General features: G+C 66.8%; 57 protein-coding genes and 2 pseudogenes (1 of these 59 only partly in view). 19 read left to right on the forward strand and 40 right to left on the reverse strand.

Annotation, left to right across the window (positions count from 1 at the left end; all coding sequences use genetic code 11):
* Positions 1 to 96: 96 nt before the first annotated feature.
* Positions 97 to 219: a hypothetical protein gene (locus FOA17_RS20245; RefSeq protein ID WP_275259716.1), complete on the forward strand. Its 123-nt coding sequence runs from the start codon at positions 97 to 99 to the stop codon at positions 217 to 219.
* Between the two features lie 281 nt (positions 220 to 500).
* On the opposite strand, the gene FOA17_RS19820 is transcribed toward FOA17_RS20245, so the two are convergent.
* Positions 501 to 1,277 (reverse strand): MFS transporter, encoded by a 777-nt coding sequence (locus tag FOA17_RS19820; RefSeq protein ID WP_149139470.1) that lies wholly within the window; start codon positions 1,275 to 1,277, stop codon positions 501 to 503.
* Here FOA17_RS19820 and FOA17_RS00015 point away from each other — a divergent pair.
* Positions 1,191 to 1,403 (forward strand): LysR substrate-binding domain-containing protein, encoded by a 213-nt coding sequence (locus FOA17_RS00015; protein ID WP_238991670.1) that lies wholly within the window; start codon positions 1,191 to 1,193, stop codon positions 1,401 to 1,403. The two genes, FOA17_RS19820 and FOA17_RS00015, sit on opposite strands and share 87 nt — an antisense overlap.
* A gap of 118 nt (positions 1,404 to 1,521) precedes the next feature.
* Here FOA17_RS00015 and doeB read toward each other — a convergent pair whose 3' ends face one another.
* The 10 genes from doeB to ehuR all read right to left on the reverse strand — a co-directional run bounded on the left by doeB (position 1,522) and on the right by ehuR (position 10,973).
* Positions 1,522 to 2,529 carry a N(2)-acetyl-L-2,4-diaminobutanoate deacetylase DoeB gene (gene doeB, locus FOA17_RS00020; protein ID WP_149139471.1) on the reverse strand — a complete coding sequence of 336 codons (1,008 nt, stop codon included), beginning with the start codon at positions 2,527 to 2,529 and terminating at the stop codon, positions 1,522 to 1,524.
* A 4-nt stretch (positions 2,530 to 2,533) separates the two neighbouring features.
* Positions 2,534 to 3,715 (reverse strand): ectoine hydrolase DoeA, encoded by a 1,182-nt coding sequence (gene doeA / locus FOA17_RS00025; protein WP_149139472.1) that lies wholly within the window; start codon positions 3,713 to 3,715, stop codon positions 2,534 to 2,536.
* A 42-nt stretch (positions 3,716 to 3,757) separates the two neighbouring features.
* A complete protein-coding gene (locus tag FOA17_RS00030) occupies positions 3,758 to 4,741 on the reverse strand; it encodes a cyclodeaminase (protein WP_149139473.1) in 984 nt (327 codons plus the stop codon).
* Positions 4,738 to 5,703: a hydroxyectoine utilization dehydratase EutB gene (eutB, locus tag FOA17_RS00035; RefSeq protein ID WP_149139474.1), complete on the reverse strand. Its 966-nt coding sequence runs from the start codon at positions 5,701 to 5,703 to the stop codon at positions 4,738 to 4,740. The genes FOA17_RS00030 and eutB overlap by 4 nt, the downstream gene beginning before the upstream one ends.
* Positions 5,700 to 6,464 carry an ectoine utilization protein EutA gene (eutA, locus tag FOA17_RS00040; RefSeq protein ID WP_149139475.1) on the reverse strand — a complete coding sequence of 255 codons (765 nt, stop codon included), beginning with the start codon at positions 6,462 to 6,464 and terminating at the stop codon, positions 5,700 to 5,702. Before eutA ends, eutB begins: the two co-directional genes overlap by 4 nt.
* Complete coding sequence (ehuD, locus tag FOA17_RS00045; protein WP_149139476.1) at positions 6,461 to 7,120, reverse strand: ectoine/hydroxyectoine ABC transporter permease subunit EhuD; 660 nt, start codon at positions 7,118 to 7,120, stop codon at positions 6,461 to 6,463. The genes eutA and ehuD overlap by 4 nt, the downstream gene beginning before the upstream one ends.
* Position 7,121: 1 nt before the next feature.
* A complete protein-coding gene (gene ehuC / locus FOA17_RS00050) occupies positions 7,122 to 7,778 on the reverse strand; it encodes an ectoine/hydroxyectoine ABC transporter permease subunit EhuC (protein WP_149139477.1) in 657 nt (218 codons plus the stop codon).
* A 66-nt stretch (positions 7,779 to 7,844) separates the two neighbouring features.
* A complete protein-coding gene (gene ehuB, locus FOA17_RS00055) occupies positions 7,845 to 8,663 on the reverse strand; it encodes an ectoine/hydroxyectoine ABC transporter substrate-binding protein EhuB (RefSeq protein ID WP_149139478.1) in 819 nt (272 codons plus the stop codon).
* A 28-nt stretch (positions 8,664 to 8,691) separates the two neighbouring features.
* A complete protein-coding gene (gene ehuA, locus FOA17_RS00060; protein WP_149139479.1) occupies positions 8,692 to 9,477 on the reverse strand; it encodes an ectoine/hydroxyectoine ABC transporter ATP-binding protein EhuA in 786 nt (261 codons plus the stop codon).
* Positions 9,478 to 9,587: 110 nt separating this feature from the next.
* Positions 9,588 to 10,973 carry a MocR-like ectoine utilization transcription factor EhuR gene (gene ehuR, locus FOA17_RS00065; RefSeq protein ID WP_149139480.1) on the reverse strand — a complete coding sequence of 462 codons (1,386 nt, stop codon included), beginning with the start codon at positions 10,971 to 10,973 and terminating at the stop codon, positions 9,588 to 9,590.
* A gap of 60 nt (positions 10,974 to 11,033) precedes the next feature.
* Between ehuR and FOA17_RS00070 the strand changes: the two genes are divergently transcribed.
* The 3 genes from FOA17_RS00070 (at position 11,034) to FOA17_RS00080 (ending at position 14,517) form a co-directional block, all read left to right on the forward strand.
* Entirely contained in the window at positions 11,034 to 11,510 is a 477-nt protein-coding gene (locus tag FOA17_RS00070; RefSeq protein ID WP_149139481.1) for an Lrp/AsnC family transcriptional regulator, read from the forward strand.
* Positions 11,511 to 11,630: 120 nt separating this feature from the next.
* Positions 11,631 to 13,124 carry an NAD-dependent succinate-semialdehyde dehydrogenase gene (locus FOA17_RS00075; RefSeq protein ID WP_149139482.1) on the forward strand — a complete coding sequence of 498 codons (1,494 nt, stop codon included), beginning with the start codon at positions 11,631 to 11,633 and terminating at the stop codon, positions 13,122 to 13,124.
* Positions 13,125 to 13,143: 19 nt separating this feature from the next.
* Complete coding sequence (locus tag FOA17_RS00080) at positions 13,144 to 14,517, forward strand: aspartate aminotransferase family protein (RefSeq protein WP_149139483.1); 1,374 nt, start codon at positions 13,144 to 13,146, stop codon at positions 14,515 to 14,517.
* Between the two features lie 57 nt (positions 14,518 to 14,574).
* Here the strand turns inward: FOA17_RS00080 and speB are convergent, their stop codons facing one another.
* Positions 14,575 to 15,564, reverse strand: coding sequence for an agmatinase (gene speB, locus FOA17_RS00085; protein ID WP_149139484.1), 990 nt, complete (start codon positions 15,562 to 15,564; stop codon positions 14,575 to 14,577).
* A 112-nt stretch (positions 15,565 to 15,676) separates the two neighbouring features.
* On the opposite strand from speB, the gene FOA17_RS00090 reads away from it, so the two are divergent.
* The 3 genes and pseudogenes from FOA17_RS00090 to FOA17_RS00100 all read left to right on the forward strand — a co-directional run bounded on the left by FOA17_RS00090 (position 15,677) and on the right by FOA17_RS00100 (position 19,875).
* Positions 15,677 to 16,549, forward strand: coding sequence for a LysR substrate-binding domain-containing protein (locus FOA17_RS00090; RefSeq protein WP_149139485.1), 873 nt, complete (start codon positions 15,677 to 15,679; stop codon positions 16,547 to 16,549).
* Positions 16,550 to 16,733: 184 nt separating this feature from the next.
* Positions 16,734 to 18,089, forward strand: a pseudogene (locus FOA17_RS00095) (aldehyde dehydrogenase family protein).
* A gap of 70 nt (positions 18,090 to 18,159) precedes the next feature.
* Positions 18,160 to 19,875: an AMP-binding protein gene (locus FOA17_RS00100; protein ID WP_149139486.1), complete on the forward strand. Its 1,716-nt coding sequence runs from the start codon at positions 18,160 to 18,162 to the stop codon at positions 19,873 to 19,875.
* Here FOA17_RS00100 and FOA17_RS00105 read toward each other — a convergent pair.
* The 15 genes from FOA17_RS00105 to FOA17_RS00175 all read right to left on the reverse strand — a co-directional run bounded on the left by FOA17_RS00105 (position 19,863) and on the right by FOA17_RS00175 (position 30,572).
* Positions 19,863 to 20,231 (reverse strand): cytochrome c3 family protein, encoded by a 369-nt coding sequence (locus tag FOA17_RS00105; RefSeq protein ID WP_149139487.1) that lies wholly within the window; start codon positions 20,229 to 20,231, stop codon positions 19,863 to 19,865. The genes FOA17_RS00100 and FOA17_RS00105 overlap by 13 nt on opposite strands.
* Complete coding sequence (locus FOA17_RS00110) at positions 20,228 to 20,824, reverse strand: hypothetical protein (protein ID WP_149139488.1); 597 nt, start codon at positions 20,822 to 20,824, stop codon at positions 20,228 to 20,230. The genes FOA17_RS00105 and FOA17_RS00110 overlap by 4 nt, the downstream gene beginning before the upstream one ends.
* 4 nt (positions 20,825 to 20,828) lie before the next feature.
* Positions 20,829 to 21,269 (reverse strand): c-type cytochrome, encoded by a 441-nt coding sequence (locus tag FOA17_RS00115; protein WP_149139489.1) that lies wholly within the window; start codon positions 21,267 to 21,269, stop codon positions 20,829 to 20,831.
* 6 nt (positions 21,270 to 21,275) lie between these two features.
* A complete protein-coding gene (locus tag FOA17_RS19825) occupies positions 21,276 to 21,653 on the reverse strand; it encodes a hypothetical protein (RefSeq protein ID WP_149139490.1) in 378 nt (125 codons plus the stop codon).
* 24 nt (positions 21,654 to 21,677) lie between these two features.
* Positions 21,678 to 22,205 carry a methylamine dehydrogenase light chain gene (locus FOA17_RS00125; RefSeq protein ID WP_149139491.1) on the reverse strand — a complete coding sequence of 176 codons (528 nt, stop codon included), beginning with the start codon at positions 22,203 to 22,205 and terminating at the stop codon, positions 21,678 to 21,680.
* 30 nt (positions 22,206 to 22,235) lie between these two features.
* On the reverse strand, positions 22,236 to 22,826 hold the full coding sequence (gene mauD / locus FOA17_RS00130; protein WP_149139492.1) for a methylamine dehydrogenase accessory protein MauD: 591 nt from the start codon (positions 22,824 to 22,826) through the stop codon (positions 22,236 to 22,238).
* Between the two features lies 1 nt (position 22,827).
* Complete coding sequence (locus tag FOA17_RS00135) at positions 22,828 to 23,358, reverse strand: MauE/DoxX family redox-associated membrane protein (protein ID WP_149139493.1); 531 nt, start codon at positions 23,356 to 23,358, stop codon at positions 22,828 to 22,830.
* 1 nt (position 23,359) lies between these two features.
* Positions 23,360 to 24,496 (reverse strand): amine dehydrogenase large subunit, encoded by a 1,137-nt coding sequence (locus FOA17_RS00140; RefSeq protein WP_149139494.1) that lies wholly within the window; start codon positions 24,494 to 24,496, stop codon positions 23,360 to 23,362.
* 286 nt (positions 24,497 to 24,782) lie between these two features.
* The gene (locus FOA17_RS00145) at positions 24,783 to 25,667 is read right to left on the reverse strand and encodes a helix-turn-helix domain-containing protein (protein WP_420841666.1); all 885 of its coding nucleotides are present in this window, start codon (positions 25,665 to 25,667) and stop codon (positions 24,783 to 24,785) included.
* 326 nt (positions 25,668 to 25,993) lie between these two features.
* Positions 25,994 to 27,235, reverse strand: coding sequence for a type II toxin-antitoxin system HipA family toxin (locus FOA17_RS00150; protein ID WP_149139496.1), 1,242 nt, complete (start codon positions 27,233 to 27,235; stop codon positions 25,994 to 25,996).
* Entirely contained in the window at positions 27,235 to 27,615 is a 381-nt protein-coding gene (locus FOA17_RS00155; protein WP_149139497.1) for a helix-turn-helix domain-containing protein, read from the reverse strand. The genes FOA17_RS00150 and FOA17_RS00155 overlap by 1 nt, the downstream gene beginning before the upstream one ends.
* Positions 27,616 to 27,690: 75 nt before the next feature.
* A complete protein-coding gene (locus FOA17_RS00160) occupies positions 27,691 to 28,665 on the reverse strand; it encodes a glutathione S-transferase family protein (protein WP_149139498.1) in 975 nt (324 codons plus the stop codon).
* An 11-nt stretch (positions 28,666 to 28,676) separates the two neighbouring features.
* A complete protein-coding gene (gene ygiD, locus FOA17_RS00165) occupies positions 28,677 to 29,507 on the reverse strand; it encodes a 4,5-DOPA-extradiol-dioxygenase (protein ID WP_149139499.1) in 831 nt (276 codons plus the stop codon).
* A 60-nt stretch (positions 29,508 to 29,567) separates the two neighbouring features.
* Positions 29,568 to 29,984: a DoxX family protein gene (locus FOA17_RS00170; RefSeq protein ID WP_149139500.1), complete on the reverse strand. Its 417-nt coding sequence runs from the start codon at positions 29,982 to 29,984 to the stop codon at positions 29,568 to 29,570.
* Between the two features lie 12 nt (positions 29,985 to 29,996).
* Complete coding sequence (locus FOA17_RS00175) at positions 29,997 to 30,572, reverse strand: NADPH-dependent F420 reductase (RefSeq protein ID WP_149139501.1); 576 nt, start codon at positions 30,570 to 30,572, stop codon at positions 29,997 to 29,999.
* A gap of 126 nt (positions 30,573 to 30,698) precedes the next feature.
* On the opposite strand from FOA17_RS00175, the gene FOA17_RS00180 reads away from it, so the two are divergent.
* Positions 30,699 to 31,595, forward strand: a complete 897-nt coding sequence (locus FOA17_RS00180; protein ID WP_149139502.1) for a LysR family transcriptional regulator — start codon at positions 30,699 to 30,701, stop codon at positions 31,593 to 31,595.
* Positions 31,596 to 31,688: 93 nt separating this feature from the next.
* Here the strand turns inward: FOA17_RS00180 and FOA17_RS00185 are convergent, their stop codons facing one another.
* Positions 31,689 to 32,540 carry a sensor histidine kinase gene (locus FOA17_RS00185; RefSeq protein WP_420841667.1) on the reverse strand — a complete coding sequence of 284 codons (852 nt, stop codon included), beginning with the start codon at positions 32,538 to 32,540 and terminating at the stop codon, positions 31,689 to 31,691.
* A 47-nt stretch (positions 32,541 to 32,587) separates the two neighbouring features.
* Here FOA17_RS00185 and FOA17_RS00190 point away from each other — a divergent pair.
* Positions 32,588 to 32,927 (forward strand): annotated as a pseudogene (locus FOA17_RS00190) (ATP-binding protein); the annotation flags it as partial.
* Between the two features lie 508 nt (positions 32,928 to 33,435).
* On the opposite strand, the gene FOA17_RS00195 reads toward FOA17_RS00190, so the two are convergent.
* From FOA17_RS00195 to FOA17_RS00215, 5 genes are read right to left on the reverse strand one after another with little or no spacing between them, the layout of a single operon-like run.
* Positions 33,436 to 34,155, reverse strand: coding sequence for a sulfate/molybdate ABC transporter ATP-binding protein (locus FOA17_RS00195; RefSeq protein WP_149139504.1), 720 nt, complete (start codon positions 34,153 to 34,155; stop codon positions 33,436 to 33,438).
* 10 nt (positions 34,156 to 34,165) lie between these two features.
* A complete protein-coding gene (gene cysW / locus FOA17_RS00200; protein WP_149139505.1) occupies positions 34,166 to 35,029 on the reverse strand; it encodes a sulfate ABC transporter permease subunit CysW in 864 nt (287 codons plus the stop codon).
* On the reverse strand, positions 35,022 to 35,858 hold the full coding sequence (gene cysT / locus FOA17_RS00205; RefSeq protein WP_149139506.1) for a sulfate ABC transporter permease subunit CysT: 837 nt from the start codon (positions 35,856 to 35,858) through the stop codon (positions 35,022 to 35,024). The genes cysW and cysT overlap by 8 nt, the downstream gene beginning before the upstream one ends.
* A 9-nt stretch (positions 35,859 to 35,867) precedes the next feature.
* Positions 35,868 to 36,995 carry a sulfate ABC transporter substrate-binding protein gene (locus FOA17_RS00210; RefSeq protein WP_162528128.1) on the reverse strand — a complete coding sequence of 376 codons (1,128 nt, stop codon included), beginning with the start codon at positions 36,993 to 36,995 and terminating at the stop codon, positions 35,868 to 35,870.
* A 46-nt stretch (positions 36,996 to 37,041) separates the two neighbouring features.
* Positions 37,042 to 37,284: a hypothetical protein gene (locus tag FOA17_RS00215; protein WP_149139507.1), complete on the reverse strand. Its 243-nt coding sequence runs from the start codon at positions 37,282 to 37,284 to the stop codon at positions 37,042 to 37,044.
* A 279-nt stretch (positions 37,285 to 37,563) separates the two neighbouring features.
* Here FOA17_RS00215 and FOA17_RS00220 point away from each other — a divergent pair, with 279 nt between their 5' ends.
* Positions 37,564 to 38,040, forward strand: coding sequence for an Lrp/AsnC family transcriptional regulator (locus FOA17_RS00220; protein ID WP_149139508.1), 477 nt, complete (start codon positions 37,564 to 37,566; stop codon positions 38,038 to 38,040).
* A 20-nt stretch (positions 38,041 to 38,060) separates the two neighbouring features.
* On the opposite strand, the gene FOA17_RS00225 is transcribed toward FOA17_RS00220, so the two are convergent.
* Entirely contained in the window at positions 38,061 to 38,987 is a 927-nt protein-coding gene (locus FOA17_RS00225) for a DMT family transporter (protein ID WP_238991671.1), read from the reverse strand.
* Between the two features lie 128 nt (positions 38,988 to 39,115).
* Between FOA17_RS00225 and FOA17_RS00230 the strand changes: the two genes are divergently transcribed.
* The gene (locus tag FOA17_RS00230) at positions 39,116 to 40,006 is read left to right on the forward strand and encodes a LysR family transcriptional regulator (RefSeq protein ID WP_149139509.1); all 891 of its coding nucleotides are present in this window, start codon (positions 39,116 to 39,118) and stop codon (positions 40,004 to 40,006) included.
* 94 nt (positions 40,007 to 40,100) lie between these two features.
* Positions 40,101 to 40,511: an OsmC family protein gene (locus FOA17_RS00235; RefSeq protein ID WP_149139510.1), complete on the forward strand. Its 411-nt coding sequence runs from the start codon at positions 40,101 to 40,103 to the stop codon at positions 40,509 to 40,511.
* Positions 40,512 to 40,516: 5 nt separating this feature from the next.
* On the opposite strand, the gene arsB is transcribed toward FOA17_RS00235, so the two are convergent.
* The gene (arsB, locus tag FOA17_RS00240; protein ID WP_149139511.1) at positions 40,517 to 41,530 is read right to left on the reverse strand and encodes an ACR3 family arsenite efflux transporter; all 1,014 of its coding nucleotides are present in this window, start codon (positions 41,528 to 41,530) and stop codon (positions 40,517 to 40,519) included.
* Between the two features lie 383 nt (positions 41,531 to 41,913).
* Between arsB and FOA17_RS00245 the strand changes: the two genes are divergently transcribed.
* The 3 genes from FOA17_RS00245 to FOA17_RS00255 are packed head-to-tail and all read left to right on the forward strand — an operon-like array spanning position 41,914 to position 44,990.
* Positions 41,914 to 42,378, forward strand: a complete 465-nt coding sequence (locus FOA17_RS00245) for a MarR family winged helix-turn-helix transcriptional regulator (protein WP_149139512.1) — start codon at positions 41,914 to 41,916, stop codon at positions 42,376 to 42,378.
* The gene (locus FOA17_RS00250; protein WP_149139513.1) at positions 42,375 to 43,478 is read left to right on the forward strand and encodes an HlyD family secretion protein; all 1,104 of its coding nucleotides are present in this window, start codon (positions 42,375 to 42,377) and stop codon (positions 43,476 to 43,478) included. The genes FOA17_RS00245 and FOA17_RS00250 overlap by 4 nt, the downstream gene beginning before the upstream one ends.
* 15 nt (positions 43,479 to 43,493) lie before the next feature.
* Entirely contained in the window at positions 43,494 to 44,990 is a 1,497-nt protein-coding gene (locus tag FOA17_RS00255; protein WP_149139514.1) for a DHA2 family efflux MFS transporter permease subunit, read from the forward strand.
* A gap of 7 nt (positions 44,991 to 44,997) precedes the next feature.
* Here the strand turns inward: FOA17_RS00255 and FOA17_RS00260 are convergent, their stop codons facing one another.
* Genes FOA17_RS00260 through FOA17_RS00270 form a run of 3 tightly spaced genes read right to left on the reverse strand, consistent with a single transcriptional unit; the run spans position 44,998 to position 49,298 of the window.
* Positions 44,998 to 46,050, reverse strand: coding sequence for an ABC transporter ATP-binding protein (locus FOA17_RS00260; protein ID WP_149139515.1), 1,053 nt, complete (start codon positions 46,048 to 46,050; stop codon positions 44,998 to 45,000).
* A gap of 16 nt (positions 46,051 to 46,066) precedes the next feature.
* Positions 46,067 to 48,211 (reverse strand): ABC transporter permease, encoded by a 2,145-nt coding sequence (locus tag FOA17_RS00265; protein WP_149139516.1) that lies wholly within the window; start codon positions 48,209 to 48,211, stop codon positions 46,067 to 46,069.
* 55 nt (positions 48,212 to 48,266) lie between these two features.
* Positions 48,267 to 49,298, reverse strand: coding sequence for an ABC transporter substrate-binding protein (locus tag FOA17_RS00270; protein WP_149139517.1), 1,032 nt, complete (start codon positions 49,296 to 49,298; stop codon positions 48,267 to 48,269).
* Positions 49,299 to 49,553: 255 nt separating this feature from the next.
* Between FOA17_RS00270 and FOA17_RS00275 the strand changes: the two genes are divergently transcribed.
* The 3 genes from FOA17_RS00275 to FOA17_RS00285 are packed head-to-tail and all read left to right on the forward strand — an operon-like array spanning position 49,554 to position 53,370.
* Positions 49,554 to 50,282: a response regulator gene (locus FOA17_RS00275; protein ID WP_149139518.1), complete on the forward strand. Its 729-nt coding sequence runs from the start codon at positions 49,554 to 49,556 to the stop codon at positions 50,280 to 50,282.
* Positions 50,279 to 52,735: an ATP-binding protein gene (locus tag FOA17_RS00280; RefSeq protein WP_149139519.1), complete on the forward strand. Its 2,457-nt coding sequence runs from the start codon at positions 50,279 to 50,281 to the stop codon at positions 52,733 to 52,735. Before FOA17_RS00275 ends, FOA17_RS00280 begins: the two co-directional genes overlap by 4 nt.
* Positions 52,732 to 53,370: an HAD family hydrolase gene (locus FOA17_RS00285; RefSeq protein ID WP_149139520.1), complete on the forward strand. Its 639-nt coding sequence runs from the start codon at positions 52,732 to 52,734 to the stop codon at positions 53,368 to 53,370. Before FOA17_RS00280 ends, FOA17_RS00285 begins: the two co-directional genes overlap by 4 nt.
* Here FOA17_RS00285 and FOA17_RS00290 read toward each other — a convergent pair.
* On the reverse strand, positions 53,367 to 53,861 hold the full coding sequence (locus tag FOA17_RS00290; RefSeq protein ID WP_149139521.1) for a helix-turn-helix transcriptional regulator: 495 nt from the start codon (positions 53,859 to 53,861) through the stop codon (positions 53,367 to 53,369). The genes FOA17_RS00285 and FOA17_RS00290 overlap by 4 nt on opposite strands.
* Positions 53,862 to 54,009: 148 nt before the next feature.
* On the reverse strand, positions 54,010 to 54,699 hold the 3' portion of the coding sequence (locus tag FOA17_RS00295) for a Hint domain-containing protein (RefSeq protein WP_238991672.1). 186 nt of this gene lie beyond the right edge of the window; 690 of the gene's 876 nt are visible here — the last part of the coding sequence; its start codon lies off the right edge, out of view; its stop codon occupies positions 54,010 to 54,012.

A 54,699-nucleotide genomic window follows, 5' to 3' on the forward strand; every position in this document is an offset into this window, starting at 1 on the left:
CAATGGCTCTGGACTTACAACAACGACCGCCCGAACATGGGCATCGGCGGCATCACACCCGCACAGAAATTGAAAATGGCCGCGTGAATTCTACGGATGCACCCCGTTAAAAATGGGGGGATTACCCAGGCGCCGGTGCAGGGGGTTTACACGCTGGACAGCCCGCTGATCACCGCCGAGAACGCGGCGGAATACTACTTCCCCGACAGCCCCTATTGATCCAGCCGATTGATAACGCGAGGCGCGGAAGAAACTTCGCGCGCCTCGCAATTCGAGGGGCATTCGGGGCAGGTCAGAGGCAAATACCAGATGGCGCCGACGGTTCCCGGGGGTGAGGGGCCGCATCTTCGGGTCGGTGTTCCGTCAGAATGGCCCTTCCACGACCCAGTCCCAAACCGGCCCGCGACTGCGCTGTGACGATGACCGCCCGCGCGATCCTGCCTCGCCTCTGGTTGAAGGGGAGTGGCGCGGCAGTCGATCGACATCCGGGCGGGCGGATTTCAATTCTTGACGACCAGCCGCGCCCGTGATCCGGCCCAGATCCGCAGCCCTGCCGCCGTCAGGACAAGAGCGCCGACCATGATGCCGCTCCAGCCGCCAGCGGACCACAGCGGCCCGGCCAGAAACGATCCCAGTGCCCCGCCCATGAAGTTGAACACGACGAAAGCGGTGTTGAGCCTGCTGCGCTCGGTGTCCGACAAGGACACCAGCCGCGTCTGCCCGAGGATCAGGTTCACCATGACCGCGATATCCAGCACGATCACCGCAACAACCAGGCCGATGATCGAGGACTGCGCGAACCAGGCACCGATCAGCGACAGGGCAAGCAGACCAAGCGCCGCGCCGGTGGCCGGAACAGACCATCCCTTGTCATGCATGATGCCCGCGCGGCGGCTGGCGATTGCACCGGCAAGACCCGCCAGCCCCATCAGGCCGATCTGGGATGTCGTATAGTGGAACGGATCTGCGCTGAGCAGAAAGGTCAGCGCCGTCCAGAACATCGAAAAGACCGCAAAGCTCGCCCCGGTGATCAGCAGCGTGACGAGGGCGGCTGGATGTCGTGCAACCGAGGTGAAGACCGACCCGAGCAGGCGGGCATAGGGGACCGGCTGTCGCGACGGGAGTTTCGGTATCGTGAGGCCAAGCACGATTGACAGGCCAAAGGCGATGGTGGCGCCCAGAAGATAGACTTGCAGCTTAGGGACTATTGTCTGAGCGGTCTTGGCCTCGCCTGCCTTCAGGAAAGCTATTTTCAGGACGGGTTCGCGTCCGGCCAAATCGAGCCGGTGCTGACAGACTGGTGTGCGTCTTTTACCGGGCATTACCTCTATTATCCCAGCAGGCGACAGCCGACCGCCGCGTTCAGGTTGATCCTTGATGCCCTGCGCGCGGCTGTCGATTGAGGCTGGCGCGCAGGGGTGATTGCGGCGCTTCGGGGCCGCGCGACCCGTCATCGGGCGATTTGGCACCTTCAAACGGGGTCAGACGACGACCCGGGGTCAGACCCGGGCCGCCCCCCCCTCAGCCGTCGATTTCCTCGGCGATCACGGCGACGCAATCGCCCGGTTTCACCAGACCGGGGAAATGCCGCGCGGTGAACAGGCCGGCGCGGCGGCTGCGCAATTCGGTCGGCGGCAGGCCGGTGCGGCCGGTCGGGTAGATCATCGCGACGACCTGGCCCTTTTCCACCCGGTCGCCCAGATCGGCCAGAAAGCGGATCAGCCCCGCCTCCTCGGCGAAGGTGAAGCAATCGCCGTCGGGCATGTCGAGCCATTGCGTCGGCGCGGCGGTCGCCTCGCCTTGCAGGATGCCGGCGGCGATCAGCAGATTGCGGCAACCGCGTATCGCGATCTCTGCCGTGCGCGCGCTGGCCGTGCCGCCCCCGCCCAGTTCGGTCGTCACAAAGACGCGGCCCATCTCCTCGGCGGCGGTGTCATACATGCCGACGGCGTCGATCTCCAGCATCTGCACGCTGTAGGGGGCGCCAAAGGCCCGCACCAGGCGAAAGGCCTCGGCCTGCTGGGCCTTGTCGGGCAGGATATGCGCGGCGCAGAACGGCAGGAAATCCAGCGTCTTGCCGCCCGAATGGAAATCCAGCACCACATCGGCCATGGGCAGCAGCACGCGCTGGAAATAATCGGCGATCTTTTCGGTCACCGTGCCGTCGGGCCGCCCCGGAAAGCTGCGGTTGAGATTGCCGCGGTCGATGGGTGAGGTGCGGGTGCCCGCCGCGAAGGCGGGCTGGTTCATCGCCGGCAGGATGATGACCCGGCCCCGGATCTCGTCGGGGCGCAGGCTGCGGGCCAGATCGAAAAGCGCGATCGGCCCCTCATATTCATCGCCGTGATTGGCGCCGGTCAGCAGGGCCGTGGGGCCCTTGCCGTTCTTCACCACCGTCACCGGGATCATGACCGACCCCCAGGCCGCGTCATCGCGGCTGTAGGGCAGGCGCAGAAAGCCGTGCTGCACGCCATCGGCATCGAAATCCACCGTGGCCGAGACGGGCGAGGGTCGCAGGGGGCTGGTCATCCGTTCAGTCCTTCACGAACAGCTTGCGCGGGACGTTGGACAGGCATTCGACCCCGGTCTCGGTGATCAGAATGGATTCCGTCAGCTCGAACCCCATATCCTCCAGCCAGAGGCCGGTCATGAAATGAAAGGTCATGCCGGGTTGCAGCACCGTGCGGTCGCCCGGGCGCAGCGACATGGTGCGCTCGCCCCAATCCGGCGGATAGCTGACCCCGATCGGATAGCCGGTGCGATTGTCCTTGATGATGCCATGCCTGGCCAGCACGTCAAAGAAACCGCGCGCGATATCCTCGCAGGTATTGCCCGGGCGGGCGGCGGCCAGCCCGGCCTCCATCCCCTCCAGCGTGGCCTGTTCGGCATCGAGAAAGGCCTGCGTCGGCTTGCCCAGAAACACCGTGCGCGACAGCGGCAGGTGATAGCGGTGATAACAGCCGGCGATTTCAAAGAAGGTGCCCATGCCGGGCTGCATCGGTTTGTCATCCCAGGTCAGGTGCGGCGCGCTGGCATCGCGCCCCGAGGGCAGCAGCGGCACGATTGCCGGGTAATCGCCGCCGAAATCGGCCTCGCCGCGAATGCCGGCATCATAGATCTCGGCCACCAGATCGCATTTGCGCATGCCGACCTCGATCTTGTCAAAGATGCGGGCATGCATCTTTTCGACGATGCGCCCGGCCTTGCGCATATAGTCGATCTCTTGCGCCGACTTGACCGCGCGCTGCCAGTTCACCAGCGCGGTGCTATCGACAAAGCGGGCATTGGGCAGATGGCGCGTCAGCGCGGCAAAGGCCGCGGCCGAGAAATAGTAATTGTCCATCTCGACGCCGATGCGCAGGCTGCCCCAGCCCCGGTCGGTCAGGATGCCCGAAAGGTAATCCATCGGGTGCCGCTCGGTCGATTGCACATAATGGTCGGGGTAGCCGATGATGTTCTCGTCGCGCAGATAGGCGGTCAGTTTCGCGCCATTGGCATCCTGGCCGCGGCCATACCAGATCGGTTCGCCCGCGGGCGGCACGATCACGCATTGATGCACATAGAACGACCAGCCGTCATAGCCGGTCAGCCAGTTCATGTTGGACGGGTCGGTGACGATCAGCAGATCGACGCCCTTCGCCTCCATCGCGCGCCGGGTCTTTTCCAGACGGGCCGCGAATTCGGCGCGGGTAAAGCGCAGTTCAACATCGGGCATGGGTCGGTCCTCCTTCGGGCGCTGCGGCCCGGATGTTTGTTCCTAGACGGTAAAGCGCCGGCCGGCGCCGGCGGCGCGGGCGCGGCTGACGGCCAGCGCGGCAATCGCGGTATCCTGAATGCCGGTGCCGGTCAGATCGGCCAGCGTGATCTGGCTGGCCGCAACCCGGCCCGGGGCCAGCCCGGCGACGATCTGACCCAGCTCGGCAAAGGGCTGGTCCGGCGCGACGGTGCCGGCGGCAATGGCATGGTGCAATTCGCCCAGCACCCGGGTCTGTGACAGCCGGTCGGCGACATAGGTCGCACGCGCGAGCAGGGCAGGGGCGATTTCGTTCTTGTGTTCGGCATCGGAACCCATGGCGGTGATGTGCTGGCCCGGGGCCGCCGCGTGCAGGATGGGCGCGGTGGCCGGGGTCGTGGTCACGATGATATCGGCGTCTCCGGTCGCCTCGTCCACTGTTGCGCAGGGCCGGGCAGTCAGCCCGCGCGCCGCCAGCCGGTCGCAAAGCGCCGCCGCCCGGGCCGGATCGCGCGCCCAGATGCGCAAGGTCCGCAGGGGGCGCACCAGCGACAGCGCCACCGCCTGCATCTCGGCCTGCATGCCCGCGCCCAGGATGGCGGCGGTGGCGACGTCGGTGCGGCTCAGATATCGCGCGGCGACGGCCCCGGCGGCGGCGGTGCGCACATCGGTCAGATAGCCGTTATCCAGCAGCAACGCCTGCACCAGCCCCGTGCGCGCCGACAGCACGACCATCATCCCGTTGGTCGAGGGCAGGCCAAGGGCGGCATTGCCAAAGAAGCCGGGGCTGATCTTGATCGCGAACTGGTCGATCCCGGGCACATAGGCCGTCTTCACATCGACCTCGCCGCGATGTTCGGGAATGTCCAGCCGCAGGATCGGCGGCATGGCCACCGGCTCGGTCGCAAGGGCGCGGAAACCCGCCTCGATACAGTCCACCGCCGCCAGATCTAGCGGCACCAGCGCGCGCAGGTCGGCTTCGGTCAGGATGGTTACCGGGTCTCTCATGCGGGCTGTCCTTGCAGGATGCGGGCAAAGGTTTCGGGCGCGACATTGGCGCCCGACAGGATGCAGACCGTGGCCGGACCGGGGCGCAGCCGGCCCGCCAGGATCGCCGCGATACCCACGGCGGCCGCGCCCTCGACCGCGTCGCCGGTCACGGCATGGATATGGCGCATCGCGGCGGCGATTTCGGGCTCTGCGACCAGGATCACCTCGTCCAGCAGGGCGCGACACATCGCAAAGGTCACCCGGTTGTCCAGCCCGATGCCGCCGCCCAGCGAATCCGCCAGCGTGGGCATCTCCTCCACCGTGACGGGGTGGCCGGCGGCCAGGCTTGCGGCCATCGCGGCGCCGCGCTCCATCGTCACCCCGATCAGCCGGGTTGCGGGGCTGCGCGCGCGGATCGCGGCGGCCACCCCGGCGGCAAGCCCCCCGCCCGAAAGCGGGATCAGCACCGCGGACGGGGCCGGGCATTGCGCGAGGATCTCCAGCCCCAGCGTGCCCTGTCCGGCGACGACGGCGGGGTGGTCAAAGGGCGGCACCTCGGTCAGCCCTTCCTCGCGGACGGCGCGGGCGACCTCGATCATCGCCTCGTCCTGGCTCTGGCCGGTGATGCGCAGCTCGGCCCCCAGATCGCGCACCGCCTGCACCTTGTTTGCCGGCACCAGATGCGACAGGCAGACGACCGCGCGCGCGCCCGCCGCCCGGGCCGCATACGCCAGCGCCCGCCCGTGATTGCCGGTCGAGGCCGTGACCACCCCGCGCCGGAGCTGATCGGGGGGCAGCGACAGGATGGCATTCGTCGCCCCGCGCAGCTTGAAGGCGCCGGTTTCCTGCCGGTATTCCTGCTTGAGCAGCACCCCCGGCAGGCGCGGATCGGCCCGCATCGGCGTCAGCCGGACCCGGCCGCGCAGACGCGCCTCGGCCGCGCGGATGTCGTCGGGGGTGACGGGCAGCGGCGCGCTCATGCCGGCAGGCCCAGCGTCATCAGATGCCCGGGCGCCAGCGCGCCCTCCAACCCGCAGATTCGCGCCACGTTCCAGGCGGCGGCATAGTTCGACGACAGCGCCGGCAGCCCGGCCGCCCCCTCGATCCGGTCGATCACCCCCGCCGCGCGCAGCGCCGTGCAAGAGATGAACAGCGCGTCCGAGGCAGGGTCGGCGGCCTCGGAGGCCAGCGTCACCAGATCGTCGGGGGCGATGCGCGCCATGTCGCGGTCATCGGTCATTTCAAGGCAGGTGAAACGGTCGATCGCAAGGCCCGCCGCCTCGAACATCGCGGCCATGGGGCGCGAGGTTTCGACCGTATAGGGCGTCAGCACCGAGATGCGCCGCGCGCCCAGCCGTGCCAGCCCGGTCAGCGCGGCCGAGACCGGCGTGACCACCGGGCAGCCCGGCTTGCCGCGCGCGACCTGCGCCCGCACCGCCGCATCGCCGATACAGACCGAGGCCGAGGTGCAGCCATAGATGATCGCGTCCAGCGGCTCGTCCGGCAGGATCAGCGCCGCGCCCTCGGCCAGATCGGTTTCCATCGCCCGCAGCGTGGCGGGCGTGACCGGATTGGCAAAGGGGATGCGGTTCACATAGATGCCGACCCCCGCCGGCGCCAGGATGCGGGCGTAATCCACCTCGGAACTGTGGTCGGTCGCCAGCGCGACCAGCCCCACCCGATGCGCCACGGCGCGCGGATCAAGGCGCGGGCGCCGGGCAGAGATGCGGATATCGGTCATTTTGCCAACCTTCCGAAACGATGTTCCAGCCAGCGCAGGATCACCACCGAGACAAGGCTCATCGCCAGAAAGAACATGCCCACCATGGTCATCGGCTCGATATAGCGATAGCTCGAATTGGCGACGGATTTCGCCTGGTTCATCAGTTCCAGCACCGTGATGGCCGACAGCAGCGGCGTTTCCTTGAACATGGCGATCAGGTAATTCGCCAAGGCCGGGATCATCGGCGGCACGGCCTGCGGCACGATGACGTGGATCCAGGTCTGGCGCGGGGTCAGGTTGGTGGCGCGCGCGGCCTCCCACTGGTCGCGCGGCACGTTCTCGATGCCGGCGCGATAGACCTCGGCGGTATAGGTCGCGTAATGCAGCCCCATGCCGATCACCCCGGCCGCCAGCGGCGGCAGCACGATGCCGATATCGGGCAGGACGTAAAAGATGAAGTAAAGCTGCACCAGCAGCGGCGTGCCGCGGATGAATTCGATCACCAGCCCGACCGGCGCCGCGATCAGCCGGTTTTCCGACCGCCGCAGGATGGCAAAGGCCAGCCCCAGCCCCGCGGCGACCACCGCCGACAGCAGCGTGACCAGCAGCGTCAGCCGCAACCCTTGCAGCAGGGTGGGCATGATCTCGGCGACAAAGTTCCAGTCCCATTCCATCTCAGCGCACCCCGTCCAGCCCGCGCGTCATGCGACGTTCCAGCGACCGCATCCCGGCGGATATGAGCAGCGCCATCGCGAAATACAGGATCAGGATCATGGCAAAGGGGATCAGCGTGTTTCCGGTCTGGGCCCGCACGATCTGGGCCTGAAACGTCATGTCGGTCAATGAAATCAGCGACACGACCGCTGTCGCCTTCAGCAACTCGATCGCGTTGTTGCCAAAGGTCGGCAACATCAGCGGCAGCGCCTGCGGCACGATCACATGGCGCATCCGCTGCGCCCCGGTGAGGTTGAGCGCCACCGTCGCCTCATACTGGTCGCGGGGCACCGACAGGATGGCGCCGCGCACCACCTCGGCGGCATAGGCCCCGACATTGAGCCCGAGCGCGAGGATCCCCGCCGCCAGAGGCGACAGGGTGATCCCCATGAAGGGCAAGACGAAATAGGCCCAGAACAGCTGCACATAGATCGAGGTGCCGCGAAAGAATTCGATATAGAGCGTAGACAGCCAGCGCACCGCCCGCCAGGGCGCGAGCCGGCCCATCCCGGCCAGAAACGCCGCGACAAGCGCAAGGGCAGAGCCATAGATCGTCAGTTGCGCCGTCACCAGCGCCCCCTGAAGGATCAGATTCAGATAACCGGACCAGTCGGCCATGACGGTAGGCTTTCCTTGGAAAAGACGGCCGGGCGGCGCAGCATCGGCACCGCCGCCCGGCAGGGATCATTCACCGCAGAGCTTGGCGCGGCTGGTGGACATGGCGGCGGCGGCGGAAAAGCCGTAAGGCTCCACGATGGCGGCAAATTCGCCTGAGGCCTTCATCTTGGCCAGTTCCACGTCAAAGGCATCGCGCAGCGCCGTGTCTTCCTTGCGGAAGGCCGCGCCATCGCAATAGACCGGCGCGCCGACGACCGGGGCCACCATTTCCAGGTTGGGATCGGCGGCCTTGGCCATCAGATCCGAAATCGACAGGACCGGCAGCGAATAGACGTCGATCCGGCCATCCTGCAACATCTTCAGCCCCGATTGCCCATCGGGCACCACGATCACCCGGTCGCGCGGCACCCCGGCCTCAAGCGCCAGCTTTTCCTCGGTGCCGCCGCCGGGCGCGCCGATCCGGGCATCGGGATTGGCCGCGATATCGGCATAGGAGGCAAAGCCCTTGGGGTTGCCCTTGGGCAGCAGGAAAGCCTCGGCGTCGCACAGGACGGGTTCGGAATAGGCAACGGCGGCGCAGCGTTCGGGTTTCATGAACAGGCCGGCGGTGATGGCGTCATGGCGGCGGGCCTGAAGCCCCGGGATCATCGCGCCATATTCGCTGATCGAGGCGACGACCTCGGGCACGCCCAGGCGCTTGAACACTTCGCGCGCGACATCGGGGGCCGCGCCCGAAACGGTGCCATCGGCCGCCACGGCGGTAAAGGGCGGTTCGTTCGCAATGGCGATGCGGGCAAAGCCCTGCGCCTTGAGGTCATCCAGCGTCTCGGCCATGGCGCCCAGCGGGGCGGCCATCAGGGCCAGGGTCAGCAGCGTCTTCTTCATGGGGTGGTCCTCTCTGTCGGGGGCGGGATCAGACACGGTGCCCTGCGGCAATGATCTTGCGCAGGAAGGTTTGTGTGCGTTCGTGTTCTGGGTTGCGGAAAATCTGGTCGGGCGGGCCCTGTTCGACGATGCGCCCCTTGTCGAAGAACAGCACGCGGTCCGCGAATTCATGGGCAAAGCCCATCTCATGCGTGACCAGAAGCATGGTCATGTCGGTCTCGGCGGCCAGTCGCTTCATCACCAGCAACACCTCCTCCACCAGTTCGGGGTCAAGCGCGCTTGTCACCTCGTCGAACAGCATGATCCGGGGTTGCAGCGCCAGCGCGCGGGCAATGGCGACGCGCTGCTTTTGCCCGCCGGACAGTTGGCTGGGCATGGCGCGGGCCTTGTCGGCCAGGCCCACCATTTCCAGCAGTTCCATCGCGCGGGCCTCGGCCCGGGCGCGCGGCTCGGCCTTGGTCAGCATCGGCGCGAGGGTGATGTTGTCCAGCACCGACTTGTGCGGGAACAGGTTGAAATGCTGGAACACCATGCCGATGTGACGGCGCATGTGATGCAGATGCGCGGCATCGGCCGGCACTTCGCGCCCGTTCCTCTGCATGTGATAAAGCTGTTCGCCGCAGACCTCGATATGCCCGCCCGAGATGGTCTCAAGCGTCATGAGAATGCGCAGGATCGTGGTCTTGCCCGATCCCGAAGGGCCGATCAGCGCCAGTTTCTCGCCCGGCATGACATCGAAGGACAGCCCGTCCAGCACCCTGAGCGTGCCAAAGGATTTGTCCAGTTCCTTGATGCGGATGATCGGTGCGGTCACGCCTGTCTCCCCGGCTGCTGCTGGGGGGACAATTGTCACGACTGCAAATCATGTCAATTATTAAATAATATCATGACAATTAAAGCCGCGATGCAGGACGATTTCGCGCGTCAGATGGAGGGCAGCAAGGGCTCCGGCCGTTCGGACAGCAGGTTGGCCAGGGTGGCAAGGCCGTGGCGCAACTCCTCGACGCGGGTCGAACCAAGCGCGAGGCGAATCGCCTCTTGCCGCCAGCGGTCCGAGGCGCGAAAGGCGCTGCCCGCCGCCACCGCGACACCCCGCTGCCGGGCCTGGGTCACGAACTGGTCTTCGGTCCAGCCCTCGGGCAGGGGCAGCCACAGATGCAGGCTGTTGCGATGGCAGGCCGGCATCGCCGACCCCAGCACCCCGGCGGCGATGTCGTGCCGCTCGGCCATGGCGCGGGCCTGCCAGGCCGCCAGATCGGCCACCGTTCCATCCAGAATCCATTGCGCCAGCAGGTCGGCCATCGCCGGCGTCGCCATCCAGTTCGCCACCAGATGCCGGTTGGACAATGCGGTGGCATGGCGTGCCGGGGCATGCAGATAGGCCATGCGCATCCCCGGCACGGTGATCTTGGTAAAGCCGCAGATATGCAGCACCCGCTCGGGCGCCAGCGCGGCAAAGGCGGGCGCCCGGTCGGGGATCATCACGTTCAGGATGTCATTCTCGATGATCGCCAGATCGTGCCGGCGGCAGACCTCGACCAGCTCGGCCCGGCGGTCGGCGGGCATGATCATCGCCAGCGGATTGATGACATTGGGCTGAAGATACACCGCGCGGATCGCCCCCTTGCGCGCGGCATCATGCAGGGCGGCGGGCAACATGCCCTGCGCATCCATGCCGATCCCCTCCAGATGCAGGCCCAGATAGGTGCAAAGCGGCATGAGAATATGATGGGTCAGCATCTCGGCCGCGATGCCCGCGCCGGGCGGGGCCACGCTCATCACCGCGGCGGTGATCGCGGGGGTGGCGCCATTGGTCAGGGTGATCCCGGCCTCCTCGGCCGGCACGCCCTGCCGGATCAGCCAGTCGGTCGCCACGGCGCGGTGATGCCGCATCACCATATTGGGCCGGAAGGACAGCGCCGAAGGCGCGGCAAGGTTTTCCGCCAGCCAGGCGAAGCCCGCGCGCATCCGGTCCAGATGCACGGCCTCGACCACGGGTTTGAGGATCGACAGGTCGATCATCTCGCCCGGCCGTTCCGGCAGATAGGGCTGCCGCGCCTCGGCGCCGGGGCCAAGCACGAAAGACCCGCGCCCCACCTCGCCGGCGATCAGGCCGCGGCGGATCAGTTCGTCATAGGCGCGGCTGACGGTCTGCACCGAAAGGCCCAGCTGATCGGCCAGCTTGCGATGCGGCATCAGCCGATGGCCCACCGGCAGATCGCCCGCCTCGATCGCGCGGGCGAATTGTTCGGCCAGCGACAGATAGGCGGGGCGGGTCAGGGCGGCGGGGTCGGGCATCCAGTTTGTCATGATTGAAAATCTGGTCAAAATCATATCAATCTGCAATCGAAGATTTGCGGAGCGACCCTGATGAAACTCGACGCCATCGACCTGCGCATCCTGGAGGCGGTGCAGCGGGATGGACGGATCACCAAGCTGAAGCTGGCCGAAAGGGTGGGGCTGTCGCCCACGCCCTGCTGGCTCCGGCTGCGCAAGCTGGAACAGGCGGGCATCATCGCGAGCTGGCACGCGCGTCTGGCGCCGCGCCGCGTGGCGCCCTTTGCCACCGTGCTGGTGGAGGTCATCCTGGCCAATCACCGCCAGGCCGATTTCGACCGTTTCGAACGCGCCGTCGCCGCCATGGACGAGGTGGTGGCCTGCTGGTCGGTCGGGGGTGGGGTGGATTATTTCCTCAAGATCATGACCCGCGATATCGACGCCTATCAGCGGCTGGTCGATGGCATGCTGGGGGCCGAGATCGGGATCGACCGTTATTTCACCTATATCGTCACCAAATCCGTGAAAGAGGATGAGTGCCTGCCCATGGCCCTGTTCGCCGGCGGGTAGAGAGTTTCTCTATTTTCCGGCCCCGCGGCGGGCGATCCGGTCCATGATCGCGGTCGGCTTTGGTCCCCTTTTCTGCCGATGCTGCGCCAGACTGGCGCCAGACATTCAGGAGACCATCCGATGAACGCCTGTTCCCCGCATCCCGTCCATCCGGCGCTGTCCGGTCTGAGCGACCGCGCGCTGTTGCGCATGCTTGGCCATATCGACGGGCGCTGGACCGCGGCGCCGGATGCCGCCGATTTCGCGGTGACCGATCCGGCTTCGGGCGGGCTGGTTGCCCGGGTCGCGGCACTTGGCCCCGCCGAGACCGACGCGGCCATCGCCGCCGCCACCGCCGCCTTTCCCGCCTGGCGCGACCGCCTGCCGCAAGAACGCGCCCGCATCCTGCGCCAATGGGCCGCGCTCATGCTGGCGGCGACCGAGGATCTGGCGCTGATCATGACGCTGGAACAGGGCAAGCCGCTGGCCGAAAGCCGGGGCGAGATCGCCTATGCGGCCGAGTTTCTGGAGTGGTATGCCGCCGAGGCCATGCGCATGAATGCCGAGGGCGTGACCCCCCATCTGCGCGATGTGGAGATGATCGTCCGGCGCGAGGCGCTTGGCCCGGTGGGCATCGTCACGCCCTGGAACTTTCCCGCCGCGATGATCACCCGCAAGGTGGCGGCGGCGCTGGCGGCGGGCTGCACCTGCGTCGTGCATCCGGCGGCGCAGACCCCGCTTTCGGGCCTTGCGCTGGCGGAACTGGCCGAACGCGCCGGGCTGCCGGCTGGGGTGATGAATATCGTGCCGGGCGAGGCCGCGCCCATCGTCGGTCGCATGTGCGCCGATGACCGGCTGCGCGCCATGTCCTTTACCGGGTCTACCGGCATCGGTCGGCTGATCGCCACGCAATGCGCCCCCACGATGAAACGTCTGGTGATGGAACTGGGCGGCCATGCCCCGCTGATCGTCTTTGCCGATGCCGATCTGGACCGGGCGGTGCAGATCGCGATGGATGCGAAATTCGCGACCTCCGGGCAGGATTGCCTGGCGGCGAACCGCATCTATGTCGAACGCGCCATCCTGCCCGCCTTCACCGCGCGCCTGGCGGAACGGATCGCCGCGCTGCGGGTGGGGCCGGGGCTTGATCCCGCGACCCAGATCGGCCCGCTGATGCATGCCGGCGCGCTGGCCAAGGTGGCCGAACAGGTGCGCGATGCGGTGGCGCGCGGCGCGCAGGTGCTGACGGGCGGCAGGGTGCATCCCGATCTGCCGCTGGCCTATCTGCCGACGCTGTTGACCGGCGCGCCCGACGCCGCGCTGATCCACCACGAGGAAACCTTCGGGCCGGTCGCCTCGGTTCTGGCCTTTGACAGCGAGGCCGAGGTGATCGGTCGCGCCAATGCCACCGAATACGGGCTGGCGGCCTATGTCGTCACCCGCGACGGCGCGCGGGCGCTGCGGCTGGCGCGGGCGCTGGAATTCGGCATGGTCGCGGTGAACCGGGTCAAGATCACCGGCGGCCCCATCCCCTTTGGCGGCTGGAAACAGTCGGGCCTGGGGCGCGAAGGGTCGCGTCACGGGATGGAGGCCTTCACCGAACTGAAATACCTTTGCATCGACACGGCCGCCTGAGCGCGGGAAAGGAACCATCATGCTGGATCGCGACAACGACCTGAACGCCTGGGATCGGGATCACTTCTTTCACCCCTCGACCCATATGGGCGGCCATGCCCGGGGCGAGACACCGCGCCGGGTGATCGCCGGGGGCGAGGGCTGCTTCATCACCGATACCGCCGGCAAGCGCAGCCTTGACGCCTTTGCCGGGCTTTACTGCGTGAATGTGGGCTATGGCCGGACCGAGATCGCCGAGGCCATCGCCGAACAGGCGCGCGAACTGGCCTATTACCACGCCTATGTCGGCCACGGCACCGAGGCCAGCATCACGCTCGCCCGCATGATCATCGAACGCGCGCCCGCGCATATGAGCCGGGTCTATTTCGGCCTGTCCGGGTCGGATGCGAACGAGACCAACATCAAGCTGATCTGGTATTACAACAACATCCTCGGCCGGCCCGAGAAAAAGAAGATCATCTCGCGCTGGCGTGGCTATCACGGCTCGGGCGTGATGACCGGGTCGCTGACGGGGCTGTCGCTGTTCCATGCGCATTTCGATCTGCCGCGCGCACCGATCCTGCATACCGAGGCGCCCTATTACTATCGCCGCGAAGATCGCTCGATGACCGAGGAGCAGTTCAGCGCCCATTGCGCGGCCCGGCTGGAGGAGCTGATCCTGGCCGAAGGACCTGATACCGTCGCCGCCTTCATCGGCGAGCCGATCCTTGGCACCGGCGGCATCGTGCCGCCGCCCAGGGGCTATTGGGCGGCCATTCAGGCGGTGCTGAAGAAATACGACATCTTGCTGGTGGCCGATGAGGTGGTGACCGGCTTTGGTCGGCTGGGCACCATGTTCGGCTCGGTCCATTACGGGATGGAGCCGGACCTGATCACCATCGCCAAGGGCCTGACCTCGGCCTATGCGCCGCTGTCGGGGTCGATCGTGTCGGATCGCATGTGGCAGGTGCTGGTGCAGGGATCGGATCAGTTCGGCCCGATCGGCCATGGCTGGACCTATTCCGCCCATCCGATCTGCGCGGCGGCAGGGGTCGCGAACCTGCGGCTGATCGACGAAATGGGGCTGGTGGCGAATGCGGGCACGGTGGGCGCGCATTTCCGCAAGGGCCTGGCCGATGCCCTGGGCGGCCACGCCCATGTCGGCGAGGTGCGCGGCGACGGGCTGATGGCGGCGGTGGAGTTTGTCGAGGATCGCGACGACCGCCGCTTCTTTGACCCGGCGCGCAAGGTTGGCCCCGCCATCGCGGCGGCGCTGCTGGAACGCGGCGTGATCGGCCGCGCCATGCCGCAGGGCGATATCCTGGGCTTTGCCCCGCCGCTCTGCATGACGGTGGCCGAGGCCGATACCGTGGTCGCGGCCGCGGCCGATGCGGTGAAATCCGTGCTGGGCTGAACTGCGCCCCCCCCGCCTTGCCCCCTGCCTTGCCCGCGTGGCGGGGCAGGGGGCCTGTTACCCCGCGGCGCCCGCCCGTTCCCGCCGCGCGTCAAACACGAAGCCCAGAAAGTTCAGCAGGATCTGCGCGGCCAGGATCGCGGTCGCGCCGGTCGGGTCGTAATCCGGCGCCACCTCGACCAGGTCGATGCCGACGACCTCGTGCCGGCGGGCCAGGGCCTGCAACATCTCCAGCACCTCGTAATAGAGAAAGCCGCCATGGCTGGGCGTGCCGGTGCCCGGCGCGATGGAGGGGCAGAAGCCGTCGATATCCAGCGTGACATAGACCCGCGCCCCGGCGGGAATGCGCGCGATCACCGCCTCGGCGCCCAGGGCACGCATCTGCCGCACCGACAGAATGTCGGATCCCATGCGGCGGGCATCGTCATAGCCCTCTTTCGCGGTGGAGGAGACATTGCGGATCCCGACCTGGGTCAGCCCGGTGACATAGGGCTTTTCCGCCGCGCGCCGCATCGGGTTGCCATGGCCATAGCGCACGCCATGGCGTTCATCGACGAAATCCAGATGGGCGTCGATTTGCAGGATGTGAATATTGCCCTGACCTTCAAAGGCGTCGATGCAGGGAATATTGACCGAATGATCGCCGCCGATCACCACCGGCAAGGCCCCGGCTCGCAGGATCGCGGCGACGCCTTCGCGGATATTGGCGTGGCTTTTGGCGGTGTCGGTATGCACGATATCGGCATCGCCCAGATCGACCATCCGCACATCGGCGCCCAGATAGGTGCGGTCGTCCTCGTGGTCATAGGCGCCGGCATGGCCAAAGCTGAACAGGGTCGAGGCCTCGCGGACCGCCCGCGGCCCGAACCGCGCCCCGGCGCGGAACTGGGTGCCAAAGTCGAAAGGGGCGCCCAGCACGGCGATATCGGCCTCGATCCGCGACCAGTCGGCGACATAGGGGCGCTTGCCAAAGGTGGGAATGCCGACAAAGGGCAGGTTCAGGCGGCCGCTGGCATAGCCATGCGCGGGGGGCGGGGCGTCGGTCATCGGGGCTTCCTTGCGCCAAAGGGGGTGGCGGCCAGGATAGCGCGGCCCGGGCATTGTTGAACTTCATGCTGTCAATGCTATCATGAATAACCCTCATGCAAGCGGGGCCATCTTGCGCAATATCCCGACCGATCTCTTGCGCAGCTTTGTCAGCGCGATCGACACCGGCAGCTTTACCCGCGCGGCGGGGGCGGTCGGGCGCACGCAATCGGCGGTCAGCCTGCAAATCCGCCGGCTGGAACAGATGCTGGGCGCGCGCCTGTTCCTGCGCGATGCGCATCGCCTGACCCTGACCGCCGAGGGCGCGACCGTCGCGCAATATGCCCGGCGCATGCTGGCCCTGAATGACGAGGTGCTGGCCCTGCTGCACAGCCCCGGCCTGTCGGGCCGGGTGCGGCTGGGCGTGCCCTATGAATATGCCGCCGCGCTGCTGCCGGTGGTCCTGGGCCGTTTCGCGCAATCGCATCCCAATGTGACACTGGAGGTGACCAGCGACCTGACGCGCAACCTGCTGCGGCGGTATCGCGAGGGCGCCTTTGATCTGGTTCTGGCGCTGCATGACCCCGACAGCCCCGGCGGGCGGGTGATTGTGACAGAGCCGCTCTTGTGGTTCGCGGGGGCGGACCATGACCGTTGGCAGCAGCGGCCCCTGCCTCTGGTGCTGGCGCCGCCGCCTTGTGTCTATCGCGGCCGCATTCTGGCGGCGCTGACCGCGCAAGGCGTGCCGCTGCGCGTGGCCTATCTCAGTTCCAGCCACGAGGCGGTGCTGGCGGCGGTGCGGGCCGGGCTGGGGATCAGCGCCATGGCGCAAAGCACCATCCCCGCCGATGCGCGCCTTCTGCCCCCGGGCGCGGGGCTGCCCCCGCTGGGCAGGCTGGACCTGCGGCTGCATGGCGCGACCGGCCGCGCCCCGCAAGAGGCGGTCAGCCACCTTGCCGATTACATCGCGCAAAGCTTTCTTGCGCCGCCCAATCGGGCCTCGTGACGCAGGCCGCTGATTTGAAACCATAATTTTGGCACAGCAGCCGCAATCTATGGCGCCACAGCCGGAGACGGCCCGTCCCGGCCGGACCTACCCTGTGCCCTGCACCGGCGGGAGGCCGGCACTGCGGGAGGAAATCATGGATTACAGGATGCTCATCAACGGGGCGCTGGTCGCAGGGGACCGGATGCTCGACGTCATCAACCCGGCGACGGAAGAGGTTTTCGCGCGCGTGCCCCATGCGACCGAGGCGCAGCTGGATGAGGCAGTTGCCGCCGCCACCGCCGCGCAAAAGGCCTGGGCGAAAACCGGCATGGCCTAGCGCCGCGCCAAGATCGAGGAACTGGCCGCCGCCATCGGCGCCAATGCCGCCGATCTGGCCCGCACCATCACGCTGGAACAGGGCAAGCCGCTGCCCGAAGCCACCGGCGAGGTGGAATGGAGCCAGGGCTATCTTCTGCACACCGCCTCGCTGGAACTGCCCGACCGGGTGATCCAGGATGACGCGCAATTCCGCATCGAAACCCGGCACAAGCCGCTGGGCGTGGTCGGCGCCATCGTCGCCTGGAACTTTCCGCTGCTGCTGGCCTGCTGGAAGATCGGGCCGGCGCTGATGGCGGGGAACGCGATCATCCTGAAACCCGCGCCGACGACGCCGGTCACCGCGCTGAAACTGGGCGAGATCTGCGCCCGGGTGTTTCCGGCGGGTCTGGTCAATATCCTGACCGACAACAACGACCTTGGCCCGAAGATGACCACCCATCCGGGCATCGCCAAGATCGGCTTTACCGGATCGTCGCAGACCGGCAAGCGCATCATGGCCAGCGCCGCCGACACGATGAAGCGCGTGACGCTGGAAATGGGCGGCAATGACCCGACCATCGTGCTGCCCGATGTGGATGTGCGCGCGACCGCCGAAAAGGTCTATGGCGGCGCCTTCTTCAACGCGGGTCAGGTCTGTCTGGCGATCAAGCGCGCCTATGTGCATGACGCGATCTATGACGAATTCTGCGACGCGCTGGCCGATATCGCCAAGGCCGCCGTGGTGGATGACGGCATGAAGCAGGGCACCACCGTCGGCCCGATCCAGAACAAGGCGCAGTTTGAAAAGGTGAAGGGCTATCTTGAGGATGCCCGCACCAGCGGCCGCATCATCGCGGGCGGCGAATTGCGCGGCGGCAAGGGCTATTTCATCGCGCCGACCATCGTGCGCGACGTGACCGACGGCCAGCGCATCGTGGATGAGGAACAGTTCGGCCCGATCCTGCCGGTGATCCGCTTCGACGATGTGAATGACGTGATCGCGCGGGCCAGTGCCTCGGAATACGGGTTGGGCGGGTCGGTCCATTCCGCCGATCTGGACAAGGCGACCGAGATCGCGGGCCAGATCGATTCCGGCACGATCTGGGTGAACCAGCAGCTCAATATCGGGCCGCATATCCCGATGGCGGGCTTCAAGGGGTCGGGTCTCGGGGTGGAACAGTCGGTCGAGGGGCTGGCCGAATACACCCAGATGCAGGTCATCAACGTCGCCCGCGGCTGAGCCGCGCCGCAGCGCATGCCGGCCCCTGTCGCCCTGCGGCGGGGGCCGGCCCTGCCATGGAGTTCTGAACATGTCCCATGCCATGACTGCCAGCGCGGCGCCCCGGGACGGGCTGTCGCATGTCGCGGGCCCGGCCGAGCCGCCGCTGAAAGACATCACCATTCCGCAATTGCTGCGCGACACCGTCGCCGCCCGCCCCGAGGCCGAGGCCCTGGTTTTCTGCGAAAGCGGCGACCGGCTGAGCTGGCGCGCCTTTGCGCAGGCGGTGGAACGCTGCGCCGCCGGGTTGCTCTCGCTGGGCGTGACCAAGGGCGACCGCGTCGGCATCTGGTCGCCCAACCGGCTGGAATGGGTGCTGACCCAATTCGCCACCGCCCGCATCGGCGCCATTCTGGTGAACATCAACCCGGCCTATCGGCTGTCGGAACTGGAATATGCGTTGAACAAGGTGGGCTGCCGGGTGCTGATTACCGCCGCCGCGTTCAAAAGCTCCGATTATGTCGGGATGATCCGCGAACTGGCGCCGGACCTCGTGGCCGACAGGCCGCAAACCCTGGCCCGGTTGCCCGACCTGCGGCATGTCGTGGTGATGGGCGAGCCGGCCCCCGGCATGATCGGCTTTGCCGCGCTGGCCGACCGCGCGACGCCTGACCTGCTGGCGCGGCTGGACGCGATCAGCGCCGACCTGTCGCCTGCCGATCCGATCAACATCCAGTTCACCTCGGGCACCACCGGCATGCCCAAGGGCGCCACGCTGTCGCATCGCAACATCGTCAACAACGCGCGTTTCGTGACCGACCGCATCGCGCTGACCCCGGCCGACCGGCTGGTCATTCCGGTGCCGCTTTACCATTGCTTCGGCATGGTGATGGGCGTTTTGGGCGCGGTCGGCAAGGGCGCGAAGATGATCTTCCCGGGCGAGGGCTTCACCCCGGCGCAGACGCTGGATGCCATCGCGGCCGAGGGCGCGACCGCCTGTTACGGCGTGCCCACGATGTTCGTTGCCATGTTGCAGGAACTGGATCGCCAGCACCGCGACCTTTCCACCCTGCGCACCGGCATCATGGCCGGCGCGCTGTGCCCGATCGAGGTGATGAAGCGCGTGAACCGCGACATGCACATGCGTGAGGTGACGATCTGCTATGGCATGACCGAAACCTCGCCCGTCTCGTTCCAGAGCTTTACCGACGATCCCACCGAAAAGCGCTGCGAAACCGTGGGTCGCATCCACCCCCATCTGGAGGTGAAGCTGGTCGATGCCGCGGGCAATACCGTGCCCGTGGGCGAAAAGGGCGAACTTTGGACCCGCGGCTATTCGGTGATGTCGGGCTATTGGGGCGATGAGGCCGCGACGCGCGGCGCCATCACCGAGGGCTGGATGCATACGGGCGATCTGGGCGTGCTGGACGATGAGGGTTTTTGCACCATCGTCGGCCGGGTCAAGGACATGATCATCCGCGGCGGCGAAAACATCTACCCGCGCGAGATCGAGGAATTCCTGATCCGCCACCCCGAGGTCAGCGATGTGCAGGTCTTTGGCATTCCCGACGACATCTTTGGCGAGGAGGTCTGCGCCTGGGTCGTGCTGAAACCCGGCAGCAGCCTGACGGCCGAGGGATTGCGCGACCATTGCAAGGGGCAGATCGCGCATTTCAAGATCCCGCGTCATCTGCGGGTGGTGACGGATCTGCCGATGACTGCCACCGGCAAGCCGCAGAAGTTTGTCATGCGCGACCGCATGCAGGAAATGCTGCGCAGCGAAGCTCAGGCGGTTCAGAACGCCTGATCGTCCAGATGGCAGGCAATGCAGCGGCGGGTTGGCCCGGAAGGCCGGCCCGCCGCGCTTTCGTCAAGGTGGCAGCTCTGGCACAGGTCATGGAATTGCGTCTCCAGCAGCGGGGCGACCCGGTGATCGGTGACATGGCAGGTCATGCAGGGCGGGCCGATGGTGCGGTCGGCAAATTCGTGGTGGCAGGCGGCGCAGGGTTTGCCGAAATGCGACGAATGGCTGAAGGTCATCGGCAGCACCCGAAGGCCGCCGCCGAAACGCGCGGCACGGTCGGGCAGGGGCTGGCCCAGCGGCAGGCCGGCCACCACCAGCACGACCCCGGCCAGAAACAGCGCGGCCAACGCCCACTTCACAGCGCCACCTCGCGGATCAGGACGAACAGCGCGACGGTTGCCCCGCCCGCCATCAGATAGGCCGGAACCGCCGCGACCTGCGGCCGCAGCCGCCCGAAGGCACAGATCAGCGCCAGTGCGACAAGCCCCGCCCCCTGCCACCCATGCGGCAGGTAGAACCCCGACAGCAGCACATGCAGCAGCGCCGCCGCCAGACAGGCCAGCGCCAGATGACGGTGCAGCTTGCGGAAATGGCGATAGGACGGGTGCAGGCGCAGCCGGTCGGGCATGCGGGCCAGAATGCTCAGCCCCGCCAGCAGCAGGACTGCCGCCAGACCCAGCCACATGTGCAAGGGGCCGCCGGGCAAAAGGTAGAACCGCGCCGCCGCATCGCCCGCCAGAAACCAGAAGGCGTGCAGCAGGGTCACCCCCAGCACCCAGTAACCCAGCCGCTCATGCGGGCGGGGCGGGCCGCGCGGGGCGGGGATCATCTGGAAGATCAGCCCCGCCAGCGCGACAAAGCCGATTGCATTGCCGAAATCCCAGAACGCCCCGCCCGCGCGCCAGGGGTCGGCCAGGGCCGCGACCGCAAGGATCAGCCCCGCCAGCAGCATCGGGTCAGGGCCAGGGATATTCCGCGATCTCGATGCCCGCGCGGCGCAATTCCTCCACCACCACGCGGCGATAGCGGACCACATCGCCGATCGGTGCCGCGCGGCGGCGCGTGACCTCGGCCTCGGTGAAATGGCCGCTGCCATCCGACCATTGATCGAGGATATAGTTCATCACCTCGGCGATCTGCGCGTCGGTCATGTTATTGGCCACCACGCCCGGCACATGCATCACATAATCGCGCCCGGATTCGATACTGACGATAGGGCCGACCGAATTGGGGAAGCCGGGGATCCCGCCTTCCACCGTGCCCAGACCCTGCATCCCGTGACAGCCCGAACAATGCAGCACATAATTCGCGCGCGGCGAGGTGGCGGTGTTCATCGCATGGCCCGGCACCGCCGAAACCGCCAGGGCCACAAGCGCGGGCAGCAGGGTCTGTTTCATCGTTGCTCACTCCTCGGTCGGGCGCATGGCCTTCAGGTCGTTCTGGGTGGTGGTGCTGGCCCGCATCGCGGCGATCTGGTCGGGGGTGACCGATTGCGCGCTCTGCCCCAGATCGGCCAGAACCCAGCTGGTGATCGCGGCCAGTTCCTCGTCCGTGGTGCCGGCGACCGGCACCATGACCAGACCCATGTAGCGCGTGCCCTGCACGGTCAGCGGCTTGGCCATGCCCTTGGTCACGATGCCGCTGATATAGGTCGGCGCCTGATCGCCAAGCGCCTGCCAGAAGCCCGGCCGGTTCAGCGGCGGCGCAATGCGCCTCGAACAATGCGGCGCCGTCAGTGCCGGCCCCCTCTGCGAGGGCCGGGCCGGACAACAGGCCCGCAAGGGCGATGAAGACAGTCTTGCGCATCAATCGGCCATGCCCACGACGATCGACACGGTGCAGTGATAGCCCTTGTCGGTATTGGCGGTGCACCAGTTGATGTCGTTGTAGAGACCCATCTGATAGCCGGGACGTTCGCCCTTGTTGTTGTTGCAGAAGGTGGCGGTCGGCACGAAGGGCTTGCCGCAGCAGTCGTTGTAGCTGATCAGGTAATCCTTGCCGTCCTCGGGGTTGGAACAGGTGCCGACCCAGGACACCGCCGAAACGGTGCTGCCCGGCGGGCAGGAGGTGAGCGAACCGCCGGATTCCTCGCACAGGAAACCGTCGATGGCACATTGCCGCCAGTAGCTGCACGGATCCGAGGCGCCCCCCTCGGTCGAGGCAAAGGCGCGGCGGTCAAAGGGCAGTACCGGCACCGAGACGGCGGCGCCCAGCAGGGCAAGGCCGGTCCGGGCCAGAAAGGACCGCCGGCCGTTGCGGCGGGCAGAGGAACGGATATTCGCCTCGGTCGCGCCGTCGAGGCGCTTGAGGAAGCTGTCGATGAAGCGGGTCATGATCGGTTTCCTTCTTGATGTCACGATCGGTCAGTTGATCATCCCGGCCACAGCGGCCTGATAGGACGGGATGCCGGTTTCAGAGGCGGTGAACAGGCTTTCCAGCTGTTCACGGCTGTTCACGAGGCCCTTGGCGGCCACCTTGCCCTCTTTGTCGAGCAGGACGGCGAAGGGCAGTTTGGAGACCTTGAAGCTCATTCCCAGTTCCGAGGACAGGACATAGGGAAAGGCCTCCAGGTTCTCGGTCTCGATCAGGCGGCGGTGCAATTGCTCGCGCCCGTCAGAGGCCATGATCACATCCAGCCAGCCCTGTTCGTCGGCCCGGATGGATTTGAGCGCGGGCAGCAGCGCCTTGCAGATCGGGCAGCTGGTGGAGAGGAAGAACACCAGCTGCGCCCGCCCCTCCGCTTGGCCAAGGGTGAGGCCCGGCCCGTTCAGGTTGGGCAGCGCCAGCGGCGGCACCTTGTCGCCCAGGCCCGGCCCCGCATCCGATACCATCGCGCCCACCGGCGAGACGCGCTCGAACAGGATGCCGATCTGACGGGCCAGGGCAAAGATCACCGCAAGCTGGATCAGCACCACGACCCAGAGCAGGATGTTGGAAAAGATCAGAAGGGTCATGTCAAAGGTCTCCCTGCCGGATATGGGGCAGATGCGAGGCGAGGCGCTCGATGATGGTGTAGATGGCGACCAGGACCAGCGCGCCGGCGATGGCCACCGCCGCCCCCGCGCCGGGCAGGGCCGCGGCGGGCAGCAGCGCCACGCCCAGCGACAGCGCGGCCAGCACCGCGTTGCGCCCCAGCGTGAAGCCCGACACCAGCTGCGGCAGGCCGCCACAGCCACAGTCGATGCGGCTGCGGCCCTGCATCAGCGCCGTGGCCATCAGCAGGCCGTAGCCCGCGAACAGCCCCGCCGCCAGCAACCCGCCCCAGGGCCGGGTGCCCGGCACCAGCAGCATCAGCACCGTCGCGCCCTCGGCCAGGATCAGGCCCCGGACGATCGGCGCGGCCCAGGCCTCGGGCACCAGCCCGTAACCCTGGGCAAAGCCCACCGTCTCCAGAAACGCCTCGACCTTGTGCCAGACGGCCCGTGCCAGCACGATCACCAGAAAGCTGGTGATCGTCACCGAGGCGAGTGCGGCCAGCGCGCCCATCTCAGTAATCGGTCGCGATCATGGTGGCGAAGGCGGCCAGACCTTCGCGCGCGGCGCCTTCGGTCAGGCTGACGCTGTCGCCCAGCGTCACGTCATAGCGATGCACGCCGCCCATGTGATCGACGCCCACCAGTTGCGGCACCTTGCCCATGCTCACCGCGATGTTGGATTCGCCATGCGCCGCGCTGCGGCCGACCAGCTTTTCGCTTTCGGTGTTGATCGCCCAGATCTCCTCGGCCGGGCGCTTGTGCGACCCGTCCGCGGCGGCCGAATGCATCAGCACGAACAGCGTATGCGAGGCCGCGTGATAGGCCATCAGGTTATAGCCCCCCGGTGCCCAGCCATCGACGGCAAAACCGATGGTCTTTGACAGCACCGGTGCTGCGCCGCTGTCATCGACCATCAGCAGCTTGCCATCATAGGTGACATAGGTCAGCAGCCCGTCCACCCGCACCGCATTGCCAAAGATCGGCGTGCTGGCGGCGTCAAAGATCTTGTCCGATTTCGCGGGTTCCGACACGGTGCCATCGGCGGCGACGGTGTATTTCACCAGGCTGCCATCGCCGCAGATCGTGGTGAAGGCCAGACCCTCGGTCGCGGGATAGGCGGTCCAGCAGCCGGGCGTCGGCACCTCGACCAGATCCTTGCCGGCGGTCAGATCGACCACATTGACCGAGGTCGCGGGCGTGGCGTTCTGGACGAACAGATATTTGCCATCGGCCGACAGGTTCAGCGCGCCGCGCTGGCTCAGCGTTTCAGCCATCTTGTCCGACACCACGATCTCGCGCTTTACCGCCAGGGTCGCGGGGTCGAATTCCTCGATCACGGCCTCGATCGGGCCGCGGGTAAAGCGCTTCATGTAGACCGATCCGGTGAACAGCGACGGGGCGCCGGGCGACATCAGCATCTGGCTGAACGTGCCCATGCCCATATTGCCCTCCAGCGAAAGGTCATCGGCATTCAGCACCGAGATCTGGCTGGGGCCGGAAATGCCCATATCCATCAGAAAGATATGGTTCCCTTCCGAGATGCGCTCCTCGACGACAAGGGTTTCCGGCTGGATCCCGGCTTCCTGTGCAAGCGCCTGAGCGCCCGAGGCGGCCAGGACCGAAAGTGAAAGGATGAGATGGTTTCTCATTGGCAACCTGCTGAACTGAGTTGACGTTTGATGCAGAGCGGTGCGGCCGCCCCAAGGGGGGCCGCGTCAGGGCGGGCGTCGGTGACGGGTCAGATATCCGCGCGGGTCGATGGGCATCGCGATGCCGGGCCGGGGCATTCCGGCCGTTCCTCCGCGACTCGCGGCGCTGATTGTCCTCGACCGCCTCCCCTCGGTCTTGGACCATCAAGAGACCATGATGTCGCAGCCCGGTCTTGGACGCCCGCGCCAGAAGCCTTGCGACTTGCGCCAAAAAATGCCTGTCAGATCAATGCTCACGCCGCGCTTGCAGGCATTGGTCGTAATATCCGCCGGGCGACATGTCATAGATCTGGCGGAAGCTGCGGTTGAAATGCGACAGGTCGCTGAACCCGGCGCGATAGGCCAGATCCGAGATGGCGGGCCGCAGGTTCAGCCCCGCCGCCCGGTGCAGATGTCCCAGCACCAGTTTCATGCGCCGTTCGCACAGCACGCGGGTAAAGGTGGTGCCATTGTCGCGGAAATCGCGCTGCAACTGGCGGCGCGACATATGCACCAGCCCGGCCAGCCGCTCGATCGTGAAATCGCTTTCCGAAACGTGGCGGTCGATCGTGTCGCAGATATGGCGGAACCGGCCATGCCGGTCGCGAAAGCCCGCGGCATCGCCGGCGCGATCCTCGGCGCGGAACATCATCGCGATGAAATCGAACAGGTAATCGGCATGGGCCTCATCGGGGCCGCCGGCGTCGATCAGCGCCTCCAGGCTGGGGCGCAGCGGATGGGCGCGCGCCACGCGCCGCCCGGTGGCCGGATCGCGCGCCACGCCCTCAAGACACAGGCTGCGCGGCAGATGCACCGACAGGAACGAGGCGCTGTTGCCATTGAAGGTCAGTTCGGCGGGCAGGGTCGAATCCATCAGCAGGCTGTCGCCGGGCGTGAGCAGCGCCTCGCGGCCATTATGGGCGATCTGCATCTCGCCGGTCTTCTGCATCAGCAGGAACATGTATTCGTGATCGTCACGCCGGATGCCGGCGCGCAGGCGCTCGATCTGGTCGATCTCGCATTCCATCTCGGCGATATCGACGCCATGGCGACGACGCAGCCGGAAAGTTCCGACATTCTTGCGCGAATTCTTCAGTGGCTTGCTGTAATAATGCCCGCAATTGGACAGGATGCAGCTGTTCCACTCTTCAAATCACATCATGCCTTTTACTCCCCTAAAAGGCGACATGCAGCGATTTGCCGGCGTTCCGGGCGGCCTTGCGACCGCCGGAGATCTGCCGCGCCCTCCCTCCCCGAAGGGGCGGCGGTCCGCGTGATACTGCGTCACGGCGGCGAATCGCTCAAGGGGGCATATAGCATGACAGGCGGCGCGTCCGGGGGCGCGAAATCCCCGGCACAGTTTCAGGCGCGGGCGGAAGCTGAGTGGGGCGATGGATGAATCTGTCAGATATGACCTATAATCTGCGCTTATACGCCATATATGGTATGATAGTGAAATTACATCGCCAGCGCCTTCTCCATCTCCTGATGGGCAAAGGCCGGTTCCAGCTGGTCCAGATCGCCCTCGCGCAGCCCGTGGCGCCGCATCAGCCCCGGCCAGAGATCGCGGATCCGGCGCGCCATGACACCCGCGCGGTGCAGCGCGTCGCCTTGCCTCAGGCCAAAGAACACGGCCGCCTCGATCGCCATGTCGATGGACGCCGCAAAGGGCGCGCCCTCCAGAATGGCGGTCTTGAGCTGGCGGTGCCGCTCGGGCTGCGGGTTCACGTCGAACAGGGGCGAAAGGCTCCATTGTCCGGCGCCGGCATAGATGAAACCGTGGTTCTTCAGATGGTCGTCGGTATTGGTGACCAGCACGGTAAAGACGATCCGCATCCACAATTCAACCAGATCGGCGCAGGGGTCGTCGCTGTGCTGGCGGATGAACTGGGCGATTTCGGTATAGGCGCCCTGTTCGGTGCCGCGGCGCTCCAATGCGGTGCGGGCCGAGATATAGGGGATGCGCGCCGGCCCGTCGCGGTCAAAGCGGCGGATCAGCGCGATAGGGCTGTCGGTGGTTTCCAGCACGAGCCGGGCCTCGGGCGCATTCAGCCCCACGGCCCGCGCCAGATGCAGCGTCGCGACCTCGATCCGCTCCACCGGGCTTGCATCGGTGGCAGAGGAAAATTTCGCGATCCAGAGCTGGCCATCGTCCAGCACATTGGCCTTGGGCCGCGCCCCGCCAATCGAACCGCCGGCACCCGCCATCTGCCGCAGGGCCGCGTTGGAAACCTCGCCGCGCCGTTCGATCCTGGCCGCAATGCCGCGCAGAGTTTCAAGGTCGATCAGCCGCGGGATCGGGTCGGCGCTGCCGGTAATCACCTGACCCTGCCCGTCGCAAAACCGCAAGGCGCCCTGGCGGGTCGCGTCATCGGTCAGGGTCAGCATGTCGAATTCGCTCAGCCCGGCGCCGTGCAGCCGCTCCATCAGCATACGGCCCCAGGCATCGGGTGCTGCGTCCTGAAACGGCCCGGTCAGGCTGTCGCGCGGATCGCCGCTGCGCCCTGACGAGGCAAAGAACGGCGCAAGGCCCAAAGGCAGATCCGGCGCCAGCGCAAAGGCCCTGCCATCGGCGATCCAGTCGGGGCCATAGCTGAATTCGGAATGCTGGCGCCCGCGATCCCGGCCAAAGCGCAGCTTTCCGACATGCACCAGCCCCTCGCCCAGATGGACCTCGGCCTCTTGTTTCGTCGCGGCCATCAGAAGCTGACCCCCTTGCGGGATGACCCCGGGGCAGGGGGGGCATCGCCCGGCGCGGCACTGGCCGGCTTGAACCGCCGCCCGCGCTTGGGCAGGGCGTCAAGCGCGCGCGACAGGCCGACGGGGTCGGTTTCCGGCGCCATCAGATCGGCCAGACGTTCCGGGCTGCCAAGGGCCGCCAGCACGGCGGCAAGATTGCCGATCCCGACCCCGGCATCGCCCTTTTCCAGCCGGATCAGCGTGCGCTCCGACACATCCGCCCGCGTGGCGAGTTCGGCAATGGAAAAGCGCCGCGCCAGCCGGGCCAGACGCAGGTTCTGGCCAAGATCGCTGAGGGAACGCAGCGCCTTGAGGTTGGACATGATCGCCTCATATGGCATGGATACCCCATATATATGCCTGATATGGCATCATCTTGCAATCCATTCACCGCCATTCCGTGCAGGGCGGTCTGGTCACGCAGGCGTCAGACCGGCATCGAGCAGGGTCTGGATGTGGCGCGGGCCGACCGGGCGGATGCCCAGCGGGTTGAGCGCCTTGATCGAATAGTAACCGCGCGTGATGTGATCCATGTTCACCGTCTCGCGCACCCCCGGCAGGTTCAGGATCCGCGCCATATAGGCCGAGAGGCGCGGGTAATCCGCGATCTGGCGCAGGTTGGTCTTGAACAGCCCGTGATAGGCCGCGTCAAAGCGGATCAGGGTGACGAAGGTGCGGATATCGGTCTCGGTCAGGCGGTCGCCGAACAGATAGTCGCCGCTCAGCCGCGCCTCCAGCAGGTCGAGCGTTTCGAACACGCCCGCCACGGCCTCGTCATAGGCGGCCTGCGTGCTGGCGAAGCCCGCCTTGTAGACGCCATTGTTCAGCCGGTCATAGATCACCGGGTTCAGCGCCTCGATCTCCCCGGCCAGATCGGCGGGGTAAAGCCGCAGATCCGAGGGCAGCAGATGGTCAAAGGCGGTGTCGAACATGCGCAGGATGTCGGCGCTTTCGTTGCTGACCATGACGCCCTGCTGCATGTCCCACAGCACCGGCACCGTGGCCCGGCCGGTGAAATGCGGGTCGGCGCGGGTATAGATCTGGTGCATGAATTCGGCCCCGAACAGCGGATCCGCATCCGCGCCGGGGTAACCGCCAAAGCGCCAGCCCTGATCGGTCAGCACCGGGTTGACCACCGTCACCGGGATCATCGCCTCCAGCCCCTTGAGCTTGCGCGCGATCAGCGTGCGCGAGGCCCAGGGGCAGATCAGCGCGACATAAAGCCGGTAGCGCCCGGGTTCTGCCGCGAAGCCGCCCGTCCCGGTCGGGCCGGGGCGGCCATCGGGGGTGATCCAGTTGCGAAAGCTGGACACCTGCCGCACGAACCGGCCCTGTTCATCGGCCTTCTGCACCGGCTGCCAGTTTTCCACCCATTTTCCGTCCACAAGCATGCGCGCACTCCTTACCGGGCGTGAAACACGAAGGACCGCATCGAGATCGAGCCGAGGTCGATCGCATCGGTCATGTAGGTCAGATTGTCCCCGCCATCCGAGGCGCCCGCAATGGTCAGCGCGGGCAGATAGTGATCGACCGAGGGATGCGCCATTTGCAGCAGCGACCCCAGCTTGGCCCGATTGGCAAGCGTCGCGAAATCGCGGTCGGTCAGGCGGTCGGCGAACAGGCTGTCGAATTCCTGCGCGAAATCCAGCGGCCGGCTGTTCGGCCCCCATTGCACCGCGCGCAGATTATGCACCACATTGCCCGACCCCAGGATCAGCACGCCGCGATCGCGCAGCTGCGCCAGCTCGCGCCCGATTTCCAGCTGGTAGTCCAGCCCCTTGGACATGTCGATGGAGATCTGGAATACCGGCACATCGGCATCGGGATAGAGGAATTTCAGCACCGTCCAGGCGCCGTGATCCAGGCCCCAGGTGTCGTCCTCCTCTGCGTGATGGCTGGCCAGCAGGCTGACCACCTCGCGCGCCAGTGCCGGGTCGCCGGGGGCGGGATAGCGTTGCTGGAACAGCGCCTCGGGAAAGCCGTAGAAATCATGGATGGTCTTCGGCATGGCCGAGACATCGACCAGCGTCGTGCCCCGCGTCATCCAATGCGCCGAAACGACAAGGATCGCGCGGGGGCGCGGCAGGTCGCGGCCCAGTTCGGTCCAGGCGCGGCTGTATTTCGTATCCTCGATGGCGTTCATCGGGCTGCCATGGCCCAGAAAGACCAGCGGCATCCGGTCACTGGGGGCCAGCCCGTCGCGCAACGAGGCAAGGGTCCGGGTCGTGTTCATCGTCGCATCTCCTGTCGCCGGAAGGGAAGGGGAGGGCGCCGCGCGGGCGCCCGCCGATGGTCAGGCAAACTGGCCCAGCAGCCGGTCAAGGACGGGCAGGCGCAGCGCCAGGGCGCCCCGGCCCAGCAGGGCGATCACCCCCTGAACCATCGCCCAGAACAGAGGGAATTCCCAGCCGCCGCCTGCGCCGGAAAAAAGCCAGCCATTGCCGGAATGCACCCAGACCGCGCCCAGCAGCACCGGGATCAGCGCCACCGCCACCAGCCGGGTCGCCACGCCGAGGATCAGCGCCGCCCCGCCCACCAGCTCGGCCAGGATGGTCAGATAGGCCAGCCCGCCCGGCAGGCCGAGGCTTTCGAAATAGCCCACGGTGCCGGCGACGGTAAACACATTCACCTTCAGCAGCCCATGCGCCAGAAACAGAACCCCGCTGGAAACCCGAAGCAGCGCGGCGGCGATATTGACATTGCGATCCATTTTCCTGTCCTTTCAGGCGATTTGCCATTGCGGCGCGATGGCGGTGCCAAGGCCCAGCACATAGCCGAACTGGATGTTCAGAAAGCCCAGCGGCTCCAGATACCGCGCGTTCTTCAGCGGGCCGGCATCGACCGGCACCAGACCGATATCGCGGGCAAGTTGGCTCACCCGGTCCCGCGCCGCCGCATCGTCCGAGGCGACGAAGGTCTGGAGCGGCTGGCCGTTGACGGCAAGGCCCGTGCCGTAATGCTGCGCGAAGATGGTGTTGAACGCCTTCACGACCGAGGCGCCGGGCAAAAGCCGGGCGATTTCCTCGGCGGCAGAGCTGTCATGCCCGACGACAAGGCCCGAGAAATCGGCATTGATCGGGTTCGACAGGTCGATGACCAGCTTGCCGGCGAAATCGGCCACCTTGGCCACATCCGCCGCCGCGCCATAGGGCGTGGCGAGGATCACCACATCCGCCCCGGCCACGGCCGCCTTCAGATCGGCGTCGCGGCCATGGGCCACCGCCGCATGCCCGGCCTTCGCCAGCGCCCCGGCAAGCCCGGAGCCGATATTTCCATTCCCGATGACCGCGATATTCATCTGCTTTTCCTTTCTGCCGCCCCCTTCGGGCGCCGTGTTTCGATGACCGATATTTACGGCTTGGCAATCATGAACAAAATGGCGATGTTATGGATTGACTATCACCTATATGTTCCGAATGATCCGATGGACACGCTTGACCAACTCCGCGCCTTTGTCGCCGTGGCGCAGGCCGGTTCCTTTACCGCCGGCGCCGATCAGATCGGCGTGTCGAACCGGCTAAGCTCGAAATATGTGGCCGAGCTGGAGGCCCGGCTGGGTGTGCGGCTGTTTCAGCGCACCACGCGCAAGGTTGGCCTGACACCGGCGGGCGAGGATTTGCTGGCCCGCGCCCCCGCCCTGCTGGAGGAGCTGGAGACCCTGCTGGCCGGCATCGCCGAAGGCTCGCGCGGGTTGACCGGCACGATCCGCATCGCGGCGCCGGTGACCTTTGGCGAGATCTATGTCGGGCCGATGCTGGGGCGCTTCGCGGCACTGCATCCGGGGCTGACCTTCGATCTGCGGCTGGATGACGGCTATACCGATCTGGCGGCGACCGGCGTCGATCTGGCCTTTCGCATTGGCGCCACGGGGATGCAGTCGCTCCGGGTGCGCAAGCTGGGGGTGGTGCGGTCGGTGCTGGTGGCCAGCCCTGCCCATGTCGCCACCAATGGCACCCCCGACAGCCCCGAGGCGCTGGCGCGGCACGCCTGCATCCTGGACAGCAATCGCCAAATGCCGCGCCGCTGGGTCTTTCTGCAAGGCGGGGCCGAACATGTCGTGCATGTCGAGGGGCGGTTTCAGGTCAATTCGGGGCGCGCGGCGGGGGCACTGGCCGCCGCCGGGCTGGGCCTGGCCTATGTGCCGCGCTTTGCCATCGCCGAGGCGCTGCAAAATGGCGCCCTGATCCCGGTGATGACAGGCTATGAGGGCACCGCCACGACACTGAGCGCGGTTTACCTGGAAGGGCGCGCCCTGCCGCGCAAGGTGCGCGCGCTGATCGACTTTGCCCATGACGACATCCGCGCGGCGGGCATCCTGTAACCGCCCGGATCGCACCGCGGCGGCGAAACGGCGGGGACAGGTCGCCGGGGAGCCGAGATCTGTCAGAGCCCGAGGCTTCTTGGATTCCGCAACTCAGCGCCGCAGGATGACCTCGAACACCGCGCCCGGCCCGTCGCCGATACAGCGGGCCTCGCCGTCATGGGCGCGTGCGGCGTCGCTGGCAATCGACAGGCCAAGGCCGCATCCGCCCGATTGATCGGGGTCGAGCCTGACGAAGCGGTTGAAGATGCGCTCGCGCTGGTCGGGTGGCACACCCGGACCATCATCGGCAAAGCGCAACGTCACCGATTCCGGCTCGAAGGTCACCGATACATCAAGGCAGCCGCCTGCCCGCAAACCATATTTCGCGGCATTGTCGAGCAGGTTGACCACCATTTCCTCGATCAGCACAGAGTCGCAATCGACCGGCCTGGGCGTTCCCGTCACCGAAAACCCCACCTCAATGTCGTGCGGCAACTGGGCTTCGGCAAAGGCGCGGACCCGCTCGCGGACCACCGCAAGCAGATCGGTCGGCTGGTTGAATTCCTTGAGGCTGCGGCCCCGCACCCGTTCCAGCGACAATAGCTGCGAGGTCAGCCGGCTGGTTGCCTGCGCGCTTTGCGCAAGGCCGGCAACGCGGGCGCGCAGTTCCGTCTCGTCCGGGGCGCTCATGGCGGCCTCGGCCTGGCTTTGCATCGCCGCGACAGGGTTGCGCATCTGATGCGCGGCATCCGAGATGAACCCGTCGCGCAGGGCGAAGGCGCGGGCCAGACGCTCGAACAGCGAATTCGTCGTTTCCACCAGCGGGCGCAGTTCCGGAGGAACCCAGCGGCGGATCGGGCGCAGATCATCGGCGCTGCGCTGGCCGATCGCCTCGCGCAGATCAAGAAGCGGCTTCAGGCCCAACTGGATCCCGAACCACAGGATCAGCGCGGCCGTGACCATCAGCGTGCCGAGAAGGATGATCGACTGGATCACCAGCTTGCGCGACAGCGGGTGCCGCTGGGTCACGGTCTGCCAGACCTCGACCGTCACCCAGCCGACTCGACTTCGTCATCCTCGACGAGCTCGGCTATCTGCCCTTCGCGCAATCCGGCGGCCAGCTCCTGTTCCACCTGATCAGCCGCCTCTACGAGCGCACCTCGATCATCGTCACCACCAACCTCGCCTTCGGCGAATGGCCGTTCGCCATGGGCCTCGGACCAGTGGCGGCTCCATGGCTCACTCTTCGGCGACGCAAAGATGACCACCGCGCTCCTCGACCGCCTGACCCATCACTGCGAGATCGTTGAGACCGGCAACGAGTCCTGGCGCTTCAAAAACCGTGCCTGACCCCGATCTGGGCCTGACCCGCCTAGACTCTATGATCAGTTCCGCCGGCTCAGGCCCAGATCTCAACACCACAAGCGGGGTCAATTTTGTGCGCCGATTGACAGTCACAGGCTCAAACTACCCATTTTGTTAACAACTTGCATTTCCTGCCATCTTTCCGTTGCAGTTTGGCGTCGTTTTTCGACCGTCCCAAAGCTCAGTCCAAGGGAGAGGCATTCACGGGCAAAAGCTGTGACGTACTGCAATTCAACTATGGTGATCGGCCTTGGCTGATCAGCCCAGGACGCCCCACGCGACCTGGGCCGAGTGCCTTTAGGCGCGAGCCCAACACGAGGCCACGCAGAACCCAAGGAGGTCGAGCGGCAGCGATGAGCCGGACATGGATCGCAGCCCGGGCAAAGAAGGCCGGGGTCAAGGTCGATGCGCAGGCCCGGCAACCTGCGCAACCTTCAGGCCTCGGCGCATCGCATGGCGGTGCTGGCCGAACGTGGCCGGGTGACGCGCAGCTTCAGGCGGTGATGAAGCTGCGCACAAAGGGCGTGGCCGGGCGGGCGCGGATGTCTTGCGGCCGGCCGATCTGTTCGATCCGGCCCATCGACATCACCACCACCAGATCGGCCAGTTCCATCGCCTCTTCCTGATCATGGGTGACAAAGACCGTGGTCAGCCCGGTATTGTCATGGATGTCGCGCAGGCCCTGCCGCAATTCCTTGCGCACCTTGGCATCCAGCGCGCCAAAGGGTTCGTCCAGCAGCAGCATCCGCGGCTCGATCGCCAGCGCGCGCGCCAGGGCCACGCGCTGTCGCTGGCCGCCGGACAGCTGGGCGGGATAACGCGCGCCGATATCGGGCAACTGGATCAGATCGAGCAGCCGCGCCACCCGGCGGCTGATCTCCGCCGGGTTCGGGCGGGTCGCGCGGGGGCGGGCCTTCAGCCCGTAGGCGATATTTTCCGACACCGTCATATGTCGGAACAACGCATAGCTCTGGAACACAAAGCCCGCGCGGCGTTCCTGCACGCTCAGCCCGGTGGCGTCCTGCCCGTCGAACAGCACCCGGCCCGAACTGGGAAATTCCAGCCCGCCCAGAATGCGCAGCAGCGTGGTCTTGCCCGAGCCCGAAGGCCCCAGCAGCGCCACCAGCGCCCCCGAGGGAACCGAGAGCGAGACCGGATGCAGCGCCGCCGTGGCGCCAAACAGCCGGGAAATTTCGTCGATTTCGATATGCATGGGCGGCCTCTCAGGGACGGTGGGTTGCAGCAAGCTGGTCGGCATGGCGCCGCTCCAGCCCGGCTTTCAGCAGCAGGGTGACAAGGGCCAGCAGCGCCAGCACGACCGCCAGGCTGAAGGCCGCGACCGAGAGATATTCCTGATAGAGCATCTCGATCGTGATCGGCATGGTGGCGGTCTGACCCCGGATCTTGCCCGAGACCACGGCGACCGCGCCGAATTCGCCCATGGCGCGGGCATTGCACAGCAGCACGCCATACATCAGCGCCCAGCGGATATTCGGCAGCGTCACCGTGCGAAACACCCGCCAGCCCGAGGCCCCGAGCGTCAGCGCCGCCTCTTCCTCGCTGCGGCCCTGTTCGATCATCACGGGGATCAGTTCCCGCGCGACAAAGGGAAAGGTCACGAACAGCGTGGCCAGCACGATACCGGGCAGCGCAAAGACCACCGGCGCGCCCTGTGCCACCAGCCAGCCGCCGACAAGGCTGTTGCTGCCGAACATCAGCACGATACACAGCCCCGCCACCACCGGACTGACCGAAAAGGGCAGGTCGATCAGCGTGATGAGCAGCGCCTTGCCGCGAAAATCGAACCGGGTGATGAACCAGGCCGCCGCGATGCCGAAAACGGCGTTCAACGGCACCGAGATGGCGGCGATGGTCAGGGTCAGCCGGATCGCCGCGCGGGCGTCCGGGTTGGCCAGGCTGCGCAGCGCGGCGCCCGCGCCATCGGCCAGGGCCTCGGCAAAGACCGCGACCAGCGGCGCCAGCACCAGCAGCGCAAGGCCCAACACGGCAATGCCGGTCAGCGCCCATTGCAGGGCCGGCGCCTCGGTCGTGGGGGAACGGTGATGAAAGGCGGGAATGTCAGACATCTTGCAGGCTCCGGCGGCTCCAGATCTGGATGAGGTTGATCGACAGCAGCATGGCCAGGCTGATCACCAGCATGGCGATGCCGATCGCGGCGGCGGCGTCATAGTTGAACTCCTCCAGCTGGATGACGATCAGCAGGGGCGCGATTTCGGTCAGGCGGGGGATGTTGCCGGCGATGAAGATGACCGACCCGTATTCGCCCACCCCCCGCGCCAGCGACAGCGCAAAGCCGGTCAGCGCGGCGGGGGTCAGGATCGGCAGGATCACTCGGCGCAGCGTGTGCAGCCGCGTGGCGCCAAGGCTGGCCGAGGCCTCCTCGATCTCGCGGTCGATCTCCTCGATCACCGGTTGCACGCTGCGCGCGACAAAGGGCAGGCCCACGAAGACAAGGGCGATGAAGATGCCCCATTGCGTATAGGCGATCTGCCAGCCCAGCCGCGCCGCCACTTGGCCAAAGGCGCCGTTCGGTGCGTAAAGCGCGGTCAGGGCGATGCCCGCCACCGCCGTCGGCAGCGCAAAGGGCAGGTCCACCGCCGCATCCAGCAGGCGCCGCCCGACAAAGCGGTAGCGCGCCAGAACCCAGGCCAGCACGAGGCCGAAGACCAGGTTGAACAGCGCCGCCGCCAGCGCCAGCCGGAACGATAGGAACAGCGCCGCCCAGACCCGCGGGCGGTTCACCGTTTCCCAGATACCGGCCGCGCCATAGCTGGCGCCCTTGGCCAGAAGGGCGCCGATGGGCAGCAGGACGACCAGCGACAGCAGAGTCAGCGTGATGCCCATCGACAGGCCAAGGCCGGGCATGGCGGATCGGCGGATCAGGGGGCGGCCCATCATCGCACCTTACTGCGGCACATAGATCTGGTCGAAGATGCCGCCATCGCCGAAATGTTCGGGCTGCACTTTGGACCAACCGCCGAAATGGGCGATATCCACCAGATCAAGCTTGGGAAAGCGCGCCACATCGGCCGGGTCGGCCCTGGACGTATCCCATGCGCGATAGAAATGCCGGAAGGCCAGCGCCTGCCCCTCGGGCGAATAGAGATAGTCGAGATAGGCTTCGGCCAGGGCCCGGCTTTGGTCATCGGGGATATTGGCCTCGACCAGCGCGACCGGCGGTTCGGTCAGGATGCTGACCGAGGGCACGACGATGTCGAACTGATCGGCGCCAAGTTCCTCTTGCGCGAGATAGGCCTCGTTTTCCCAGGCGAGCAGCACGTCACCGATGCCGCGCTGCGTGAAGGTGGTGGTGGCGCCGCGCGCGCCGGAATCCAGCACGGGCACATTGTGGAACAGCTTGCCGACAAATGCCTTCGGATCCTGCCCGTTCCGTTCGGCCCAGGCCCAGGCGGCCAGATAGTTCCAGCGCGCGCCGCCGCTGGTCTTGGGGTTGGGGGTGATGACCTGCACGCCGTCAGCGACCAGATCGCCCCAATCCTTCAGGCCCTTGGGATTGCCCTTGCGCACCAGAAAGACGATCGTGCTGGTATAGGGCGATGAATTGTGCGGCCGCGCCGATTGCCAATCCGCCGGCAGCTTGCCCGCCGCCGCGATCTTGTCGATGTCCGAGGCCAGCGCCAGCGTGACGACCTGCGCCTTGAGCCCGTCGATCACCGCGCGGGCCTGCGACCCCGATCCGCCATGGCTGGTTTCCAGGGTCGGGGCGGGGTGGCCCTGGGCCACCCACCAGTCGCTGAAGGCGGCGTTGACATCGCGATACAGCTCGCGCGTGGGGTCATAGCTGACATTCAGCAGGCTTTGCGCCTGCGCCGCTTGCGGCGCGCCAAGCGCCAGCAGCGCCAGCGCCAGCCCGCCAAGCGCGCCGCGCCACAGCCGGGGCAGCGGCCAGCCGGTCAGCCTTTCGCGCCCGGTTTCGATGATGACGCGGCCATCGGTCAGCTCTGCGACCTTGACGCCCTGGGCGGTCTGCACGGCGGCGGCGGGGGTGGAAAGTCGGATCGTGGTCAGCATGTCGTTTCCTTCAAGATCAGGGGAATTGAGGTCAGGGGGCGGGCGATCAGCGCCGGCCCAAGGGCAGGACCGGCGCGATCCGCGCGGCCCAGAGATCGGGGTCGCGCCGGGCCAGCAATTCGATCGCGGCCTCGGCGGGGTGACGGGTGAACAGGGTCAGGGGCTGGCCCTTGATGCGATGCAGCGCGCCGGTCTGGCGATGCACCAGCTGCACCGACCAGGTCCGATGATCGCCCTGCGCCGGATGCATCGTTCCGGCCTGTGCGGGCAAAGCGGCATATGCGGTCATCTTGCGATCTCCCTTGTGGCAGGCGGCGGGGTGCGGCCTTGTCCATAAATAACGACATTTCAGGTCGAGTATTGCAAGGGAATATTCACGTCAAATTTTGTCGTATATATGGAAAATCCTTCTCCCGCTTGCCGGAGAAGTCACATAGAGCATTGTATAATAGTGATAAAATTCGCCTCCACCAGCCAGACAATATACACGATAAAAAATATAGACATTAATGGGAAATGGTGCATTCTGGTGCGGTGGCCCGGCGGACCGGGCGTGAAAGGGGGCAGGATGACGGCCGAACTCGACCTGATCGACCGCAAGATCGTGGCAGAGCTGATGCGCGACGCGACGCTGCCGGTGGCGCGCATCGCAGACAGGGTGGGCCTGTCGCAAACCCCCTGCTGGAAGCGGATCCAGAAGCTCGAATCTGCGGGCGTGCTGACCGGGCGGGTGGCGCTGGCCGATCCGCGCAAGCTGGGCTTCGGGCTGACCGTCTTTGTCGGGATCGAGGCCACCGACCATTCCGCCGAATGGCGCGAAACCTTTGACCGCGCCACCGCAGCCCTGCCCGAGATCATGGAGATCTACCGCATGGCGGGCAGCTTCGACTATCTGCTGCATGTCGCGGTGGCCGATATGGCGGCCTTTGACCGGCTGTATCGGCAGCTGACCGAAACCGTGCCGATCCGCAGCATGACCTCGCATTTCGCGATGGAGCGGCTGCGTTTCAGCACCGCCTATCCGGTGGCAACGGCGGCGCGGTGAACCCTGCCGGGGCAGGGGGCTCAGCGCGCGGTCAGCCAGACCCCGACCAGCGTCGCCGCCAGCCCCGCGAACATCATCGGGGTCAGCGGCTCGGCGAACAGGGCCCAGGCCCAGACCATCGTGACCGGCGGGCTGAGATAGATCGCCGCGCTGACCTTGGCGGCGGGAAACATCCGCAGGCTGGTATAATAGACCGAATAGGCGCCGAAGGTCGCGATCAGCACCAGCCAGACCATGCCAAGGGCAAAGTTGCGCGTCAGCGGTGGCGCCAACCCGTCACCCGCCATCAGCGCGCAAAGCCCGAACAGCGCCGCGCCGGTCAGGCTCTGGATGCACAGGGCCTGATGCACCGGCAGATGCAGCACCTTGCGCCCCTTGTGCAGCACCGAGGCCAGGGCGAAGACCAGCATGGACCCGGCCGTGATCCCATAGGCCCAAAGCGGCGCCGCGCCCCAGGTCAGGCTGTCGAAGGACACGACCAGAACGCCGCTCACCGCGATGGCGGTGCCCAGCCATTGCCGGGGCGACAGCCGCTCGCCCAGCACGGGTTGCGCCAGGGCGGCAATGGCCAGCGGCAAAAGGTCAGAGATCAGCGCGACCAGCCCGGTCGGCACGCGCTGTTCGATCGCCAGCGCGAAACCGCCCAGATAGAGAAACACCGACATCACGCCGAACCCCATCTGGAACAGCACCGCGCGCCGGCCCGGCCTTGGCCCGAAGGCCAGCGCGAAGGGCAAGAGGATCAGCCCCGACAGCAGCGTGCGCCAGAACAGCAGCAGAACCACGCTTGCCTCCGCATTGGCAAAGCGGATGCCGATGAAGCCCGAACTCCAACCCAGGATCAGCAGCACCGCCATCAGCGGCCAAAGCAGCGGGTGGCGCGGCGGGGCAAGGGTGGTGGCGGGCAGGCTGGTCATCGGGGCCTCGATCTGATGCGCCTTCGTCATAGCGGGTGTCGCAACCGCGCGCATATGACAAATTTCGATGGAACGATGAATTCATGGCGCCATGTGTAATGGGATATTGCCCCGTAAGGCTGCCGGGGGCATCCTGTAGGGCAACAGGGGGTCAGACCATGACAGATCTTTCCAGCCGCCGCCTTGATATCGACGCCCTGCGCGCCTTGCGGGCAATCCGCCAACAGGGCGGTGTGACCCGCGCCGCCGAGATGCTGGGTCTGACGCAATCGGCCGTCAGCCACAAGGTCAAGCGGCTGGAAACCAGCCTCGATTGCGATCTGCTGGCACTACGGCCGGGCGGGCCGCTGTTCACCGCGGCGGGCGACGATCTGCTGGACTATGCCGCGCGCATCCTTGATCTGCATGACGAGGCGCTGCTGAGCCTGACCAAGACCGATCTGTCCGGCCGCATCCAGCTCGGCCTGACCGAAGACACGACCTGTTCCGACCTGTCGCGCATTCTGGGCCGGTTTCACCGTCTGCATCCGCAGGTCGCCGTCCGCACCCGCGTCAGGATGAGCATCGAGTTGCGCGCGCTGCTGGAGCGGGGCGAGCTGGATGCCGCCATCCTTCAGGTCTTTGCCCATGAGGTGCGGCCGACCGATGTCGCGCTGCTGCGCGAGGGCCTGCATTGGGTCAAGCTGGCGGGGCTGGCACTGCCCGAGCGCGGGCCGATCCCCTTTCTGTCCTTTGACGACGCCTGTTTCTATCGTCATTGGGCGATGGATGTCGGGCAGGATGACGGCGCCTTGCTGGAAACCGTGTTCGAATGCGCCAGCGCCGCCGGCATCGTGGCGGGCGTGCTGGCCGGGCTGGGCGTCGCGCTGCTGAGCGACCGCCACATCCGCCCCGATATGGAGGTGATCGACACGCGCCTGCCGCCACCGCCCGGTCTTGTCTATGTCGTGCGCCGGGCCCGCCGCGCGCGCAATCCCGCGCTGGACTGCCTGGTTGCCGGCATCGTGGCCGAGGTCAGCCGCCAGGGCGGTCTGTCGCTGGTGGTCTGAGGCCGGATGCCGCAGGACCACGCGCGACGTGCCGTGGTGACAGTCGCGCCGCAGGGTGTAGGATCGGGCAGAATAGCCGCAGCAGGAGGCACGCATGGAATACCGCGTTCACGCCCGTCGCATTGATGCCCATGGCAGCCTGGCCGTCGCCGGCGCGGCAGAGGTCACGCTGGACACCGACCTGGCCGGCCGCCCCGACGCCATGAACCCGGTGGAGCTGCTGCTTTCGGCGCTGGCGGCCTGCATGCTCAAGGGTATCGAGCGGGTGATGCCGATGCTGCATTTCCAGCTCGACGGCGCCGAATTGCGGCTTGAGGCCCTGCGCCAGGACGCGCCACCCCGGTTGACCCTGATCCGTTACGAAATCGTGGTGGACAGCGCCGAAACCGACCAGCGCCTTGATCTTTTGCACCGCAACATCCTGAAATACGGCACGATCTCGAACACGCTCGCCGCCGCCGTGCCGCTGGAGGGCACCCTGCGCCGCGCGGCCGGCAGGGGCTGAGCCGGTCAGGCCGGGAATCTGTCGCGCGTCCGATTGGCAAAGGCCACCAGCGACAGCATGACCGGCACCTCGACCAGCACGCCCACCACCGTCGCCAGCGCCGCCCCGGAATGGATGCCGAACAGCCCGATTGCCACCGCCACCGCCAGTTCAAAGAAATTGGAGGTGCCGATCAGCGCGCAGGGCGCCGCCACCCGATGCGGCAACCGCCAGAGCCAGGCCCAGCCATAGCCAAGCGCGAAGATGCCATAGGACTGGATCACGATAGGCACCGCGATCAGCCCGATCAGCAGCGGCTGGGCCAGGATCACCGGCCCCTGAAAGCCGAACAGCAACACCACCGTCAGCAAGAGACCGAGCACGGAAACCGGCTTGATCCGCGCGGTAAAGGTCTCGACCGGGATGCCCCGCGCGATCAATGCCCGCCGCGTCAGCGCCCCGGCGATCAGCGGAATCACGATATACAGGATCACCGACAGAATCAGCGTCGCCCAGGGCACGGACAATTCGGTGACACCCAGCAGCAACGCCACGATGGGCGCAAAGGCCACGACCATGATCAGGTCGTTCACCGAGACCTGCACCAGCGTATAATTGGGATCGCCGCGCGTCAGCTGCGACCAGACGAAGACCATCGCCGTGCAGGGTGCCGCACCCAGCAGGATCAGCCCGGCGATATAGGCCTGCGCCTGTTCCGGGTCGATCAGCCCGGCAAAGAGATGCCCGAGGAACAGCACCGCCAGCCCGGCCATGGTAAAGGGCTTGACCAGCCAGTTGATGACCAGCGTCACCACCAGGCCACGGGGCCGGCGACCGACCTCTTTCAACGATGCCAGATCGACCGCGATCATCATCGGATAGACCATGGCCCAGATCAGCACCGCGACGACAAGGTTGACCGACGCATATTCCATCCCGGCCAGCACGCGGAACAACCCCGGCACCGCCGCGCCAAGCGCCAGCCCCGCCAGGATGCAGATCGCGACCCAGAGCGTCAGCCAGCGTTCAAAGAGACCCATGCGCTTTCCTTTCCCGGGATGTTCGGTCGCGAAACTGCCCGAAAACGCCGCCGCGCACCACTGCCGCGTTTGCTCCTGCGCTTCGCCACGCTGGCATAAATACATTACATAAGACTGATTATCCGATATGTGCCGCATGCCGTGGCGCATTCTAACCGGGGTGAGGCCGAAGGCCTATCTCGCTGAACAGCAAGCAGAACTGACATGGCCTGAGGCTCGGCATGCGCCTTTGCCCCCCCCCGGACGGGTCGTCAGACCGATCACAGCGGGTCAGCCGATGGCAGGAAGTTTGATGCGGTTGTAACCGCCCATTGCGCCATCGCCAGACGACCGCCATCAGATTCCACTTTATTAGTAACCCATGATTACTATATATGTCGCTTATGAGTTACCGAATCGAACGCCTTGCCATGTTGCTCAATGACGCCTCGCGCGCGATGCGCCGCCGGTTCGAGGCGCGCTCGACCGAATGGGGGCTTTCGGCGACGCAATGGCGCCTGCTCGCCATCATCCTCAACGAGGGACCGCAGACCCAGGCCACCCTGGCCGAGCGGCTGGACGTGGAACCGATGAGCGTGTCGCGCCTGATCGACCGGATGGAAAGCGGCGGCTGGGTGCGCCGCATCGTCCACCCCGAGGATCGCCGCGCCCGCATGGTGGAGCCGACGGAAAAGGCCGCCGCCGCCGCGCCCGAGGTCAAGGTGATCATCGAGCGGATCTATGACGAGGCCCTGCTGCATCTGACCGATGACGAGCGGCGCATCTTTCATCACGCGCTGTTACGCGTGATCGACACCTTGAACAGCCCGGCCGAAGGTGCCGGACCCGAGACAGAGCCAAAGCCATGAGCGACATTCCCGAAGCCCCGCCCGCCACCGACAGCCGCTCCGCGACCCCGGCCGCGCCGCGCCGCACCAGCCCGCTGCGGCGGCTGGTCACCATGATCGGCCTCCCCGCGGTCGTGGCCCTTGGCGCGGGCTATTTCTGGCTGGCCGGCGCCGGCACCGAAACGACCGAGAACGCCAATCTCCACCTTGCCCATATCGCGGTGGCCCCCGGGATCGGTGGCCGGGTGACCCGGGTCGGGGTGAGCGAGCTTCAGCATGTCAGCAAGGGCGATCTGCTGTTTCAGGTGGACCCGGAGCCTTACAATCTGGCCGTCGCACAGGCCGAAGTGGCGCTGCGCGCCGCCCGGATGCAGGTCGATCAGCTGAAGGCGGGCTATCGTCAGGCCGCCGCGCAGGCCGCCGTCTCGGCCGAGAATGCCGAGTATCAGCAGCACGAGCTGGACCGCACCGAGGCCCTGTTGCGCAAGGGGGTCGCCACCCCGTCCGAGCTGGACGACATGCGCCACACCGCCCGTCAGGCCGAAGATCAGGCGACGGTCGCGCGGCTGGCCGTCTCTGCCGCGTTGACCGCGCTTGGCGGCGACCCGGAGGCCGAAACCGATGGTCATCCGGTCGTGCGGGCGGCGCTGGTCGATCTGGACCGCGCGCGCTACAACCTGTCGCAGACCACGGTGACCGCCCCGGCCGACGGGCTGATCTATCAGGCCGCGTCGTTCCGCGAAGGGGCGATGGTCACGGCGGGGCAATCGGTCTTTGCGCTGGTCGAATCCGACGAGGTCTGGGTCGAGGCGAATTTCAAGGAAACCCAGCTTTACGCCATGGCGCCCGACCAGAAGGCCGAGATCGAATTCGACGCCCAGCCCGGCCGCAGCTTTGCCGGCACGGTCGAGGCCATCGGCGCGGGCACGGGGGCCGAATTTTCGCTGCTGCCGGCGCAGAATGCCACCGGCAACTGGGTCAAGGTCACGCAGCGCGTGCCGGTGCGCATCCGGCTGGATCACCCCGACCAACTGGCGGGCCTGGCCACCGGCCTTTCCGCCAGCGTGACGGTCGAGACCGGCGCCCCCGGCCTGTTTGGCGCAGCCCGCGCCGCCGAGTAACGGATCGGACCGATCATGACCGCCCTTGCCGCCGCGCAGCCCGAGGTGAAACATCGCGGGCTGATCACCCTGTCGATCATGCTGGCCACCATCATGCAGGTGCTGGACACGACGATCGCCAATGTCGCCCTGCCCTCGATGACCGGCGATCTGGGCGCCTCGCAGGATACGATCACCTGGGTTCTGACCAGCTATATCGTCGCCTCGGCCATCGTGACGCCGATGACCGGCTGGCTGGCCGACCGCTTTGGCAAGCGCGAGCTGTTTCTGGTGTCGATCATCGGCTTTGTCGCCACCTCCATGGCCTGCGGCATGGCCTGGAACCTGACCTCGATGGTGGTGTTCCGGCTGTTGCAGGGCCTGTTCGGCGCCGCGATCGTGCCGCTGTCGCAGACCTTCCTGCTGGATATCAACCCGCGCGAAAAGGCCGGGCAGGCCATGGCGATGTGGGGCGCGGGTATCATGGTCGGCCCGATCATCGGCCCGACGCTGGGCGGCTGGCTGACCGAAAGCTACAACTGGCGATGGGTTTTCTTTATCAACCTGCCGGTCGGCATCATCGCCTTTCTCGGCTCGGCCGCCTTTCTGCCGCGCAGCCAGCAGCGCCCGCGCAGCTTTGATCTGATGGGTTTCGGCCTGTTGTCGCTGGGCATCGGCGCGATGCAACTGATGCTGGATCGCGGCGGCGAGGTGGACTGGTTCGCCTCTGGCGAGATCTGGATCTATGCGGTGCTGACCTTTGCCGGGTTCTGGATGTTCGCCACGCATATCCGCCACACCGAACATCCCTTTCTGGACCCGCGCATCTTTGCCGACCGCAACTTTGCCACCGGGCTGGTGTTCATCTTTGTGATCGGGGTGCTGCTGCTGTCATCGCTGGCGCTGCTGCCGCCCATGCTGTCGCGGATCCTCAGCTATCCGGTCATCACGACCGGGCTGGTCATGGCGCCGCGCGGGGTGGGGACCATGGTCTCGATGCTGGTCGTGGGGCGGCTGGTGCGCATCATCGACCCGCGCCTGCTCGTGGTGACGGGGCTGTTGCTGACCGCGCTGTCGCTGTGGGAGATGTCGGGCTTTTCGCCGCAGATGGATGCGGTGCCGATCATCCGGTCGGGCATCGTGCAGGGGCTGGGCCTCGGGCTGGTTTTCGTGCCGCTTTCGACAATCGCCTTTGCCACGCTGGAGCCGCGGTTCCGCGCCGATGCGACCAGCCTGTTCAGCCTGGTGCGCAATATCGGATCGTCCGTCGGGATTTCCATCGTCTCGGTGCTGCTGACGCGCAACATCCAGATCAATCACGCCGAACTTTCGGCCACCATCACGCCCTGGAACCCGGTGCTGCGGCAGTTGAACCCGGCGGCGGCGACCGGCAATCCGGCCGCCCTGTCCGGCATCGACGGGATGATCAACGCGCAGGCGGCGATGATCTCTTACCTCGATGATTTCTGGCTGATGATGTGGATCACCCTGGCCGCCATTCCGCTGGCGCTGGTCCTGCGCAAAGCGGATTGAGGGGCGATCACCCCGCAACCAGCCGCAGGTCGCCGGGATGCCAGCTCAGCGTCACGCTGTCGCCCTTGCGAAACGGCGTGGCCGAAGGCGGCAGGATGGCAAAGACCTCGCCCGCCGGGGTGGCCAGCGTATACTGGATCGAATTGCCCAGATAGGCCGCATAGCTGACCTCGGCGGAAATGCCGCCCGGCGCCGCACCTGCCGAAAGCCGCACCTGATGCGGGCGCAAGACCAGCTTGGCCGGGCCTTTGGCACTGCTGGCCAGCGGCAGGTCATGGGTCTGATCGAGCAAGCGCACCCGTGTGGCGGCGCCGGCCTCCAGCACCTCGACATCCAGCAGGTTCGCGTCGCCGATGAAATCCGCGATAAAGGCCGAAGCCGGGCGTTCATACAGGTCGTGCGGCGTGCCTTCCTGCGCGATCTCGGCATTCTTCATCACGATGATCCGGTCGGAAACCGCCATGGCCTCTTCCTGATCGTGGGTCACATAGACCGCGGTCAGGCCAAGGCGCTGCTGGATCTGGCGGATTTCCTCGCGCACATGGCGGCGCAGCTTGGCGTCCAGGTTCGAGAGCGGCTCATCCAGCAGAAGAACCTCGGGTTCCAGCACGATGGCCCGGGCCACCGCGACGCGCTGCTGCTGCCCGCCCGACAGTTCCGACGGCAGCCGCGCGCCAAAGCCCTTCAGCCCCACCATCTCCAGCCCGGCCTCGGCCCGCTGGGTCATTTCGGCCTTGGGCATGCGCTTGACGCTCAGGCCATAGGCCACGTTTTCCAGCACGTTCATATGCGGGAACAGCGCGTAGGACTGGAACACCATCGACACCCGCCGATAGGTCGCGGACAGATGCGTCACATCCTGCCCGCCGATCAGGATCCGCCCCTCGGAGGCGCTTTCCAGCCCGGCGATCAGCCGCAGCGTCGTGGTCTTGCCGCAGCCCGACGGCCCCAGCAGCGTGCAAAGCGTGCCGGGCTGGATGTCCAGCGTCAGCGGCTTCAGCGCCGTCACCTCGCCATAGCGCTTGGTGACATTCTCGAAACGGACAGAGCCCTTGGTCATCTCAGAACCTTTCATGTCATGCCGCCACGCGGTCGGACCGGCGCAGCCGGCGGCGGCCGATCACCGCCTGCAAGGCCAGGATGGCGGCCAGCATCGTGACGATCAGCACCGTCGAATAGGCGATGGCGATGCCGAATTCGTTGTTCTCCACCCGGCCGACGATAAAGCTGGTGGCCATGTTGTGCCGGGCCGAGACCAGAAAGATCACGGCGGAAACCGAGGTGATCGCCCGCACGAAGCTATAGGTGATGGCGGCCAGGATCGCCGGCCCCAGCAGCGGCAGGATCACCCGGCGCAGCGTGGTGAAACTGTTCGCACCCAGCATGATCGAGGCCTCGTCCAGCGATTTGTCGAGCTGGCTCATCGCCGCGATGCCGCCGCGCACGCCCACCGGCATGTTGCGGAAGACAAAGACCAGGATCAGGATGATCGCCGTTCCCGTCAGCTCGATCGGGGGAAAATTGAAGGCCATGACATAGGCCACCCCGATCACCGTGCCCGGAATGGCAAAGCTGAGCATGGTGGAAAATTCAAACGCATCCTTGCCGGCGAATTTCTGCCGCACCAGCAGATAGGCCGTCGCCAGCCCCACCATCGCCGTCAGCGGCGCGGAAATCGCGGCGATGGTCAGCGTGGAAAAATAGCTGTCCCAGGCCGCGCCGGTAAAATGCAGCCCGTTGCGGAAGGTGATCGCGAAGGCCTGTTTGTAATGCGCCAGCGTGAAGCTGTGGTTATAGCCCCAGAGCTTCACGAAACTGCCGAACACGATCAGCGCATAAAGCACCAGCGTAAACGCGGCCCAGGGCAGCGCGGTGGCATAGCAGGCCCATTTCAGGCCGGGATTCAGGCTTGCATGCTGGCCATTATCGGCCTTGCCGGTGACGGTGGCATAGCTTTTGCGCCCCAGCCAGCGGCGCTGCACCAGAAAGGCGCCCAGCGTCATCGCCAGCAGGATCATCGACAGGATCGCGGCCTTGGCCGGATCGGCGACGGTGCCCACGATGGCGAAATAGATCTCGGTGGACAGCACGTTGAAATTGCCGCCCAGCACCAGCGGATTGCCGAAATCGGCAAGGCTTTCGATGAAGCCCAGCAGAAAGGCATTGGCCAGCCCCGGCCGCATCAGGGGCAGCGATACCCGGCGAAAGGTCTGCCAGCGGTCGGCGTCAAGCGTCTGGCTCGCCTCCTCCATCGAGGGGCTGATGCCCTCGACCACGCCGATCAGCACCAGAAAGGCAATCGGGGTGAAGGACAGCATCTGCGCCAGCCAGACCCCGCCAAAGCCATAGATCCAGCGGGTCTTTTCCATGCCAAAGGCCCAGTGCAGGAATTCGGTCATGGTGCCGGCGCGGCCAAACAGCAGGATCAGCGCAAGGCCGATCACGAAAGGCGGCGTGATGATCGGCAGGATGGTCAGCACCCGCAGCAGTTTCTTGGCGACGAAATCGGTGCGGGTAAAGATCAGCGCGAAGGCAAGGCCCAGCGTCGTGGTGCCCAGGCCGGTTGCCAGCGCCAGCGCCAGCGAATTGACCGCCGGCCCGCACCAGCCGCCCGCAAGGCAGGCCAGCGACCAGGTTTCGGCGGCAAAGAAGCGCGGCAGAAACTCCGACAGGCCGAACCCCGCGCCGCCCTTCAGCTCAAAGGCGCGGATCAGCACAAAGGCCATCGGGTAGAAAACGAAGACACCGACCAGCGCGACGATCAGCCCGACCAGGCCGGTGACAAAGGCATCCCCCCTGCCCCGCCCGCGCGCCGAAATGCCGGTGGTGGTGATGAACAGCAGCGCCAGCGCGGTGACAAAGGCGCCCAGCCCCATGCCCGGCTGCGCGGCCGTGCCAAGCGCGGCAAGACGCGGCCCGTCGCCCAGGATCAGGAGACCCTGCGCCACCAGCAACACCAGCCCGGCAACGCCGCAGATTACCCATGCCTTCGCCCGTGCCTGCGGATCGCGCAGCAGGAAACCCGCCGCCAGCGCGGCCAACAGCGCCAGCCCCGGCCCCGCCAGCCAGACGCGCCCCCCCAGCACGGCGACAAGGCCAGACGCCCCCGCCGGATCGCCCGGCCAGCCAAGCGACAGAACGCCCCCCGGCACCATATACCATGGCAGCAGGACAAAGCCGGCCACCCCCAACAGGCCCCAAAGCCGTGCGGTGCGCGTCATCGTGATCTTCCCTGAACGAAGATGGCCCGCGCTGTGACGGCGCGGGCCGGATGGGTCATTCCTCGATGGCGCCGCCGGCGCCCTTCACGTCCTTTTCCCACCGTGCCAGCAGACGCTCGCGGGTTTCCGACGCGCCATAGGTGGCAAAGTCATAGTCGATCAGCTTGATCGAGGCCATGTCGGGCGCCTCCGGGTCGGTGGCGGCACCGGGGTTCGAGGGGATGTTGTAGACGCCGACCTCAAGCCCGGGCGACTGCCCCTCGGCCGAAATGACATATTCCACCCATTTCTTCGCGGCCTCCAGATGCGGCGTGCCCTCGACAACCGACACCGCGCCCAGTTCATAGCCCGTGCCCTCGCAGGGGGCGACGATCTCCACCGGGAAGCCGTCCTTCTTCAGCTTCACCATGTCATGCATGAAGCCGATGCCGATCGTCGTCTCGCCCCGCGCGGTGGCCTTGCCGGGGGCGGAGCCCGATTTCGTATACTGGTTCACATTGGCGCCGATCTCGGCCAGCAGCTTGAAGGCCTCATCCTCGCCGAACAACTGCACCAGGGTCGCCAGTTCGGTATAGGCCGTGCCCGAGGAATTGGGGTTCGCCACCTGGATCTCGCCCTTGTAGTCGGGCTTGGCCAGATCGCGCCAGCAGGCCGGGGCGGGCAGGTTCTTTTCGGCCAGAACCTCGGTATTGTAGATAAAGCCCAGCAGGCCCACATGCACCCCGACCGCCTTGCCGCCGGTCATGTTGGTCATGTTCTGCGCCCACCCCAGCAGGCCCGAGACATCGACGCCGGTCGCCTGGGTCAGCCCCTCATTCGCGGCGATGATATGCGGATCGCCCGTGCCGCCCCACCAGACATCCACCTTGGGATTGCCCTTTTCGGCGCGCAGCTGGGCCAGAACCTCGCCGGTTGATTTGCGCACGATGGCCACGTCGATGCCGGTCGCGGCCTCGAAATTCTGCGCCATCAGATCGCACCAGGTCTGTTCATTGGAACAGACCACGTTCAGATCCTCGGCCATGGCCGCCGAAGCCGACATGGCGGCAGACAGCGCCAGCGCGCTGATGAAAAGCTTGTTGGTCATGTTTTCCTCCCGTTGCCCCGGCCTGCCGCTTCCTCGGGCGGCGACCGGGCTGGGCAAAGCCTGCCATGCGGTTGCCCTTGCAAGCGACCCCCGGAACGGTGAACAGCGCTGCATCACGCCGGGTTTTTGATGAACAATGTTACAAAAGCCCGGCAAACGGGTCACAAATGAAACCCGAAACCCCCTCCCCGCCCGTCGGGCCGCAGGGCATCATGGCCCCGCCGGGCGGGAGGGCGCGGCAAGGACGGAGGAGCCATGTCCAGCGCGGCACCACATCAGGGGCCTGTCGTCGTCATCGTCGATGACGATGCTGAATTGCGCGCCAGCGTCGCGGCGCTGCTGGCCGAGAACGGCTTTGCCCCGGTCGCGGTGCCCGACAGCGCGGGCTTCTTTGCCGCCGCCGCCGCCGGGCCGGTGGATCTGGCGCTGATCGACCTGCGACTGGCGGGGGAAAGCGGGCAGACGCTGGCCATCCGCATCCGCGAGACGATGGGCCTGCCCATCGTCATGCTGACCGGGCGCGGCGACGAGACCGACAAGATCATCGGGCTGGAAACCGGCGCCGACGATTACATGATGAAGCCCTTCAACCCGCGCGAACTGGTGGCGCGGCTGCGCGCGGTGCTGCGCCGGTCGGGCCACCCTGCCCTTGCGACGCCCGACCGCAGCCAGAGCCGGATGCGCAGCTTTGGCGCCCTGCGGCTGGATCAGACCCGGCGCGAATTGCTGGGGCCGGACGGGGCCGAAATCCCGCTTACCAATGCGGAATATCGCCTGCTCGATTACTTTCTGCGCCACCCCGACCGCATCATTCCCAGGTCAGACCTGCTGCGCGAACTGGGCAATGACCTGTCGCTCTATATGGATCGCACCATCGACGTGCTGATCCTGCGCCTGCGCCGCAAGATCGAACCCGTGCCCTCCAAGCCCGCGCATCTGCAAACCCGGCGCGGGCAGGGCTATATCTTCGTCACCGCGCCATGACGCGATGGCAACGCCCCACGGTGCGCGCCCGGCTTTGGGGGGCGCTGGCCGCGCTGGCCGCCGCGACGCTGATCGTGGGGGCGACAAGCTGGGTCACGCTGCATCAGGCGACCGGGCGCCTGGACCGGCTGCATGACGAAACGCTGACCGCGGTAGACCAATCACTGACCCTGTCGCGCCGCGCCTCGGATCTGGCGACGGGGGCGCCGTGGCTTCTGACGCTGCAAAGCCCGTTCCGCATCCGGCAAGAGGCCGAAACCGCGCGCGGTCTCATCGCGGGTATCGCCGGAAGCCTCGCCCCGGGGGAGGGCGCGCTGGCCGCGATGCTGCGCAGCATGGATGCGGCGGTGCTGGATCTGGCGGCGGCGGCGACGGCGCGCGCGGGCTTTACCGACCAGATCCTGCGGCTGAACGCGCGCACCGCCGGGATCGAACGGCAACTGGTCGCCCGCGCCGCGGTCGAACCCTTTGCGCAAGACTGGCTGACGCTGCAACGCATCACCCGCGCGCTTCTGGGCGCGGGGCGCGCGACCAATCTGGTCAGCGTCGGCGAATTTCACCGCGACTATTTCCGCCTGACCCACGGCATTGCCTTCAGCCCCGCCAGCCGCCCCTATCTGGACGAGATGCGCGCCCTCGCCGAAGGCCCCGAAGGGTTGTTCGAGCTGCGCCGCCGCGAACTTGGCCGCCAGATCGCCGCCGAGGCGGCACTGGCCCGCATCCGGCTGGGCGCCGAGGCGGTCAGCCGGCACGCGGCCGAGGTCACCGCCCGCACGCAGGCGCAGATCGCGGCGGAACGGGCGCGCACCCTGTCCGCCATCGCCTTTGCCCGCGGGATCATCGTCATCGTGGGCTTTGGCAGCGCGGTGGTGGCCTTGGCGGCGGCGCTGTTCGTGTCGGGCTATGTCACCGCCAATCTGCGCGCCATTTCGGATGCGATGATGCGGCTTGCGGTCGGGGACCGTTCCTCGCGGCTGCCGCGCGGCGAACATGCGGGCGACGAGATCGGCAAGCTGTTCCACGCCTTCCGGGCCTTTCGCGCCAATACGCTGCGGCTCGACCGGTCCAACCGGCAACTGGCGCAGCGCAATGCCCTGTTTGAAAACCTGTTCGACGGCATGTCGGACGGGCTGGCGATCCTGTCGGATGCCGGCGCGGTGGTGGCGCGCAATCGCCATCTGGCAACCGTGCTGGGCCTTTCGGACAGCGTGTTTGACGGCCGCCCCGACATGGCCGCGCTGTTGCCGGGCGCCGGCTGGCAGCGCATCGGCCCCGAGGGACTGACCGAGTTGCACCACAGCGATGGCCGGGTGGTCGAACTGCGGCAAAGCCCGCTGGCCACCGGCGGCGCGGTGATGCTGCTGACCGATGTCTCGGCCCGCCGCGCGCTGGAGGACCGGCTGCAACAGGTGCAGCGGACCGAGGCGCTTGGCAAGATCGCGGGAGAGGTGGCGCATGATTTCGGCAATATCCTGTCCACCATTTCCACCAGCCTGCATCTGCTGGAAACCGCGCCGCCGGACCGCGCAGGCGCGCTGCATCAGACGCTGGGCGCGGCGCTGGATCTGGGCACGGCGCTGACGCAGCGCCTGCTGGCCTTTGCCCGCCGCCTGCATCTGGAACCCGAGGTGGTGGATCTGAATGCGCTGGTCGAGGGGATGGAGGATCTGATCGCGCTGGCGCTGGAGGACCGCATCGCGCTGCACCTGCACCCCTCGGGCGGGCCGCTGGCGGTGCGGATCGACCCGGGCCAGATGGAAAGCGCGTTGCTGAACCTCTGTCTCAATGCCGCGCAGGCGATCGAGGGGGCGGGCGCCATCACCGTCACGCTGACCCCCACCCCCGAGGGCCGCGCCGCAATCGAGGTCCGCGATACCGGACGCGGCATGACACCCGAGGTGCTGGCCATGGCGATGGAGCCGTTTTTCACTGCCCGCCCCGATGGCACCGGCACCGGGCTGGGGCTGGCCATGGTCTGCGGCTTCATCCGCCAGTCGGGCGGCGATATCGACATCCGCTCGGCCCCCGGACAGGGCACCACCGTCCGGCTGGTGCTGCCGCTGGCCACGGACGCCGCCCCTGCCCTGCCGCCCCTGGGCCGCGTGCTGCTGGTCGAAGATGCGGCAGACGACGCCGCCCATGCCCGGCGACTGCTTGCCCAAGGCCGCCTGACCGAGACCGCCAGCCTGCCCGACGCCCTGCGCCTGATCGCCGACAGCCCGCCCTTCGATCTGGTGCTGACCGACCTGCATCTGAACGGCGCGGCCTCTGGCTGGTCCATCGCCGAGGCGGCGCTGCGCCGCGACGACCGCACCCGCGTGATCGTGACTTCGGGCCATCTGCCCGAGGCCGACCCGCTGGGCGCCCGCTTTCCCGGCCGGCTGTTTCGCCTGCCCAAACCGCTTGATGCCGCCGCACTGGCCGCCTGCCTGCAAGGAACCCGATCCGCATGACCCCGATGCCCAAGGCCCTGATCTTTGATTGCGACGGCACGCTGGTGCTGACGGGCGATCTGCATTTCGACGCTTTCACCGAGGCTTTCGCCCGGCAAGGTGCCGCGCTGGACCGTGGTTTTTACCATGCGCGCGGCGGGCTGGCGCGGCAGGGGCTGATTTCGGAATGGGTGGCAGAGACCGGCGCCGGGCTGGATGTCGCCCGCGCCGTGCAAGACAGTATCGACGCCGCCGCGCGGCTGGCGCGGGCCGGGCAATGCGCCCCCAATCCGCCGGTGGCGGCGCTGGCCCGGGCCTGGGGCGCGCGCCCCTCTGCCGTGGCCTCGAACGGTGAGGCGGTGGTGGTCGAGGCGATCCTGGGCGGCGCGGGCCTGCGCGATCTTTTCGACACGGTGGTCACGCTCTGTGACGTGCCGGCGCCAAAGCCCGATCCGGCGATGTTCCTGCTGGCCGCGGCGCGGCTTGGCACCGCACCGGCCGATTGCCTGGTGCTGGAGGACAGCGCGCAGGGGATGGAGGCCGCCCGCCGCGCGGGCATCCCCGCGCTGGATGTGCGTGAGGCCCCTGCCCTCGCGGCGGTGGCCGCGCTGACACAGCGCCTGGCGGCTGCCACCCCTGCCCTGCCGCGCCTCTAGCGAAAGATCGCGCCCAGTTCGGCCCGGCTGGAAATCCCCAGCTTGCCATAGATCGACTGCACCTGATTGCGGACCGTATGGGGCGATTTGCCCAGCCTTTCCGCGATACGGCCGGTGCAATCGCCCCCGGCCAGCAGTTGCGCGACCTGAAGCTCCTTGGGGGAAAGCAGATCGCGCGGGCCTTCGCGGCGCACCTCGACACAGCGGATGTCGATCCGTTCGCCGCGCAGCGCGGCCGGCGCGACCTCGATCACCAGACCCAGCTTGCGAATGCGATGCCGGCCCAGCCGGGTGAATCGCGACAGATAGCGCCTTGGCACCACACCGCCATCCTGCCAATCGGGGAAAAAGCTGCGCAGCGTGTCGATCGACCGGGGCGAACGGGCCAGCACGGTGCCGCCCGGCTCCAGGTCCATGAACATCTCGTCATAGGCCTTGCCGGCGTTGCAGCTCAGGTCGCAATGCTGCACCGCGCTGTCCAAAAGCGGCACGACGCGCGCAAACAGTGCGATTTCGGCGGCGTTCCAGGCCGGGGCGGCATCGCCCTTGCGATAAAGCGACAGGAACAGATGCGGCCGGTTCGGATCGGGCCGGCCGCATCGCGAAAGGGTCGCGTATAGACCCTTGCGCGTCGCGGGGTCAAGGCGCGATGCCCCCCGCCGCCGGCAGGGTGTGGCGCGGGGGCGGCGGATCTTCGACCATCGGCTTGCGATTGCGTTGGTGCCGCTCCACCAGTTTGCGGCCCTGCCGACCGGTAATCACCGTCCGGCAACACGCGCTCCGGTCGCGCGTCGCGGGCAGGTCGGGAAAGATCGCGAGGATCTCCGCGCGCTGTTCCGGCGATACCGAACGGATCGCCTCGGGTCCGGTGAACAGGCTTTCGGTCTCCGCCCCGTTGGAAAAGACGACCTCATGCTGATCGAACAGCAGATGGGTATAGGTCACCTCGTCCAGATCGCCCGCGATCTCGATCCCCGGCAGGGCCAGAAGGTGCCGCGCCGGGCACAGCACCTCGGGCACGCCGAACATCCGCACCGCGATGCGCGAACGCAGCATGACCCGGTGCTGCGGCGAGACCAGCAGATCGGCGGCTGGCACCCCCTCGCCCAGCGTGCCGGCGCCGATCCGCACCGGGCGCAACTTGTCCTGCCGGGCCAGCGTATCGCGGCACAGCCGGCGCGACCCGATCCAGCGGATTGCCTGAAGCCCGTTGTCGCGGGTCTGCACCAGATCGCCCACGGCCAGATCCTGCACCGGCACATCGCCCGCGGGCGTCAGGATCAGCGTGCCCGGACCAGAGCAGATCACCTCGGTCACCATGCCATCCGT

This window comes from Gemmobacter caeruleus, from assembly GCF_008271655.1.
Classification (GTDB): Bacteria; Pseudomonadota; Alphaproteobacteria; order Rhodobacterales; family Rhodobacteraceae; genus Gemmobacter; species Gemmobacter caeruleus.

Excerpts from the sequence above, each read along its gene's own strand:
- FOA17_RS00160 (WP_149139498.1), bottom strand. The coding sequence starts at position 28,665 with ATGCTTGTGGACGGAAAATGGGTGGAAAACTGGCAGCCGGTGCAGAAG.
- FOA17_RS00250 (WP_149139513.1), top strand. The coding sequence starts at position 42,375 with ATGAGCGACATTCCCGAAGCCCCGCCCGCCACCGACAGCCGCTCCGCG.
- FOA17_RS00245 (WP_149139512.1), top strand. The coding sequence starts at position 41,914 with ATGAGTTACCGAATCGAACGCCTTGCCATGTTGCTCAATGACGCCTCG.
- FOA17_RS00270 (WP_149139517.1), bottom strand. The coding sequence starts at position 49,298 with ATGACCAACAAGCTTTTCATCAGCGCGCTGGCGCTGTCTGCCGCCATG.
- FOA17_RS00255 (WP_149139514.1), top strand. The coding sequence starts at position 43,494 with ATGACCGCCCTTGCCGCCGCGCAGCCCGAGGTGAAACATCGCGGGCTG.
- FOA17_RS00210 (WP_162528128.1), bottom strand. The coding sequence starts at position 36,995 with ATGCTGACCACGATCCGACTTTCCACCCCCGCCGCCGCCGTGCAGACC.
- FOA17_RS00125 (WP_149139491.1), bottom strand. The coding sequence starts at position 22,205 with ATGACCCGCTTCATCGACAGCTTCCTCAAGCGCCTCGACGGCGCGACC.
- ehuB (WP_149139478.1), bottom strand. The coding sequence starts at position 8,663 with ATGAAGAAGACGCTGCTGACCCTGGCCCTGATGGCCGCCCCGCTGGGC.
- ehuR (WP_149139480.1), bottom strand. The coding sequence starts at position 10,973 with ATGACAAACTGGATGCCCGACCCCGCCGCCCTGACCCGCCCCGCCTAT.
- FOA17_RS00115 (WP_149139489.1), bottom strand. The coding sequence starts at position 21,269 with ATGAAACAGACCCTGCTGCCCGCGCTTGTGGCCCTGGCGGTTTCGGCG.
- speB (WP_149139484.1), bottom strand. The coding sequence starts at position 15,564 with ATGACCGACGCCCCGCCCCCCGCGCATGGCTATGCCAGCGGCCGCCTG.
- mauD (WP_149139492.1), bottom strand. The coding sequence starts at position 22,826 with ATGACCCTTCTGATCTTTTCCAACATCCTGCTCTGGGTCGTGGTGCTG.
- FOA17_RS00260 (WP_149139515.1), bottom strand. The coding sequence starts at position 46,050 with ATGACCAAGGGCTCTGTCCGTTTCGAGAATGTCACCAAGCGCTATGGC.
- FOA17_RS00275 (WP_149139518.1), top strand. The coding sequence starts at position 49,554 with ATGTCCAGCGCGGCACCACATCAGGGGCCTGTCGTCGTCATCGTCGAT.
- FOA17_RS20245 (WP_275259716.1), top strand. The coding sequence starts at position 97 with ATGCACCCCGTTAAAAATGGGGGGATTACCCAGGCGCCGGTGCAGGGG.
- eutB (WP_149139474.1), bottom strand. The coding sequence starts at position 5,703 with ATGAGCGCGCCGCTGCCCGTCACCCCCGACGACATCCGCGCGGCCGAG.
- ehuC (WP_149139477.1), bottom strand. The coding sequence starts at position 7,778 with ATGGCCGACTGGTCCGGTTATCTGAATCTGATCCTTCAGGGGGCGCTG.
- FOA17_RS00285 (WP_149139520.1), top strand. The coding sequence starts at position 52,732 with ATGACCCCGATGCCCAAGGCCCTGATCTTTGATTGCGACGGCACGCTG.
- cysW (WP_149139505.1), bottom strand. The coding sequence starts at position 35,029 with ATGTCTGACATTCCCGCCTTTCATCACCGTTCCCCCACGACCGAGGCG.
- FOA17_RS00220 (WP_149139508.1), top strand. The coding sequence starts at position 37,564 with ATGACGGCCGAACTCGACCTGATCGACCGCAAGATCGTGGCAGAGCTG.
- FOA17_RS00195 (WP_149139504.1), bottom strand. The coding sequence starts at position 34,155 with ATGCATATCGAAATCGACGAAATTTCCCGGCTGTTTGGCGCCACGGCG.
- FOA17_RS00110 (WP_149139488.1), bottom strand. The coding sequence starts at position 20,824 with ATGCTGCTGGCGGGGCTGATCCTTGCGGTCGCGGCCCTGGCCGACCCC.
- FOA17_RS00225 (WP_238991671.1), bottom strand. The coding sequence starts at position 38,987 with ATGACGAAGGCGCATCAGATCGAGGCCCCGATGACCAGCCTGCCCGCC.
- FOA17_RS00075 (WP_149139482.1), top strand. The coding sequence starts at position 11,631 with ATGAACGCCTGTTCCCCGCATCCCGTCCATCCGGCGCTGTCCGGTCTG.
- doeA (WP_149139472.1), bottom strand. The coding sequence starts at position 3,715 with ATGCCCGATGTTGAACTGCGCTTTACCCGCGCCGAATTCGCGGCCCGT.
- FOA17_RS00265 (WP_149139516.1), bottom strand. The coding sequence starts at position 48,211 with ATGACGCGCACCGCACGGCTTTGGGGCCTGTTGGGGGTGGCCGGCTTT.
- FOA17_RS00135 (WP_149139493.1), bottom strand. The coding sequence starts at position 23,358 with ATGGGCGCGCTGGCCGCACTCGCCTCGGTGACGATCACCAGCTTTCTG.
- FOA17_RS00215 (WP_149139507.1), bottom strand. The coding sequence starts at position 37,284 with ATGACCGCATATGCCGCTTTGCCCGCACAGGCCGGAACGATGCATCCG.
- FOA17_RS00180 (WP_149139502.1), top strand. The coding sequence starts at position 30,699 with ATGGACACGCTTGACCAACTCCGCGCCTTTGTCGCCGTGGCGCAGGCC.
- FOA17_RS00170 (WP_149139500.1), bottom strand. The coding sequence starts at position 29,984 with ATGGATCGCAATGTCAATATCGCCGCCGCGCTGCTTCGGGTTTCCAGC.
- ehuD (WP_149139476.1), bottom strand. The coding sequence starts at position 7,120 with ATGGAATGGGACTGGAACTTTGTCGCCGAGATCATGCCCACCCTGCTG.
- FOA17_RS00155 (WP_149139497.1), bottom strand. The coding sequence starts at position 27,615 with ATGCCATATGAGGCGATCATGTCCAACCTCAAGGCGCTGCGTTCCCTC.
- doeB (WP_149139471.1), bottom strand. The coding sequence starts at position 2,529 with ATGACCAGCCCCCTGCGACCCTCGCCCGTCTCGGCCACGGTGGATTTC.
- arsB (WP_149139511.1), bottom strand. The coding sequence starts at position 41,530 with ATGGGTCTCTTTGAACGCTGGCTGACGCTCTGGGTCGCGATCTGCATC.
- FOA17_RS00100 (WP_149139486.1), top strand. The coding sequence starts at position 18,160 with ATGTCCCATGCCATGACTGCCAGCGCGGCGCCCCGGGACGGGCTGTCG.
- FOA17_RS00070 (WP_149139481.1), top strand. The coding sequence starts at position 11,034 with ATGAAACTCGACGCCATCGACCTGCGCATCCTGGAGGCGGTGCAGCGG.
- FOA17_RS00150 (WP_149139496.1), bottom strand. The coding sequence starts at position 27,235 with ATGGCCGCGACGAAACAAGAGGCCGAGGTCCATCTGGGCGAGGGGCTG.
- FOA17_RS00230 (WP_149139509.1), top strand. The coding sequence starts at position 39,116 with ATGACAGATCTTTCCAGCCGCCGCCTTGATATCGACGCCCTGCGCGCC.
- FOA17_RS00140 (WP_149139494.1), bottom strand. The coding sequence starts at position 24,496 with ATGAGAAACCATCTCATCCTTTCACTTTCGGTCCTGGCCGCCTCGGGC.
- FOA17_RS00280 (WP_149139519.1), top strand. The coding sequence starts at position 50,279 with ATGACGCGATGGCAACGCCCCACGGTGCGCGCCCGGCTTTGGGGGGCG.
- FOA17_RS00080 (WP_149139483.1), top strand. The coding sequence starts at position 13,144 with ATGCTGGATCGCGACAACGACCTGAACGCCTGGGATCGGGATCACTTC.
- cysT (WP_149139506.1), bottom strand. The coding sequence starts at position 35,858 with ATGGGCCGCCCCCTGATCCGCCGATCCGCCATGCCCGGCCTTGGCCTG.
- FOA17_RS00175 (WP_149139501.1), bottom strand. The coding sequence starts at position 30,572 with ATGAATATCGCGGTCATCGGGAATGGAAATATCGGCTCCGGGCTTGCC.
- FOA17_RS00185 (WP_420841667.1), bottom strand. The coding sequence starts at position 32,540 with ATGGTCACGGCCGCGCTGATCCTGTGGTTCGGGATCCAGTTGGGCCTG.
- eutA (WP_149139475.1), bottom strand. The coding sequence starts at position 6,464 with ATGACCGATATCCGCATCTCTGCCCGGCGCCCGCGCCTTGATCCGCGC.
- FOA17_RS00030 (WP_149139473.1), bottom strand. The coding sequence starts at position 4,741 with ATGAGAGACCCGGTAACCATCCTGACCGAAGCCGACCTGCGCGCGCTG.
- ygiD (WP_149139499.1), bottom strand. The coding sequence starts at position 29,507 with ATGAACACGACCCGGACCCTTGCCTCGTTGCGCGACGGGCTGGCCCCC.
- FOA17_RS00235 (WP_149139510.1), top strand. The coding sequence starts at position 40,101 with ATGGAATACCGCGTTCACGCCCGTCGCATTGATGCCCATGGCAGCCTG.